Origin of the sequence: Actinophytocola xanthii, assembly GCF_001921205.1 — a bacterium.
GTDB lineage: Bacteria > Actinomycetota > Actinomycetes > Mycobacteriales > Pseudonocardiaceae > Actinophytocola > Actinophytocola xanthii.
In genome coordinates this window covers 1-42,256 of the sequence record NZ_MSIE01000022.1, presented here as the reverse complement: position 1 = coordinate 42,256, position 42,256 = coordinate 1, and the positions used below count along the sequence as shown (strand labels likewise).

The window sequence follows — 42,256 nt, the reverse complement described above, 5'->3', positions numbered from 1 at the left end:
CACCATGCCCGGGTCGAAGCTGTAAAACGTCGCGGCCACCAGCTCCGCGCTCGCCGCGCCCAACGGCGCCGACCGCCAGGCGAAGTAGCTCGGCCAGCGCGTCTCGACGTCGAAGCCCAGCTCGGCGGCCCGCGCGAACGCCTCGGGCGCGTAGTACAGCGTGGCGTGGATCGGTTCGAGCAGCTGCCACATCCGGCGGACCAGTCCGAGTTCCATGATCTCTCCCAACCTGGCGGATCTTGTCACTGGAAAGATAACAGCAGATGTTGTCACTGACTAGATAGGCTGTGCCGGTGAGCACCTATCACCACGGAGATCTGCGCCGGGTCCTGATCGCCGCCGCGCTCGACCTGATCGCCGAGCGCGGCCCGGCCGCGGTCAGCCTGCGGGACCTCGCCCGGGCCGCCGGTGTGTCGCACGCCGCCCCCGCACACCACTTCAAGGACAAGGCCGGCCTGTTCACCGCGATCGCCGTCCAGGGCCAGCGCATGCTCGCCGACGCGCTGGCCGAGGAGCTCGAGAACAGTGGGGACCTGCGGCTGCTGGGGGTGCGTTACGTGCGGTTCGCCGCCCAGCACAGCTCCCACTTCGAGGTGATGTACCGCCCCGACCTCTTCCACCAGGACGACCCCGAGCTGGTCGAGGCCCGTGCGCGCACCTCGGACCTGCTCCGCGCGGCCATTCCCGGTGACGGCCGCGCCGCCGACCGGCAGGTGCTGGCCGCCTGGTCGATCGCCCACGGCTTCGCCACCCTGCGGCGCGCCGGCAACCTCGCCCACCTGCTGCCGGACCGCGACGCCGAGGCGGAGTTCGCGGAGATCGCCGGCCTGCTCGAGATGCGGACCCGAAACCCTCCGGCGTGACGGCGTTCTCTACCGTGAGCGCGTGGTCAGCCTGCGGCAGCGATTCGGTCCGGCGCTCTACATGGGGGGCGGGCTCGCGCTCGTCGGCGCGGCCGGCTACGGGTTCGTCGCGCTCGCCGGGCACACGCTCCCCGCCGCCGAGGCGGCCGCCGTGGCCAGCCTCTACCTGCTGGTGAACATCATCGGACCAGGCCTGTTCTCCGCCCTCGAGCAGGAGACCAGCCGTGCGGTCAGTGCCGAGCTCGTGGCCGGCCGGGGCTCCGGCCACGTGATGCGGCACGCGGTGCTGCTGGCCGCGGGGATGCTCGCCGCCGTGGTGCTCGTGCTCCTGGTCGTCTCACCGGTGCTGACCGGGCAGGCGCTCGCCGGTCGGTGGGGTCTGTTCCTGGCCGTGCTGCTCAGCGTGGCGACCTCGGCCGCCGTCTACCTCGTCCGCGGCCTGCTGGGCGGGTCCCAGCGCTTCGGTGGCTACGGGGCGACGCTGGCCGCCGAGGGCGTCGCCCGGATCCTCCCCTGCATCGCGATCGCGGTGTCCGGCGCGCCGAACGCGGTCGGATACGCCTTGTTCTTCGCTGCCGGCTCCGGCTTCGGCGCGTTGGCCGGGGTGTTCTGGCTGCGCCGCCCCGCCCAACCCGCTGACGTCGACCCGGCGGAGATCGAGCCATCCACCGGCTCCCGGGGGCAGATGGCGCGTGGGTTGTCCTTCCTCGTCGGCGGCACCGTGCTGATGCTCGTGGTGATGAACGTGGCACCGGTCGTGGTGACCCCGCGCCTGGGCGAGCAGGCCGCCACGGCCGCCGCCTTCGCGTCAGCGTTCGTCCTCGCCCGGATCCCGCTGTTCCTGTTCGCGCCCGTGCAGGCGATGCTGCTGCCCGCGCTGACCCGGGCCGCCAGCCGTGGGGAGTACGGCGAGGTGCGGGCGAAGCTGCGGCTGATCCTGCTCGCGGTGGCGGCGATCGGCCTGCCCGCGGTGCTGGTCTCGTTCGTCGTCGGCCCGTGGGCGGTCCAGGTGCTCTTCGGCGCCGAGGTTCGGCTGTCGGGGGTCGTCGTGGGCCTGCTCGGGGTCAGCACGATCGGTCTGATGGTCAGCCAGGTGCTGCAGCCCGGGTTGATCGCCCTGGGGCGGCACCGCGTGGTCACCGGCGCCTGGCTCGCCGGGGCGGTGGTGCTGGTCGCGCTGCTCGCCCTGCCCGGCGACCCGATCCGGGCGGGTGTTCTCGCGCAGCTGGCGGGGGCCGCGCTGGTCGTGTCGATCATGCTTGCGGCCCTCGGCAGGACGCTGCGCACGCGCATGGCACCTTCGGGTGAGCGGGCGAGTGCGGGCGTCGTGACGACATCCGGCTAGTCTTGGCAGCCGTGTCAAGCAAGACGCCCGATGTGCGCGCGCTCATCGTCGTTCCGGCCTGGAACGAGCAGCTGACCGTGGGGGACACCGTCCGAGAGATCCGCGCCGCGACCCCGGACCTGCCGGTGCTGGTCGTGAGCGACGGTTCCACCGACCGCACCGCGCACGTCGCCCGCGAGGCGGGGGCGATGGTGCTCGAGCTCCCCTTCAACCTCGGCGTGGGCGGGGCCATGCGGGCCGGCTTCCGCTACGCGGTCCGACACGGCTACACGGCCGCGGTCCAGGTCGACGCGGACGGCCAGCACGACCCCAACGAGGTCCCGCGGTTGCTGGAGAAGCTCGACGAGGCCGACATCGTCATCGGCGCCCGGTTCTCCGACGGCACCGACGACTACAAGGTCCGCGGCCCCCGCAAGTGGGCCATGGTCGTGCTGTCCAAGGTGCTCTCCACGCTCGCCAAGACCAAGCTCACCGACGCCACCTCGGGTTTCAAGGTGACCGGTGGCCGGGCCCTGCCGGTGTTCGCCGAGCACTACCCGGTCGAGTACCTGGGTGACACCGTCGAGTCGCTGGTGATCGCGTTGCGTGCCGGATGCCGGGTGGCGCAGGTGCCCTCGCGCATGCGTCCGCGCCGTGGCGGCACCCCGAGCCACCGACCGATCAAGTCCGCGATCTACCTCTTCCGTGCCGGCTTCGCGCTGGTGCTCGCGCTGATCCGGCGGTGGGACGTCTCGCCGCTGGTCGAGCCCGTGCCGGTGCGCGCGCCGATCAAGGAGGGCATCTCCAGTGACTAGCACCTACCTGGTCGCGCTGGTGGGCAGCGTGATCATCCTGGCGGGCATCGTCGAGCTGCTGCGCCGCCGCCAGCTCGCGGAGAAGTACTCCGTGCTCTGGCTGGTGGTCGGGATCCTGCTGCTCGTGTTCACCGCCTTCCCCGGCTTGCTCACGTCGCTGTCCGCGGCGCTGGGGGTCGCGGTCCCCACCAACCTGATGTTCTTCGTGGGGATCCTGTTCCTCGTCGGGGTCGTGCTGCACCTGTCCTGGGAGGTCTCCCGGCTGGAGAACGAGACGCGCAAGCTCGCCGAGGACCTGGCGATCCTGCAGCTCGAGGTCAGCCAGCAGAAGCGCGAGAACGTCGCCGAATGAACACCATCCAGATCATGATGCCGTTCTACGGCGACGTGGCGCTGATGCAGGAGGCGGTGCGGTCGGTACTCGAGCAGGACGACCCGCGCTGGCAGCTGACCGTCGTCGACGACGGCGACGACCCGGCGGTTCCGCCGTGGTTCGAGGCCCTCGACGACGACCGGGTGCGGTATCTGCGCAACCCCCGCAACCTCGGGCTCACCGAGAACTTCAACCGCTGCCTCGAGCTCGTCGAGCACGAGGTGTTCACCCTGATGGGCTGTGACGACCGGCTGCTGCCGAACTACGTCGCGACGATGCTCGACATCTGGGCCGACCACCCCAAGGCCGGCATGGTCCAGCCGGGAGTCCGAGTGATCGGCAGCGATGGACGGCCCACGAAGACGCTGGTCGACGAGGCCAAGCGGCGCCTGTACGCGCCGAAGTTCGACGGCCGGCTCGAGATGTCCGGCGAGGATCTGGCGGTCAGCCTGCTGCGCGGCGACTGGCTGTACTTCCCGTCGCTGTGCTGGCGCACCGAGGTGGTCCACGGCGTGCGGTTCCGCGAGGAGCTCCGGGTGATCCAGGACTTGGCGCTGCTGATGGAGCTGGTCACTCGGGAGGCGACGCTCGTGGTCGACCAGACGGTCACCTTCGAGTACCGCCGCCACAACGCGAGCGAGTCGTCGTCGACCGCGTTCGACGGCTCGAGGTTCACCGAGGCCGGCACCTTCTTCGTTGACGTCGCGCGCCAGCTGGACGCCCACGGGTGGCCGAGGGCGGCCCGGGTGGCCAGGCTGCACCTCTCCTCGCGCCTGTTCGCGCTGACCATGCTGCCCCAGGCCCTGCGTCAGCGCGCCGGGATCGGCCCCCTGGCCAGGCACGTATTCGGCCGCGGCTGAGCTGAGGAGCGGGGCGCTCAGCCGTTCGGCTCGGCAGAGGTGTCGCAGGCAGTCAGCCGGTAGAGCTTGCTCGGACCCGAGGAGTCGACCAGCTCGAAGCCGGAGCTCGTCCCGGGGTCGTCGAGACCCTCGAAGTACTCCCACTGGTCGTCGCTCGGGCGGAACTCCACCCCGCCGACCAGCAGGTATTCCACGCCGAGGTCGGTCGCCGCCGCACACACCTCGGGGTCGGTCGCCGCGGCGTCGAGGTGACCGGCGAGGTAGGTCTGCTCCTCGCTGTAGGCCGCCCGGAAGTGCGGGAACAGCACCTTCCGGTCCTCCAGCGCCCACAGCAGCGAGCTGCCGGTGAAGGGGTTGCCGGCGACCACCGCGTCCGCCGGGATCTGCTCGGCGATCCGGTCGTAGAACTCCCGCATCTCCGCGGTGACCAGCGTCGCGCGCGGCCGCTCGAGGTAGCCGATCGAGACCCGGTCGCGGCGGTCGGTCGGGTAGAGACCGGCTGTCGCGACGACCAGGACCGCGGTCAGCACGACGGCGACCGCCACGCTCGGGGCGGTGGCCACCCGGCGTCGCCAGTCCGGCTTGTCGGCCGTCGCGGCGAGGATCCTGCCGGCCAGGTACAGGATGCCGCCGACGGCGAGCGGTACCCCGGTGATCGGCAGGATGGCCGCCAGCCGGTGCGAGTCGTTGTACCAGTAGCCGGTGAACTTGCGGGTCTCCGGGACGTTGACCGCGGCCGCGAGCACGAACAGGAACCCGACCACGACGTGTCCGGCGAGCAGCAGCCGCATCTCCGTGCGCCGCAGGCCCGCCAGCGCGCCGACGATCACGACCAACGACAGCAGCCAGAGCGCGCCGTACTTGTTGGTCGCGTTCAGCACCACCTCCCCGACCGCGGCTGCCTTGGTCTCGAACGGCGGCCAGTACTGGTCACGGGTCGGCGCGAAGGTCGGCGTGGTCGCCGTCCAGTACCAGGCCACCGCGGCCAGGATCAGCACCGTGAGCACCTCCGCCGCGCCGCGCCTGGTCCGGCCCTCCCGGTGCAGCCGCCAGCCGCGTTCGAACAGCCTGGCGCCGACCGGGAACACCGACAGCACGGCGACGGAGAACAGCACGTTCGGATGGGCCAGGCCGGCCGCGACCACCCCGACGACCAGCGCGAGCCAGGCGCGGGGGATCCCGAGCGCGTCGTCGCGGGTCCAGTGGGTCAGCGTCAGCACGACGGCCAGCAGGGCCGGGGCGAACGCCATGCCGAGCAGGTTGGGCCAGAGCACGCCGAAGCCCAGCAGGTTCCACGGGAAGGCGGTGAACCCGAGCGACAGCACCCCGGTGACCACGAGCGCGGCGACGTTGCGACCGAACACCTGGCGGGCGAGCAGCAGGCAGGCGAGGGGCCACACGACGACCGCCCCGACCGCGGTCACCAGGTTCGCGGCCAGCGGGATGCTCGCGCCGGTCGACAGCATCACCAGCGAGGCGAGGTCGTGCCAGGCGGCCGGGTAGAAGCTCGGCGGGACCTCGGTGTTGCCGAGCGTGCCCAGCGTGAGCGAGGAGGCGTTCCCGGTGTCCCCGATGTAGGCGAGCGCGTTGTAGTGGAACACCGCGTCGTAGGTCTGGGAGAGGGTGTCGGGCGCCTCGATGGCCATGAGGATCGTGATCGTCCCGAGTACGAGCGCTGGGACGAACCCCCCGAGAGCGGCCAGCGTGACCGGCCGGGGGTCGGCTTCGGGCCGCGGGAACCAGCGCCGGGTCGCCACGGTCACCGCGGCCACGAGCAGGACGGCGACCCCGACGCCGGCCAGCGCCACCGGCACCGACCACCGCAGGCCGAGCCCTCCGGCCACGACCGCGGTCGCGGCGATGATCGCGATGCTGGCGACCGGGGCGAGGCCCGCGGCGACGATCCCGCGCAGACCGGCCAGGTAGCCGGCCACGAGGCCCGGTACGAGCAGCCAGGCGGCGACAACCAGGGCTGTCGGCACAGCTTGTAACCAGGTCATAGCGCGCAGTACCTCGAATCCGTCGGCCAGGCAGGGTCTGGCGGGGGATTCTATTCAGCCGCGCGCATCACCTCGGCGGGCTCGTGGCGTTGGGCACACCGGCCCCGCCGTCCTCACAGGCGGCGATCTTGTACAGCCTGGTCTCGCCCGAGGAGTCGAGCAGTTCGAAACCAGGCGTTCCGGCGGACACGGCGATGTCGCCGATCCCCGCGTAGTAGCCCGCGTTGTCCCTGACCTTGGTCTTGCCGATCAGGACGTACTCGACGCCGAGGTCTCGGGCGTACTGGCACACCTTGGGGTCGCTGGTGGCCTCGTCGATGTTCCGGGCGAGGTACTTCTGCTCCTTGCTGTGGCTGGCCAGGAAGTGCGGGAACAGCACCTTCCGGTCCTCCAGCGCCCACAGCATCACGCTGCCGTCGAAGGGGTTGCCGGCGACCACCGCGTCCTCCGGGAGCCGGTCGCCGATCTCGTCGTAGAAGGCCCGCATCTCGTCGGTGACCAGCTGGGCCTTCGGCTCGCGCGGGTAGGTGAAGGTGATCCGCTCCTCCCGGTCCTTCGGGTAGAGCAGGCCGGTGGCGCCGATCAGCACCAGCGTGAGGCCGACCGCGACCGGGGTGGCGGCGCGGAGCCGGCGCAACCGGGACAACGGCTGGGGGACCGGGCGGGGGACCCAGGTCGGGACCTTCTCCAGCACCAGCGTCGCCAGCAGCAGGACCCCGCCGACGGCGAGCGGCACCGCGGTGATCGGCAGCATGGCGGCCAGGCGGTGCGAGTCGTTGTACCAGTACCCGATGAACTTCTGGGTGTCTGGCCGGTTGATGGCCGCGGCCAGCACGAACAGGAAGGCCGTCGCCAGGTGGCCGGCCACGATCAGCCGCAGCACCGGGTAGTGGCGACGCGCCGCGACCACCCCGGCGATGACGACGGCGGAGAGCAGCCACAGCGCCTCGTGCCCGTTGGTGGAGTTGAGCAGCACCTCGCCGACCGCGTTGGCCGGCGTCTCGAACGGCCGCCAGATCCAGCCCCGGGCGTTGGCCAGCGCCGGCGTCGTCGCCGCCCACCACCAGGCGACCAGCAGGACGCCGACGAAGACCACCAGCTCGCCGACCCCGCGGACGGTCCGCCCGTCGCGGCGCAGGCGCAGCGCGCGGCGCAGCAGCGTGGCGCCGACGAAGAACACCGAGAGCACGATCAGCGAGAACAGCACGTTGGGGTGCGCGAACCCGGCGGCGACGCCGCCAACCACCAGCAGCAGCCAGGCGCGGCCACGGCCGATCGCGTCCTCCCTCGCCCAGCCGGTCAGCGTGGCCACGACGGCGAGCCCCGCCGGGGCCATCGACATGCCGAGCAGGTTCGGCCAGAGCACGCCGAAGCCCATCAGATCCCACGGGAAGGCGGGGAAGCCGATGCTGAGCACCCCGGCGACGGCCAGGGCGGCCCGGTTGGGACCGAACAGCTGGCGCACCAGCAGCAGGCAGGACAACGGCCACAGCAGCACGGTGACCGAGCCGGCGAGCATGTTCGAGGCCGTCGGGATGTCCGTCCCGGTGGACATCATCACCAGCGAGCCGATGTCGTGCCAGGCCGCCGGGTAGAAGGCGGCCGGGATGTCCGGGTTGCCCAGGGCGCTGAGCGTCAGCGAGGAGGCCTGGTGGGTGTCGCGGATGTAGGCCAGCGCGTTGTAGTGGAACGGCGTGTCGAACACCTGCGAGATCGCGTCGGGGCTGCCCATCGCCCGCACCACCGCCGCGATGCCGAGGACGAGGACGGGCACCATCCCGGCGACCGCGGCCAACGTGACGCCGCGTGGGTCGGGCCTGGTCGCGAAGAAGGCGCGGCGGCGCAGCAGAACCGCGCCGAGGCCGACCACCAGCACTGCCGCGCCGCAGGCGGCCAGCACCACTGGTACCGACCAGTCGATGCCGAGCATCTCGGCGCCGACGGCCGTCGATGCGATCAGGGCGATGCTGACGATCGGAGCCAGCCCCCACGCGGCGACGCCGCGCAGACCGAGCAGGTAGCCCACCGCCAGCCCCGGCCCCATCAACCAGGCTGCGGTGACCAGGGCGACGGGAACGGCCTCGAACCAGGTCATGGATACCTCGACATCTGTGCCTCTTCCCCCAAGTTGGGCGGGGTGATTCTAGGAAGGTGCCCGTCATACGCGAGAGCCGGCCATCGCGTTGCACACCGCGCCAAACCACACCATAGAGCCATCGGCATAACGATTTGTGTACGCACTTTCCCCGCATGCCCCCATGGGCTGGCGTTTGGGTGAAACGATCCCACCCGATCGGGCGATGAGCGGACCGAGTGCGTAACGAGCTCTCTCGCCAGAATCACTCCTCAGGGGCCGGCATGTCGTGGGCTGTGGCGTGTCGCGCTCGCCTGGTGTTCGGCGTGGGGGAGAGGTAGCGCATGGGTAGGAAAGTCGTTGTCGCGGCGGTGGTCGCGTTGGTGGCGGGGCTCGCGGTGGCCGGCAACCAGCCGGAGGTGCCGACGCCGGTTCCGGTCGCCGCGGACGTGGGCTCCTCGTTCACGGCCGTCACGCCCGCACGCGTGCTCGACACCCGCAACGCGATCGGGATCGGGACCCGCACGCCGGTCGGCCCCGGCAAGACGATCACGCTCAACGTCTCGTCGCGGGTACCGGCGGGGGCGACCGCGGTCGTGTTGAACGTCGCGGGCATCAGCCCGACCTCGGCGACCTACGTGAGCGTGTTCCCCGCTGGCGCCGCCCGGCCGGCGACGTCCAACCTGAACCTGGTCGCCGGCGACATCCGGCCAATCCTCACCACGGTCGCGCTCGGCACCAACCGCGGCGTGACCTTCTACAACAACACCGGCAACGTCCACCTGCTCGCCGACCTCGCCGGGTACTACGCGCCGGGCACCGGCGCCAAGTTCACCTCGCTGTCGCCGACGCGCGTGCTCGACACCCGGGTCGCCCCCGCCTCCCCGCTGGGTGCCGGCGCGACCCGCGAGATCGACCTGAGCACGCGGGTGCCGGTCGCGGCCACCGCGGTCACGCTGAACGTCACCGCTGTCGGCGCGACCAAGGGCACCTATCTCACCGCCTGGCCCACCGGGCAGACCAGGCCCGGGGTGTCCAACCTGAACCTCAACGCCGGCAACACCCGGGCGAACATGGTCACGGTCCCGCTCGGCGCGAACCGCCGGGTGAGCCTGTACAACCTGACCGGCTCGGTGAACGCCGTAGCGGACGTGACCGGCTTCTACACCCCCGGGGCGGGTGCCACGTTCGTGCCGAGGACCCCGGTCCGGGTGTTCGACACCCGCACCGGCGCCGGAACGACCGGCGTGGGGCCGATCGGCCAGGACTCCCGGGTTCCGGTGAACCCGGGTACGCACGTGCCGGCCAACGCGACGGCGGCGCTGCTGAACGTCATCGGGGTCAACCCCACGGCGTCGACCTCCCTGACGGTGTGGGCACGGGACGGGCGCCCGGACGGGAGCGTGTCGACCCTCACCCTCGCGCCCGGCGAGATCGCGGCGACCCCCACGATCGCGGCGCTGTCCACGATGGAGCAGCTCACCGCCTACAACTCCCGCGGCAGCGTGCACGCCGTCGCCGACCTCGCCGGCGTGTTCGTGACCCCGAACCCCGCCTGCACCCTGGACTGCGCCTACACCTGGGGCGGCAACGAGTCCTGGGCGCTCGGTACCGGCCAGCGGGTGCCCAAGTCGGCAACCCCGGCGCAGGTGGTCGGCATCTCCGGGGTCAGGTCGCTGACCGGCGGTCGCGGTGCCACCCGCCTCGCGCTGCGCACCGACGGCACCGTGCTGGCCTGGGGGCAGGCTCCGTTCGGGCAGCTCGGCGCCGGCTGGAGCGCCGTCGGCTGGTCGGCTGTGCCCACCCCGGTCCCGGGGCTGGACGACGCCACCGCGATCGCCGTCGGGCGCTACCACGCGCTCGCGCTGCGCGAGGACGGAACCGTCTGGAGCTGGGGGGCCAACTTCGAGGGCGGGCTCGGCGACGGTCAGCTGACGGACTCCGCGGTGCCGGTGCAGGTCTCCAACCTGACCGGGGTCACCGCGATCGCGGCCGCCGACGCCACCAGCTACGCGCTGCGGGAGGACGGCACGGTCTGGGCCTGGGGCGGCAACACCAACGGCGCGCTCGGCGACGCCTCGCTCGCCGAGTACGCGGTGACGCCCGTCCAGGTCTCCGGGCTGACTGGGGTGACCGCCATCGCCGGCGCCGGTAGCGGTGGGTACGCCCTGCGCGGCGACGGTGGCACCGTGTGGTCCTGGGGCGCGAACTGGGACGGCGAGCTCGGCAGCGGCACGAGCTGCGACCCCGGCACCGCCAACGGGTGCTTCTCCCGTGTCCCGGTCCAGGTCTCCGGCCTGACCGGGGTCACGGCCATCGGCGCGACCCCGGCCGGTTCGCACGGTGCGACCGGCTTCGCCGTGACGAACGACGGCGCCGCCTGGGCCTGGGGCACCAACGACCGGGGCACCCTCGGCAACGGGGGCGCCTGCCAGGCGAACACCCGCGCCGGCTGCCACTCGCCGGTGCCGGTGCGCGTCTCCGGGCTGGAGGGGGTCACCGGCATCGCCGGCGGACCCGGCGTCGGCTACGCGCTGCGCTCGGACGGCAGCGTCTGGGCCTGGGGCGAGAACGCACTCGGCGAGCTCGGCAACGGAGCCGGCTGCGGGGCGCCGGCGACCTGCCTGTCCACGGTGCCGGTGCGGGTCACCGGCCTCTCCCGCGCCTCGGTGGTCACCCCCGGTGGCGCGATCGTTCCCAACCCCTGAACCGGCGAGCCCGGGACAACACAGATCTCCAACAGAATCACCGAAAGGACACGCCCCGTGCTGCTGCGCAGGTCGGTCGTACTTCTCACCACGCTGGCCGCGGCACTCGCCGTGACCAGCACCGCGACGTCGGGGGCCGATCCGGGCCCACCGGAGGTGCGGCTGGATTCGGTGGCCGCCGCCGCCGCCGACTTCGTCCCACCCAGCAAGACCGCCGCACTGCGGGCGACGACGGCGGAGTGGGCCGAGGACGGTGCCGCCGCTCGGGCGCAGAGCCGTGACGTCGGGGTCGCGGCCGCGGCGAACTCCGGCGGCTCGTCGTTCACCTCGCTCACCCCGGTCCGGGTGCTCGACACCCGCAACGGCATCGGCGTGCCCACCGCCCCGCTGCCCTCGCGCGGTGTGGTGACCCTCGACCTGGGCTCCCGGGTGCCGGCCAACGCGACGGCCGTGGTCCTCAACGTCACCGGCATCACGCCGACCGCGGGCACCTACGTCACCGTCTGGCCCTCCGGGCAGGACCGGCCCGATGCGTCGAGCCTCAACCTGCGTGCCGGGGAGATCCGCCCGAACGCGGTGACCGTCGGGCTCGGCCCGGACGGCGCCGTTCAGTTCTACAACAACGCCGGCAACACGCACCTGCTGGCCGACCTCGCCGGGTACTACGCCCCGAACACGGGCTCCCGGTTCACCTCGATCGCGCCGACCCGGGTGCTGAACACCCGCGCCTCCGGCGGGGCGCTCCCGGCACGCGGCACGCGCACGATCAACCTGTCCGGGCACGTGCCGGCCACCGCCACCGCCGTCACGTTCAACCTGACCGGTGTCGGCGCCACCACCGGCACCTACGTCACCGCCTGGCCCACCGGGCAGGCCCGGCCCAACGCCTCGTCGCTGAACCTGGCCGCGGGGGCGACGACGCCGAACCTGGTCACGGTCGCGCTCGGCACCAACCGCAGCGTGACGCTGTACAACAACGCCGGGAACGTCCACCTGATCGCCGACCTGGCCGGCTACTACGCCACCGACCGGGGCCATTCCTTCTACCAGATGACCCCGCTCCGCGTGATCGACACGCGACCGGGTGACCCGCTGCCCGGCGGCTGGATCGCCGAGGTCAGCCTTGCCAACCAGCTGCCCGCCTCGGCGAGCGCCGTCGTGTTCAACCTCGTCGGCACGAACGTCACCGCCAGCACCTACCTGACCGCCTACCCGACCGGCGCCACCCAGCCAAACGCGTCGAACCTGAACCTGGTCCGCGGCCAGACCTCGGCCAACCTGGTCACGGTCGCACTCGGCACCGGCCGCGGCGTCGACATCTACAACCTGGCCGGCAACGTCGACTTCCTGATGGACCTGGCCGGGTACTTCGCCCCGCCGCCCGCGGCCTGCACCGTCGACTGCGTGCACAGCTGGGGCGACAACGAGTACGGCCTGCTCGGCGTCGGCACGACCGGCGGTGCCTCCGACGCGCCGGGCCGGGTCGACGGTCTGTCCGGGGTCACCCAGGTGACCGCCGGTGAGATCAACACCTACGCGCTGCGGTCCAACGGCACGGTCTGGGCCTGGGGCCTGGACGATGCCGCCGGCCTCGGCACGGGCCGGCCCTGGGGCCTGTCGACGGTCCCGGTGCAGGTCAGCAACCTGTCCGGAATCACCCAGGTCGCCGCGGGTGCCTACGCCGCGTACGCCGTGGACAGCTCTGGCCGCGCGTGGGCCTGGGGGAGCAACTACAACGGCGCCCTCGGCGACGGGACGATGACCGAGCGGCGGACGCCGGTGCGGGTCGCCAACCTGCCGGCCGACGTGGTCCAGGTCGCGGGCGCCTACGAGACCGGCTACGCGCTGCGGTCCAACGGCACGGTGTGGGTGTGGGGCGCCAACGGCGGCGCGTTCGGCAACGGCAGCTACGGCACCGGGTGCGACCAGTCCCCGGTCGGTCCCGGCTGCCGCTCGCTGACCCCGATCCAGGTCCCCGGCCTCACCGGGGTCGTCTCGATCACCGCCACCCGGGCTGCCGTCTTCGCGGTCAAGGCCGACGGCTCGGTCTGGGCGTGGGGGTTCAACGACGCCGGGCAGCTGGGCATCGGCACGGCGGGCGGTCCCGCGTGTTCCACCAACGTCCAGGCGCCGGACTGCATGGCGCTCTCGCCGGTGCAGATCCCCAAGCTGACCGGCGTGGTCGAGGTGGCTTCCGGTAGCGGCGCCGCGACCTACGCCCGCAGGAGCGACGGCACGGTGCTCTCCTGGGGCTTCAACGGCGCGGGCCAGCTGGGCAACGGCACGGTCGGCACCGACTGCGCCACCCCGGAGGGGCCGAACTGCGTTCAGACATCACCCGGTCCGGTGGAAAACCTCACCGAGGTGACCGACCTCGCCGGCGGCTACAACCACGGGGTGGCCCTCCGCGCGGACGGCACGGTCTGGACGTGGGGCTCGAACAGCTACGGCCAGCTCGGCAACCAGTCCCTGTTCACCGAGGTGCCGACGCAGGTCGAGGGGGTGTCCGGGGCGAGCGCGGTCGGCGGCGGCGGCTGGGGCTCGTACGCGGTGTCCTGACGCCGCCCGACGGGGGCGTCGTGACCTAACGGTAATCACCCACGACGCCCCGAGTAGGCTCAACGGCCGAACCACCCCCCTCCGGAGGACTGAACTCGAATGCTCGGTAGTACCCCGACCACGAGTGACGCGGTTTCCAACATGCCGGCGTCCGCGCCGGACGACCGGCTCGTGGAGCACGCACCAGAAGGCCGGTTGGTGGCTCAGCGCGGCCTGTTCCGCGGACCGGACCCGGTCTGCCCGGAGGACCTGTACGCGCAGGTCGTCCTCGGTAGCGCGGTCCGGGAGCGGGAGCGGCTCGTGGTGCACGCGGGGTCCGAGGTCACCATGGACACCTACTTCGGGCGCTTCCCGGCCAGTTACTGGCAGCGCTGGACCGTGGTGGACCAGGTGGACATCGAGGTGACGGTGACCGGCTCCGGCCGGGTCGCGCTGGTCGCCTCGGACGTCGAGGGTGAGACCCGTACGGTCGCCGCGCAGGACCTGACGGACCTGCGCGGCGACCGGGTCACGCTGAGCGCCACGCTGGACAAGTTCCTCGACGGCGGTTTCCTGTGGGTGCAGTTCACCACCGGCGACGAGGACCTGGTGGTGGAGTCGCTGCGCTGGACGGTGGAGCCGCCCCACCAGTTGCGGCCGACGGCCGTGGTCATCTGCACGTTCAACCGGGCCGACGACTGCACGAAGACCCTCCAGTCGCTGGCCGCCGACCAGGGCGCGCTCGAGGTGCTGGACGCGGTCTACGTGGTCGACCAGGGCACCGACACCGTCGCCTCGCGCAAGGCGTTCCCGTCCATCGAGCAGGGGCTCGCCGGGCGGCTGCGCTACCTGCGCCAGCCCAACCTGGGTGGCGCGGGCGGCTTCGGCCGCGGCATGTACGAGGTCACCCGGCCGGGGCGAAGTGAGCACGCGAACCTGCTGTTCATGGATGACGACGTGCTGTGCGAGCCGGAGATCGCGGTCCGGCTGACCGCGTTCGCCAACCGCACGGCCAAGCCCACCATCGTCGGTGGGCAGATGCTGCGGCTGCTGCATCCCACGCACCTGCTGGCGGGTGCCGAGTACGCCGACTTCGCCCAGCTGGTGCCGGGCAAGGTCGTGCGCAACGCCCTGGACGACGTGGACCTGCTCGCCGAGGAGGTCGACGAGGACGGCGTCCCGACCGGCGGGGTCAACCGGGGCGACCGGCGGGTCGACGCGGACTACAACGCCTGGTGGTCCTGTCTGATCCCGGCCGAGGTGGTCGCGGCGATCGGGCTGCCGATGCCGCTGTTCTTCCAGTGGGACGACGTCGAGTACGGCTACCGGGCGCGCGCCAACGGCTTCGCCACGGTGACGCTGCCCGGCGCGGGTCTGTGGCACGCGGACTTCGACTGGAAGGACATCGACAAGTGGAACGAGTACTTCGCGGTCCGCAACGCGATGATCGTGGCGACGCTGCACGCTGAGATCGACCCGAAGCAGACCGCCCGCGTGCTGACCTCGCGGATCTCGCGGTACCTGCTGTCGATGCAGTACGGCCTGGCCGCGACCCTGATCAAGGCCGCGGAGGACTTCCTGGAGGGCCCGCGCTTCCTCGGCGACGGCGGGGCGAGTGCTGCCAAGCAGGTGCACGCCCTGCGCGCGGACTACCCCGACACGATCATCCACCCGCCCACGGACGTGCCCGGCCTCGACGCCGGCTCGATCCAGCAGATCCAGGCCGGCCCCACGCCGAGCCACAACCGCCTGGTGCTGCTCAAGCGGCTGGTGTACCTGGCCCTCGGGCGCACCGCGCACGAGATCGGCGCGGTGTCCCAGAAGGACGCCACCTGGTGGCATGTCTCCCAGTTCAAGACCGCGGTGGTGACCGACGGTTCCCAGGGCGGCGTCCGCGTCCGCCGCAAGGACCGTGAGCTGACCGTCAAGCTGGCCAAGCAGACCGCGAGGGTGGTCCGCCGCCTGGTGGCGGAGATGCCGAGGCTGCGCGAGGAGTACCGCGCCGCCGCTCCGCAACTGACGAGCCGAGAGAACTGGCGCCGCCTCTACAACCTCGACCGCGACGAGGTCTAGCGGCGGATTCCCGCCAGCGGCCGGGGTGGCACGTTGCCAAGACTGGCGGCATGCATCGTGTCACCCCGCTCAAGGTTCTCTACTTCGGTACGCCCGTCGTCCTCCTCGGCACCCGCAACGAGGACGGGTCCAGCAACCTCGCGCCGATGTCGTCGGCCTGGTGGCTGGGCCAGACCTGCGTCCTGGGCCTGGGGGACGCGGCCCAGACCGCGACGAACCTGCGTCGCGAGCGGGAGTGTGTGCTGAACCTCCCGTCCGCGTCGCTGGCGGCCCACGTCGACCGCATAGCCCTGCTCACCGGCCGGGCCGAGATTCCGGCCCAGAAGCTCGCCCGCGGCTACACCTACAGCCGGGCCAAGTTCGCCGCCGCCGGTCTCACCGAGCAGCCGGCGGACCTGGTTGCCGCCCCGCGGGTGACCGAGTGCCCCATTCAGCTGGAGGCGACCCTCACCGCCACGCACGCGATGGACGGCTGCACGGCCTTCGAGGTGGAGGTCCTCCGCGCTCACGTGGCCGAGGACCTGCTCATCCCGGGAACGGCGTACGTGGACCCGGAGCGCTGGGACCCGCTGCTGATGAAGTTCTGCGAGTACTTCGGCCGCGCCGAGAACGTCCACCCGTCCCGCCTTGCCGGCGCGTGGCGCATGCCCCATCCAGCCTCGGCGACAGCTCGACGCTGACCGCCGGTCCTGGCCTATGGCTGGTGGCCGGGACGCTTCGTCGCGGTGATCATGAGTACCGGGGCGAAGGACGGCAGGGTGGCCAGCGGGACACCGCTTCGGTTCACCACTTCGGCGGAACCGAACCGGGCACGGACCGTCTCGAGGACGTCCACGCCGGTCCAGCCGGCGAGCAGCCGGTAGACCAGGCCGAACGCGGCGGTGACCGGCGCGCCGAGTCCGCGCGCCACGAGGTGCATGTCCGGCGCGAACAGCCGCCCGCCCGGCCGCAGTGCCCGGTGGATGTTCGCGACAGCTCCCGCCACGTCGCGGGTGGCGCTGATCGAGAACGATGCCAGCGCGCCGTCCCACGCCTCGGGCTCCAGCTCCACCGTGGTCATGTCGGCCTGCCTGACCTCGACGTTCTCCCAGGCCGCCGCGCGTGCGGCCGCCTTCGCCGCCATCCTGGGGCTGAAGTCGAGCCCCAGGACGTGTCCGTGCGGGCCGACCGCCTCCCGCAGCGCCGGCAGGTGCAGACCGCCGCCGCAGCCGAGGTCCACCACCCGGTCGCCCTGGCGCAGGGCGAGCGTGGTGGTGATGAGCCTCAGGAACTCCCGCTGGGTCCCGAACCACTCCACCGCCTGCACCGGCATGCCGCCGTACCAGTTCCAGATCGTGCGCTCACGTCCCATGTCTGACCTCCCCAGAGTTACAATGCATTCGCATTGTAACCTAGATGGCAATGCGACTGCATTGGAGAAGGTGTGCCGAGGAGAACCGACCACCAGCAGCGCCGCCGAGGGCTGGTCGAAGCGCTCTGGCGGGTGCTGACCGTCCAGGGGCTGGAGGCGGTGAGCCTGCGCCAGGTCGCCGCCGAGGCTGGCGTCTCGATGGGCATGGTTCAGCACTACTTCGCGGACAAGGCGGAGATGGTGATGTTCGCGCTGGACAGCATGACCGAGCAGGTCGGCCGGCGGATGGCGGACGCGCTGGCCGCGCTTCCGGAACCCGTCGAGCCGCTGCACCGGGTTCGCGTGGTTCTCGAGCAGACCCTGCCGCTGGACCCGCGGCGACGGCTCGAGGCGCAGGTTGCCGCGACCTTTCTCGCCCGTGCCCCGGTCGACGCGCGGATCGCCGAGTACCTGCGTGCGGCCTATGCCGAAGGGCATGCCTACCTGCTCGAGCAGCTCCGCGAGGCCGACGTCGACGAACCCGCTCGAGCGGCCGCCCTCCTCCTCGCCCTGACCGACGGGCTCACCACGCACACGCTCGCCGGACACCACGAGCCGGCGCAGGCACTGGCGGTCCTGCACGACGAGCTGGACCGGCTGCGCTGAGTCGAACGGCTCACCGCGACCGGGAGTTGAGCCGCGCGGCCTGGCGAGTCAGGTAGTCCCGCTCGGCCAGGTTGGGGGCCTTGCGCGCCGCCTCCGCGTACAGCCTGGCGGCGGTCTCGAGGTCGCCGGCACGTTCGTGGAGGTAGGCGGCCACCGCGGTGTGGCGGGGCAGGGAGTCGTCGAGGGGTGCGAGCGCGGCCAGGCCGGCATGGGGGCCGTCGGCCTCGCCGACGGCCACTGCCCGGTTGAGCCGGACGACAGGGCTGTCGGTCAGGCGGGCCAGCTCGTCGTACCACTCGACGATCTGGACCCAGTCGGTCTCCTCGGCCCGTTGGGCGTCGGCGTGCAGCGCGGCGATCGCGGCCTGCGCCTGGAACTCGCCCAGCTGGTCGCGCGCCAACGCCGCCTGCAGGATCTCCACTCCCTCGGCGATGAGCGTGGTGTCCCAGCGGGCGCGGTCCTGCTCGGCCAGCGGCACGAGGCCGCCGTCGGGTGCGGTCCGGCTGACGCGGCGGGCGTGGTGGAGCAGCATGAGGGCTAGCAGCCCGGCCACCTCGGGGTGGTCGATCGCGGCGGCGAGCTGGCGGGTGAGGCGGATGGCCTCCGCCGCCAGGTCGACGTCGCCGGAGTAGCCCTCGTTGAACACCAGGTACAGCACCCGCAGCACGGTGGCCACGTCGCCGGGCTGGTCGAACCGCACTCCGGACACGGTGCGCTTGGCCCGGCTGATCCGCCGCGCCATCGTCGCCTCGGGCACCAGGTAGGCCTGGGCGATCTGACGGGTGGTCAGCCCACCGACCGCGCGCAGCGTGAGTGCGACCGCGGACGAGGGCGTCAGCGACGGGTGCGCGCACAGGAAGTAGAGCTGGAGTGTGTCGTCCACCGCGGACACCGGCGCCGCCTCGGGCTCCTCGTCGACCACGTCCTCCCGCCGGCGGCGGGCGGTGTCGGCCCGGGCGGCGTCGAGGAACCGCCGCCAGGCCACGGTGATCAACCAGCCCTTGGGGTCCCGCGGCGGGTCCGCCGGCCAGACCCGAACCGCCTCGACCAGCGCGTCCTGCACGGCATCCTCGGCCGCCGCGAAGTCGGCTCCGCGGCGGACGAGGATCCCGAGCACGCTTGGCGTGAGGCTCCGGAGCAGGGCCTCGTCCATCTGGTCGGTCAGTCCGTGACGGTGGGCGGCAAGGTCAGCAACGGACGCACCTCGAGCCACTCGTGGAGCGGCTTCCCGCCCGCCCCGGGAGCCGCCGAGAGCTCCCCGGCCAGCTCCAGCGCCCGGTCGTAGCTGTCCACGTCGATCAGCATCCAGCCGGCGATGAGGTCCTTGGTCTCGGCGAACGGGCCGTCGGTGACCGGCGGGCGCCCTTCGCCGTCATACCGGACGAACGTCCCCTCCGGGGCCACCGCCTGGCCGTCGACGAACTCCCCGGTCTCCTGCAGCCGGGCGGCGAAGTCCTCCATGTACTGGACGTGGGCGGAGATCTCCTCCGGAGTCCACTGGTCCATCGGCACGTCGTTGACCGGCGTCGGGCCGCCGCGGTAGTGCTTGAGCAGCAGGTACTTGGCCATCGGGGTTCTCCTCGGGGTGCTGGTGCGACCCGTTTCGGCCGCGTTCACCGCAGGGACGAGGCCGGCCGCCCGTTCTGGACATCGCCGCCGAGAAAAAAAGCTACCTGTCGTCGCGGGATCTCACGATCAGGTCGGCCAGCAGCGCCATCGAGCCGATGATCAACGCGGTCACCGTCACCAGCATCGCGTTGCTGGTCACCCGGAAGTCGTAGCGGATGATGTCGACGATGCCCTTCGTCGCGCCGGCGAGGAACAAGGTCAGCGCGACCGGCATCAGGACCTTGATCGGGTTGAAGTACATGACCATCCGCAGCACCTGCAGGATGTACCGGTAGGCGTCCTTCACGAAGTGGAACTTCGAGACGCCGGCCCGCTTGGCGTAGTCGATCGGCAGGTAGTCCACCGGGTGCTGGTTGGACAGGAACGACATGGTGATCGTCGTGACGCAGGAGAACCCGGGGGGCAGCAGCCGCAGGTAGGGCAGCGCCACGTCGCGCCGGAAGGCACGCAGGCCGGAGTTCAGGTCGGGGATCTTCGTTCCCGCCAGCATCTCGGCGATCTTGCGGATCGTCCACTTGGCCGGCACCCGCAGCATCTTGTGCGTGCCCTGCTCCGAGGTCCGCGCACCGACCACCTGGTCGACGTCCTGGTTGTCGTGCAGGTACTGGATGAACTCGGGAATTCGCTCGTTCGGGTAGGTCATGTCCGCGTCGGTCCACACCACGATGCGGCCGTAGGCCTCACGCGTCCCGATCCGGCGCGCCGTGCCCGAGCCGCCGTTGCGGCGGAAGGGCATCAGCCGCATCCGCGGGAACTGCGGCAGTGCCTCCTCGAGCACCTTGAGCGTGTCGTCGGTCGACTTGTCGTCGATGACGAGCAGCTCGTAGGACATGCCGCTGGCGTCCATGGCACCGGCGATCCGCTTGATCTCGTCGAGCACGTGCTCCTGCTCGTTGTAGCAGGGGAGCACGATCGTGGCGTCCAGGGTGTTCTCCCCGCCCCCACCAGGAGGGGTGGCGCCGAAACTCGTGTACTGGCTCGCGTTCACCGCACTGACTCCAGACGCACTCATCGTCCGTTGACCGGGATTTGTCGGCGCCTGCGCCAGAATCGAGGCGGTATCGCGGCTGCGATCAGCAATACCACCGCCGTCAGCGACAGCCAGGTGCCCGTTGTTCTGCCGCGAGGACTGTAGCGCAGCTCGATTTCGTGCTCGCCACCGTCCACGTGCACGGCACCGACGGCGTGGTCGGCGGCCACGATGTCGACGGGGTTCCCGTCCACCGTCGCCACCCAGTCGGTCTGCACGTTGTCCGCGACGACCAGGTATCCCGCGCCCTCGGCGTCGACCCGGACCCGGATCGTGTCGCCACCGTCCTCGAGCACCTCCACCTGCGCCGGCTGGCCGTCCGTGGCCTCGCCGCCGGTACTCAGGACGACGGTGTCGGCGGGCAACTCGCCGCTGGTCAGCTCGGCCAGTCGGTCCTGTTGGTCGGTGATCGTCACCTCGTTCGGCGCCCAGCGGATGCGCGACAGGGCGTCGGGCCGCTCGTAGACCACGACGCCGTCGGCGGTGAACACCTCACGCAGGTCAGCCGGCTGGGTGGTGACCCAGTAACGCGCCGCCAACCGGTCCAGGCCGGGGGAGGTGGCCGCGGGGGCGTGCAGCGACGGCATCGTCGGGGCGCCGAACGCCCGCGGGTCGATCGCCGTGATCAGCTCCTTCATCGGCTTGGGCGTGAACGCGTGGCCGTTGACCGTGCGGATGCCGAAGGGAGCCGTGGTGTTGGGCCACAGGGTCAGCCCCTCGGTGGCGACCCGGTCGGTGCCGGTGTGCTCGGCAAGCCAGGTGTGCACCTCGCTGGTGGCGTAGAAGTGCTCGCGCTCCCCTGTCGGCCAGTAGTAGGCGCTCGCCGCCAACCCCTGCACGGCGATCACGACCGGGACCACGACGGCCGCCACCAGCCGCCACCGCCCGGCCAGCAGGACGGCCACCGCGACGACCGCGGCCCCGCCGACGGCGAGCCACAGGTCGGGCTCGCGCTTCGCCGACAGCGCGTCGCCGAAGCGGCTGACCAGCGTCTGGGCCACCACGCCCAGCACGGCCACCCCGGCGATCAGCACGAGCGCCTCGACCAGCCGCTTGCGCGGCTCGCGGCGCAGCAGCGCGTCGAACCCGAGCGCGGCCAGGATCGCCACCGCGAAGCACATCAGCGCGCGAATTCGCCCGATCGGGTTGTCCGCGAACACCGGCAGCGCGCCGAGCCAGGACAGCAGCGGCCCCTGCACCCAGATGAGCAGCACGGACAGCGCCGCGAGCGCGGCCAGGTAGGTCCGGGCGGCTCGCGGTGCCTCGGTCCGGCGCAGCAGTGCGAGCCCGGCCAGGACCAGTACCGCCGACCCCAGGTAGGCGTTGACCTCGATCGGGTTGAACGGCCACCGGTACACCGGCAGGTGGTTGCCGGCGAAACTCCCCGGCAGCACCGTCGAGGCCAGGTAGGACAGCGGCTCGACCCGCTCGAACCCCGCCTCCCGGTAGGACAGGTCCACCTCGGCCAGGAAGGTCCGCACGAACGGCAACAGCTGCACCGCGCTGGCCGCGACGCCGGTCGCCACCGCGGCCCCGGCCACGGCCACATCGCGCAGCGCGTGACGCCACTCCGGTCGCGAGGCCACCAGCCTGACCAGGAAGTACGCCCCGGCCGCGTAGAGCGCGAGGCCCGCGACGGCCGGGAAGCCGCCGAACAGCAGCCAGGCCACCACGACCGCGATCGGAACGGCTGTGGCCACCCGCCGCTCCTGGACGAACCGCTCCACCGACCAGAACAGCGCCGGGATCAGCGCGGCGACCGCGGCCTGCGGCCAGCTCGCCCAGGCCAGCATGAACCCGGTGAGCGGGTAGCAGAGCGCGGCGAGCAGCGCCGCCGGCTTGCCCGCGCGCAGCCGCCGCAGCAGCAGGTAGGCGCCGCCGCCGGCGATGACCAGCTCCACGAGCTTGGACCAGGCCGGCGCCAGCCAGTCCGGCAGGAACAGGTAGGGCATCCGCGCGGGAGAGAGCACGCCGAAGATCGGCAGGCTGAGCAGCGGCGTGCCGCCGACCGCGTACGGGCTCCAGGTCGCCAGGTCGCCCTGGAACAACCGCTCCTGGATCTGGTTGTACGCCGGTACGAAGAAGTCGAGGTTGTCGAAGACGTAGAAGTTGGTGGCGGTCGTGCCCAGCATCTGCTTCCACGGCGGGAAGTTGCCGAACAGGTCCAGGCCGAGGAACACCCGGGCGCCGACCAGCGACGGGCCGAGCCGGTAGGCCACGAAGGCGATCACGCTGGCCACGATGACCAGGGTGGCGACCAGCTCCGGCCGGAAGCGGGCGCGACGCGGCGGGGCCGTCTCCGGCGGGGTCACCTCCTCGGCCAGCGGCTCCCGAGAAGCGACCGAGTCATGCCGTACCACGTGGTTCCCCCTTGCCCGGAAAAGTCCCGGCAGATGATAGCCACCGGCCGGCCGTTACCATGCCGATGCATCGATCGCGTACGGCCAGATCAGCTCGGCGGGTCGTCCGGTATCCCCAATTGATAGAGGACCAACAGCATGGCTTCTCTGGAATCGACCGAGGGCGAGGAGTACACCGACCGGCTCAAGCGGCTGGAGATGCCGCTGTGGAAGCGCCTGCTCGACGTCCAGGCGCCCTACCGGTGGAACCTCCGCCGTCAGTTCGGCGACCGCGAGGTGCTCGAGGTCGGCTGTGGCATCGGGCGCTGTCTCGCCCACCTCGCGCCTCGGGGAGTGGGCGTCGACCACAACCCCCACTCGATCGCCACCTGCCGTGACCGCGGGCTGACCGCCTTCACGACCGAGGAGTTCGGCGAGACCGAGTACGCGAAGCCCGGCCGGTTCGGCGGCATGCTGGCCGCGCACCTGGTCGAGCACATGCCCCACTCCGAGGCCGTCGGCATCCTGTCCGGCTACCTGGACTACCTCGCCCCCGACGCGCGGCTGGTGCTCATCTGCCCGCAGGAGCGCGGCTACGCCAGCGACAGCACGCACGTGGAGTTCGCGGACTTCGACGCGCTCACCGACGTCGCCAGGCAGCTCGGCTTCACCCGTGTCCGCCGGCAGTCGTTCCCGCTTCCGCGTGCCGCCGGCAAGGTCTTCACCTACAACGAGTTCGTGCTGGTCGCCGACCGCACCGCGTAGACCCCCCCAGGAGGAGCAGACAGTGGCCGACCAGGCGATCAGCAAACCCGACGCGGACCGCGTGCTGCAGCGGGTGATCCTGCCGAGGGACACCGACCCGCTCGACGTGCGTCCGCTCTACCTGGACGAGCCGGAGAACGTGCACAGCCACGTCGCCTCCCGCCGCGACGTCGAGGTGCCGGCGTCCTCCCGGGTCTCGTTCGCCTCGTACTTCAACGCGTTCCCGGCCAGCTACTGGAAGCGCTGGACGGTCGTCGAGGACGTCACGCTGCGGGTGAACGTCCGCGGCGCCGGTCGGGTCGAGGTGTACCGCTCCAAGCCCAACGGCGACATCGTCCACCTCACGGGCGCGCCGGTGCACGCGGAGGACGAGTGGCAGACGCTGGAGTTCCGGCTCACGCTCACCCCGTTCGAGGACGGGGGCTGGCTCTGGTTCGACGTGTTCACCGAGAACGTGCCGCTGCGGGTCTCGGAGGCCGTCTGGCTCTCCGACCAGCCGCTGCCGACGAAGAAGATCGCGGTCGGCATCACCACGTTCAACCGGCTGGATGACTGCGTCGCGTCGCTGATCGCGCTGGGTGAGGACCCGGCGGTCCTCGACGTGGTCAGCAAGGTGTTCGTCGCCGACCAGGGCAGCCGCAAGATCCGCGAGCACGAGCGGTTCGCCGAGGCCAGCAAGGCCCTCGGGGAGCGGCTCGAGGTCATCGAGCAGGGCAACCTCGGCGGCGCCGGCGGATTCACCCGGGCGCTGTACGAGTCGATCGAGCACACCAAGCCGGGCACTGTCGACCAGATCCTGCTGCTCGACGACGACATCGCGCTGGAGCCCGACTCGATCCTGCGCTCCAACATGTTCGCCCGCGCGGCCGCCAAGCCGGTCATCGTCGGCAGCCAGATGCTGAACATGCAGGCCAAGTCGCGGCTGCACACGATGGGTGAGGTCGTCGACCTGGCCACCTGCGTGTGGCGGCGGGCGCCGGGTGCCGTCGTCGACCACGACTTCGGCGTCCACTCCCTGCGTGCCACCCGCCCGCTGCACCGGCGCATCGACTCGACCTACAACGGCTGGTGGATGTGCCTGTTCCCGCGCGAGGTCGTCGAGCGCGTGGGGCTGCCGCTGCCGTTGTTCATCAAGTGCGACGACGCCGAGTACTCGCTGCGGGCGCTGGCCGACGACATCCCGACGGTCACCCTGCCGGGCTCGGCGGTCTGGCACGAGCCGTGGACGGACAAGAACGACACCAAGGACTGGACGGTCTACTTCCACCTGCGCAACCGGCTGATCATGGCCGCCCTGCACAGCCCGTACGACCTGCGCAAGACGCTGGTCACCCAGGGTGCCCGGGTGGCGTTCCGCCGGCTGATGTCGATGGAGTACTCGACGCTCGCGCTGGAGATGAAGGCGCTCGAGGACTTCATGGCCGGCCCGGACAAGCTGTTCGACAGCCTCTCCAACGGACTGCCCGAGGTCCAGCGGCTGCGCAAGCAGTACACCGACGCCCAGTTCCTGCCCTCGGCCAGGGAGTTCCCGCCGCCGACGTTCGACATGGTCCGGGCAGAGGAGATGCTGCGCCCGCCGGTGCACCCGGCGAAGATCGCGCTGCGGGCCGGCAAGGCGCTGGTGCACAACCTGCGCACCCCGGACCCGGCCGCCGTCGAGCGGCCGCAGGTGAACATCCCGGCCAACGGCGCCCTCTGGTTCCTGCTGGGCAACCTCGACTCGGCGACGGTCTCCAACGCCGACGGCAGCGGGGTGGCCTTCCGGCGACGTGACCCGAAGGTGTTCCGCGAGCTGGCGCTCCAGGCCGCCCACAACTGGCGGCGGCTCTCGGCCGAGTGGCCGAAGCTGGTCGAGCAGTACCGGGCCGCGCTGCCCGAGCTGACCTCGGTCGAGTCCTGGCGCAAGGTGTTCAGCTAGAACCGCAGGTCAGAACGCAGAGAGGGCCACCAGGGTCGATGACCCGGGTGGCCCTCTCGTCGTTCAGCGTCTGGTGAGATCAGACAGCGCGCACGCCAGTGGCCTGCGGGCCCTTCTGGCCCTGGCCGATCTCGAACTCCACGCGCTGGTTCTCATCCAGGCTGCGGAAGCCGTTGCCCTGAATCTCCGAGTAGTGCACGAAGACGTCGGCGCTGCCGTCGTCCGGCGCGATGAAGCCGAAGCCCTTCTCGGAGTTGAACCACTTCACAGTTCCCTGTGCCACTACGTTCTCCAAAACAAGCGAATTGCCGGCCGCCGCGGTTGCGACAACCTTGGCCGGTTCCAGACGGCGACTCAACCTGGAGCTAACCCGCGCGCCCGCAACAACTCTTGCGAGCGTGATCTATCACGAACTCAAGAAATCACGACCAGAGCACAGTCAACCACACCTGAGCCAGTTGGCGCGACAGAAGGGTTGCGAGCGGTCACGCGCTGGTGGACGCTCGTAAGGGTGAGCGAGCTCGCTAGTGAACAGAACCGATCAATCGCACTCGACCTTGACGAAGCCGGGGTCTCCGTGGACCTCCCCAGGCCCTCTCACCAGGGCGATCAGGTCTACGGCGTGCCCTACCGCCCGGTCGAGTTCCGCGATGACGACCTGCCGACAGCCCTCGAACGTTCCGCGGCATGGCTGCGCCGAACGCAGGAGTGGCTCGGCGAACCGGTCGACGTGATCGCCATCCATTTGGACTACGACGACAGCGACGACTCCCCGTACTACGACGTCAAGCTGCTCTGCAACGAGGAGGACCTGGCCGGGGCGCCGATCGCGCTGCGCGCGGCCAAGGACCCCCAGTAGGAGGTCAACCCCGGGGTGTGGCGTGGGCCACCAGCGACCCGCGCCGCGCCCACACGTCCGCCCAGGGCCCGGCCCAGGTCAGCATGGCCACGGCCGAGGTCCTGAGCTCCACCGCCTGCCCGGTCACCAGGTAGACCAGCTCGGAGAGCCCCGGGTTGTGCCCGACCAGGGCGGCGGTGGCGACCTCGTCGTCCAGTTCGTCGATGACCGACATCAGAGCGGTCGGCTCGGCCCCGTAGACGCGCTCCTCGAAGCGAGCCGGCGGGGCCGGGTCGAACGCCGCGGCGGCCATCCGCCAGGTCTGCCGGGCTCGAGTGGCGGTCGAGCAGACCACGAGCCCGATCCCGTCCTCGACGTTGTCCCGCAGCCAGCGGCCGAGCGCCGGCGCGTCACGCCGCCCGCGCTCGTTGAGCGGGCGCTCGTGGTCGGGCTCGCCGGTCGCCCAGTCCGACTTCGCGTGTCGAACCACGACCAGCGCCCGTTGCATGCCCCCAGCCTTCCCTAGAACCAGCGCTCCAGCACCTGCGCCACGCCGTCCTCGGCGTTGGGCGCGGTCACCTCGTCGGCGGCGGCCAGGACCTGCGGATGCGCGTTGGCCATCGCCACGCCGTGCCCGGCCCAGCGCAACATCGGCAGGTCGTTGGGCATGTCGCCGAACGCCACCACCCGGTGCTGGTCCACCGAAAGGCGCTCGCAGACCTCGGCCAGCCCCGACGCCTTGGTCACCCCGGCGGCCGAGATCTCGATCAGACCCTGGTTGGTCGAGTAGGTGACCTCCAGGTCGGCGCCCGCCAGCACCTCGGCGACGGCCTCGGCCATCTCCTGGCTGGTCATGCCCGGGTGCCGGACCATCAGCTTGGTCGCGGGGTGCCCGAGCACCTCGCCGATCGGCACGTCGTTGACCTCGCCGTCCTGCTCCCCGGCGGGGTTGCCCCAGGGGTTGCGGAAGCCGGGCTCGGTGACGAAAGGCACGAGCCCGTCGCCGATCCGCTCGGTGGCCATCCGCGCCTCGGGCAGCACGTTCCGCACGGTCTGCGCGGTGTCGTGCAGGCGCAGCGGGTCGAGGTCGTGCGCGGAGATCACCCGATCGGCGGCGATGTCGTAGAGCGCGGCGCCGTTGGCGCACACCGCGTACCCGTTGAGCCCGGCGGCATTGGCGACCCCCGGTATCCACCGCGGCGGACGCCCGCTGACCAGCACGAACGGGACGTCGGATGCGGTCACCCTGGCGATCACCCCCGCGGTGCGCGGGGTGATGAGTTCCATGGGGTCGAGCAGCGTGCCGTCGACGTCCGAGGCCACCAGTTCGGGTTTGTCCACATCCGCCATCATCCCTGGCCGGTGTGGTGAGGTCCGCACTACTGTCGCTCTGTGAGCTATCCACCACAGTGGGGCCACCCGCCGCCACCACCCGGTTACGGCTGGGACGCCCCACCCCGTCCCTCCCGCGGAACCACCTACGTGTCCGCGGCCCTGTTTCTTGGGTGCGGCCTGCTGACCCTGATCGTGTCCGTCATCGCGATGAACGAGTCGGGCTTCGTGGAGAGCGCCTCGGCGCTTGTTGGCGCGAAGTTGTTCGGCGGTCCGAGCGGCGACCGAAACCTCGGTCTCACGATCGGGACCAGCATGACGGCGGCGTGCACCGCGCTCACGTTCGCGCTGCTGCTCTTCGCCAGGTTCGACGTCGCACGACGGGTCCTCGGGATTCTGGGCGCTGTGGTGGCGGCGTACTACCTGTTCTCGATTTTTTCGCGGGGCTCGCTGCGCCCCATCGTGCTGTTCCTGCTGTGGGCGGCGCCGACGGTGCTGGTATTGCTGCCCAGCACGGGCCGCGCCATGCGCGGCTACCAGCGCAGGCTCTTCGGTCCCGGTCCCGCAGCCGGCCCGGGCGGCGGACCCTACGGCGGTGTGCCCCACGCCGGCGGGTACGGCCACCCTCCGGGTGGCGGGCACGCTCCGCCGGGCGGGTACCGGCCGTACTGATCGGCTAGCGTGGGTGGACGTGCGTGTCGGCATCGTGATTCTTCCCGAGTACCGCTGGCTGCTGGCCGAGCCCAAGTGGCGGGCCGCCGAGACCTACGGCTTCGACCACGCCTGGACCTACGACCACATCGGGTGGCGTTCGCTGGTCGACGGGCCGTGGTTCGACGCCGTGCCGACGTTGACCGCCGCCGCGATGGTGACCCGGCGGATCCAGCTGGGCACGCTGGTCGCCTCCCCCAACTTCCGGCATCCGGTGCCGTTCGCCAGGAGCCTGCTGGCGCTGGACGACGTGTCCAACGGGCGGATGCTGCTCGGGGTCGGCGCCGGCACCCCGGCGGGGTACGACAACGACGTGATGGGCGGCGAGCCGCTGGACCGGAAGCGTCGGGTGGACCGGTTCGCCGAGTTCGTCGAGCAGCTCGACTCGCTGCTCACCCAGGAACGCACGACGATCCGCGGCGAGTACTACTCCTCGGTCGACGCCCGCTCCGCCCCCGGGTGCGTCCGCCACCCCCGGATGCCGTTCCTGGTCGCCGCGAACGGCCCGCGCTCCATGCGGATCGCGGCCCGCTTCGGCCAGGGCTGGATCACCACCGGCGGCGGCGAGGACGACATCGAGGCCTGGTGGCGTGGTGTCGGGGAGCTCGCCCGGCGGTTCGACGAGGTGCTCGGCGACGCGGCCCCGATCGACCGGGTGCTGAGCCTGGACTCGGCGCCGGTCTTCTCCCTGTCCAGCGTCGAGTACCTGCGCGAGGCGATGGGCCGTGCCGAGGAGCTCGGCTTCACCGACGTCATCTGCCACTGGCCGCGCGAGGACGGCGTCTACGCGGGAAGGTTGGCCGTCCTCGAGCGGGTGGCGAGTGAAATTCTGCCCTACCGACGGGTAAGTGATCGTCGACACGGAACGTCCGCCGGGGGTCGGGCGTCCATGTAACCGAGGCGGAAGAACACGCCGGAGGGATAACAGGGGGACAGGGGTGCCAGGACCCCCGCGTGGGGAGCGCGGGGGTCCTCGCATGTCGTGCCCGGCCCCTGGCGCCGGGCACAAGCTGTCGCCGGGGCGCAGGTACCCTCGGGGCCCGTGAGCGAGCGTGCGAGTGAACAACTGACCCAGGGTGACCGGGAGCGGCGTCACCGAGTCATCGAGGGGGCGTCGTGCCGGTGAACGACCCAACCACCTACGCGGGCTACGACCTGGTCGTCGTCGGCTCCGGGTTCTTCGGGCTGACCATTGCCGAGCGGGTCGCGACCCAGCTGGACAAGCGGGTCCTGGTGCTCGAGCGCCGCCCGCACATCGGCGGCAACGCCTACTCCGAGCCCGAGCCGGAGACCGGGATCGAGGTGCACAAGTACGGCGCGCACCTGTTCCACACCTCCAACAAGCGGGTCTGGGACTACGTCAACCAGTTCACCGAGTTCACGAACTACCAGCACCGCGTGTTCGCCAAGTACCGCGACCAGGTCTACTCCTTCCCGATGAACCTGGGCCTGATCAACCAGTTCTTCGGCAGGTCGCACACGCCCGACGAGGCCCGCGAGCTCATCGCCAAGCAGGCCGCCGAGATCGACACCGCGGACGCGCAGAACCTCGAGGAGAAGGCGATCTCGCTGATCGGCCGCCCGCTCTACGAGGCGTTCGTGCGCGGCTACACGGCCAAGCAGTGGCAGACCGACCCCAAGGAGCTCGGCGCCAACATCATCACGCGCCTGCCGGTGCGCTACACCTTCGACAACCGGTACTTCAACGACACCTACGAGGGTCTGCCCGTCGACGGGTACACCGCGTGGCTGGAGAAGATGGCCGCGCACCACAACATCGAGGTCCGGCTGAACGTCGACTACTTCGACGTGCGCGAGCACATCCCGGCCGGCACCCCCACTGTCTACACGGGACCACTGGACCGGTACTTCGACTACTCGGCGGGTCGGTTCTCCTGGCGCACCGTCGACTTCGAGTCCGAGGTCGTCCAGACCGGCGACTTCCAGGGCACCTCCGTGGTCAACTACAACGACGAGGACGTGCCCTACACCCGGATCATCGAGTTCCGGCACTTCCACCCGGAGCGCAAGCACTACCCGGGCGACAAGACCGTCGTGTTCCGGGAGTACTCCCGCTTCGCCGAGGACGACGACGAGCCGTACTACCCGATCAACACCCCGGAGAACCGCGAGAAGCTGGAGCGTTACCGCGACCTGGCCAAGGCCGAGGCCAAGGAGCGCAACGTGATCTTCGGCGGCCGGCTGGGCACCTACAAGTACCTCGACATGCACATGGCCATCGGCTCCGCGCTGTCGGTGTTCGACAACAAGGTCGCCCCGCACCTCACCGACGGTGCGCCGCTCGACGGGTCCCTGGACGTCTGATGGCGGCGACGGCCACGCAGGAACAGCGGCAACGTGCCGTCGAGCCTGGCACCCCGCCACCTGAGCCGGAGCGGTCGGTCGAGATTGCCGCGCTGGCCCGGGTACAGCACACCCTCGGCAGTGCGCCGGCGGTGCGGGCCGCTCGCGGCCTGTCGCTGTTCGGCGAGCACGCCGCCGGCTGGTTCGCGCTCGGCCTGCTCGGCGCGGCGGTCGACCGGGGTCGGCGGCGGGACTGGCTGGCCGGCGCGGCCGGGGTGGTCGCCGCGCACGGGGCGGCCATCGCGGTGAAGCGGGTCGTGCGCCGGCAGCGCCCGATCGACGAGTCGGTGCGGGTGCTGGTGAAGACCCCGAGCTCGTTGTCGTTCCCGTCCTCGCACGCCACGTCGACCACCGCCGCCGCGGTGGTCTACTCCGGGCTGACCGGCCGCAACCTGGTTCCGGCGCTGGTACCGCCGATGCTGGTGTCGCGGCTGGTGCTGGGCGTGCACTACCCGACCGACGTCCTCGCCGGCTCCGCACTCGGTGCGGCCGTGGGTGGCCTGGTGCGCCGCTCGCTGCGCAACCGGCGGGGGAACAGGAGACGTACACGGTGAGCAGCACCGCGGAGAGCACTCCGGGCGAGGTCCCGGTGGACCAGCAGGCCGACCAGGCACCGAGTCCCGACCGCGGCGGCCTCGTCCGGGGTGTTCTCCGCACCGCGCGGCCCCGGCAGTGGGTGAAGAACGTCCTGGTGCTGGCCGCGCCGTTCGCGGCCTACGCGGCCAACCCGGTGTTCCACCCCGAGGTCGTGTTCGACGCCGGGGTCGCGTTCGTCGCGTTCTGCCTGGTCGCCTCGGCCGTGTACCTGGTCAACGACGCGATCGACGTCGAGGCCGACCGGGCCCACCCGACCAAGCGCAACCGCCCCATCGCCGCCGGCGTGGTGCCGGTCCGGGCGGCCTACGCGCTGGCCGCGGTGCTGTTCCTGGCGTCGTTCGCGGTGTCGCTGGTGTCGAGCTGGCGGCTGCTGGTCGTGATCGGCGTGTACGCGGCGGTGCAGCTGGGCTACTGCCTGGGGCTCAAGCACCAGCCGGTGATCGACCTGTGCATCGTGGCGTCGGGCTTCCTGCTCCGCGCGATCGCGGGCGGTGCGGCGGCCGGGCTGCCGCTGTCGCAGTGGTTCCTGTTGGTGACGGCGTTCGGGTCACTGTTCATGGTGGCCGGCAAGCGGTACGCCGAGATCGTGCTCTACGAGCGGACCGGTGCCCGGATCAGGGCGTCGCTGTCCAAGTACTCGGCGAGCTACCTCCGCTTCGTCTGGGCCACGTCCGCCGCGATCATGATCATGACGTATGCGCTGTGGGCGTTCGAGATCCGCCAACGCACCGGGACGAACTCGGTCTGGGCGGTGATCTCGATCGTGCCGTTCGTGGTCGCGGTGCTCCGGTACGCGGTGGACGTGGACGGCGGCAACGCGGGGGAGCCGGAGGACATCGCGTTCAAGGACCGGGTCCTTCAGGTGCTCGGCGCCTCCTGGGTGGGGTGTGTGGCGCTCTCGGCGTTCCTGTAGCCCTCGCACAGGCCCGCGGCCGTGCGGACGAGGGCGGCGAGTGCCGGGGAGCGGCTGCCCGGCGGCCAAGCGAGCACCGTGGTGATGTGCGGCGCGTCGACGACGGGCACCGCGACGTGTTCGGGCCACTGCCAGGCTCGGCTGGACGCCGGGATGACGAGCAGGGTCCGGCCGAGCGCCACGAGCTGGGCGAGCTGGGACTGGGTGCGTACCTCGGGCCCTGGCCCGTCCGGGTAGGTCCCGTCGAGCCGGGGCCAGCGGGCGATCGGCAGGTTCGGCACGTCGCTGACCTCGGCCAGCGTGAGCTGGTCGCGTGCCGCGAGCGGGTGCGCCGCGGGAAGGATCGCGACCTGGCCTTCGGTGTGCAGGTCCACGGTGTCGAACCCGGCGAGGTCGTCGACCGGGCGGTGCATGATCGCCACGTCGGCCTGGCCGTCGCGCAGCCGGTGTGCCTGCTCGCCGACCTCGCACAGCAGGACCTCGACCGGTGTGGTGCCGGCGACCGCGTCGAGAAGCCGTTGCAGCAGCTCGTGGGAGGCCCCGGCCTTGGTCACGAGCACCAGCGGGCGGGTCGGGTCGCCAGCCCGCCGGGTGCGGCGCGCGGCCGCCGCGACCGCGTCGAGGGCGGTTCGTGCCTCCCGGAGGAGCACCCTGCCGGCGTCGGTGAGCGCCGCGCCCCGGCGGTCCCGGTCGAGGAGCTGAACGCCGAGCCGGTGCTCCAGCTGGCGGATCGCGCGGGACAGCGGCGGCTGGGCGATCCCGAGCCGGTCGGCGGCACGTCCGAAGTGCAGCTCCTCGGCGACGGCGACGAAGTACCGCAGCTCGCGGGTCTCGAGATCGTCCACTTCGGCAGTCTACGCCGTGATACCCGCCAGGTATCAGGGCTTACTGAATCAATCTTGGACAGCGCGTCGGGGCGCGCCGAGCATTGATCACGTGGATGAAATGAAGACGGCGCTGGTCACCGGCGCGAACAAAGGAATCGGCTTCGCCATCGCGCGGGGTCTCGGCGAGATCGGCTTCCACGTCGCGGTCGGCGCCCGCGACGATGTCCGGCGCAAGGAGGCCGTCGAGCGCCTGCTCGCGGCGGGCGTGGACGCGTTCGGCGTCGCCCTCGACGTGACCTCGGACGAGAGTGTCGCCGCGGCGGCGGCGACGATCGAGCGGACGGCGGGCCGGCTCGACGTGCTGGTCAACAACGCCGGGATCGCCGGCCGCATGGACGGTGGCGCGCAGGACCCGACGACCCTCGACCTCGACGTCGTCCGCACCGTGCTCGAGACGAACGTGTTCGGGGTGGTGCGGGTGACGAACGCGATGCTTCCGCTGCTCAACCGCGCGGAGTCGCCGCGCGTCGTGAACATGTCGAGCAACATGGGCTCGCTGACGCTGCAGACTGGCCCGATCCTGGCCGCGTACGCACCGTCGAAGTCGATGCTCAACAGCGTGACGGCGCAGTACGCGCGGCGGCTGGCGGACACGAAGGTGATCGTGAACGCCGCCTGCCCGGGTTACGTGGCGACCGACTTCACCGGCTTCAACGCACCACGGACACCCGAGCAGGGCGCGGCGATCGCGATCCACCTGGCCACCCTGCCCGACGACGGCCCCCGCGGCGGCTTCTTCGACGACGAGGGTGTGGTGCCCTGGTGACGGTCAGCGGTGGTCGAGGAAACGGGTCCAGCTAGCGGTCGGGAAGGTGAGGGTGGGGCCGGTGGCGTTCTTGGAGTCCCGGACGGCAACGGCTGGTTCGACGAACGCCACCTCGACGCAGTTGGCGTTGTCCGTGCTGTAGCTACTCTTCCACCACCGTGCTTCGGTCAGCGCGTGCATGTTGCGCCTCCTGTCATCGAAGTTCCTCAGCCAAGGTGGCGAGCAGAGCCGCCGATTGGGCCGGGTCCAACGCCTCGTTGAGGATGTTTCCCAGGCTAACCCGGTAGGCGGCGATGTCTTCCTTCTCGTCCAAGAACATGCCGAAGTGATGGTTCTCGATGTACACGAGGCTCGGCTCGTCTGCGAAGTCCAAGCAGGCGAACGGACCGCGTAGGCCAGCGTGTGGCCCCACCCGCAACGGCACCACACGAACCGTGACGTTGGTCCGCTCGCCCGTGTCCACCAGCTGGCGCAGCTGTCGGCGCATCACGCCACTTTCTGCAACAGGGCGCCGCAGCGCCCCTTCGTCGATGACGGCGAGGAACTGGAGTTCTCGGCGCCCCAGCACGGCCTGCCGCGCTCGACGCGCGGCGACGAGGTTGGTCAACTCCGCTCTGCTGAGGGTGCTGTTCGCGGCGCAGAGAATGGCCTCGGTGTACTCGTCGGTCTGGAGCAGTCCCGGAATTACCAGGGCCTCGAAATTCTGGATCCGCGTGGCGCGGAACTCGAAGTTGATGAGGGCCTGCCAGAGTTCGGGGAGACCCAACCCTTGGCTCTCCCACCAGCCGCGTTCTCCGGATTTCCGCACCTGCTCCAAAATCTGCGCTCGTTGCTGCTCGGGCACCTTGTAGTGCCCGAGCAGCGCCGCGACGTCCTCCACGCTCAGCCCACGGGCCCCCGTCTCCAACCGGCTGATCTTGCTCGGTGACATTCCCAGCGCCTTGGCCACCGCCGCCCCGCTCAACCCGCGTTCCTCCCGCAACGCCCGGAGTTGCAGGGAAACCTGTCGCGAACGAACGCTGGGATTAGGATTCTCGGTCACGCCACAGATCGTCTCGGGCGTTCACCTGGAAGGGCAATCACTCGATCGGGCACATTGCTGACCCCGATTGCATGGTGCCAGTTTTTCCGGCATGAATTACCGCGACCCCCGTTACGCGGACCTCGAGCAACTCGTCAGGCGGTTGCGGCCCCGCCTGTTCGCGATGTACGGGCTCGACGCCTGCACCGAGCGGGAGATCTTCGGCTGGGGCATGGAGTTCACCCACGACGCCGACGCCCTCCTCTACCTGCCGAGCGACTCCCTCACCTACTACACCGAGTCCGCCGAGACCGCCGTCGAGCGCTACGGCCGCATCGGCGACTTCGAGATCGCATGGCTCTAGATGTACCTAGACCGCACCGACCACGCTGTACTCACCGCCGCACGCCTGCGCGAGCGAGGCGCCGAACAGGGCCGCCGGCGTGTACGCGCCCGGCCGGCCGTCCCCGGCCAGCAGCCGGCGAACCACCTCGGCCGGCACCGCGCCGGTGAACGCCTGGGCCTCGCCGACACGCAGCCAGCCCTCGCATCGCGTGCCGTCGGCCCACCGCACGACCGCGTGACCCCACGAGTGCTCGCGCGGGCGCGGCCGCGCCCGCATCCTGACGGCGGCCAGCCGTCGTGTGGCGAAGCCCCGGACGGGTCCGATGGCGAGCACCGAGGCGGCAAGCGGCAGCACCGCTCGCACGACCGACGACGACGGGAGCTCGCTGAAGGCGGCCACCACGTCGGGCGCGCCGCTGGCGCGCTGGGCCGCGACCAGCTCGCCGATCGGCATGCTGACCGTGGTCACCGTCGACCCGTCGGGGAGCGTGAGCGGGAATGCCTCGCCGGCCAGTCGCGTCGGGACCAGCCGCCCACCGCGGTACCTGCGGCCGCGGGGGCGCCCGCCGCCCTCGACGCCGAGGAACCCGTCGAGGATGGTGCTGGCCAGCGCCTCCCCGACCGCACCCGCCGCCAGCGCCAGCGAGGGCACCGTGTCCACCCGCACGTGCTCGGCCGCCGGGCGCCCCTCGCACAGCTTCACGACCACGCTCTCGGTCGCGGTCACGCCGAACCCCGCGCCGGTCACCACCGTGCGGCCGGCGGCAGCGGCGGCCTCGCTCAGCCGGAGGGTCGCGGACACAGTGGCCAGGTCGTTCGCCAGATCGAGGTAGTCGCCCACCGGCAGGCACGCCCGGACCAGCGGCGCCGCCGTCCGGCTGAACGGGCCGACAGTGTTGACCACGACGGCCGGCCGCTGCCGGCCGATCTCGGCCGCCAGCTCGTCGACCGACGTCGCCACGACGACCCGATCCCCCTCGGCCACCCCGGCCAGGCGCCCGGCGTCCCGGCCCACCAGCACCGGCCGGATGTCCCGCTCTCGCAGCTCGGCCGCGATCGCCCGCCCGCTGCGGCCCGCGCCGCCCAGAATCCACACCTCGGTCATCACACAGCTCCGCCCTGGCCCGACGTCGCCACCGTGACGACATGCAGTGTCATCACCGTACAACGCGATGACATGTCGTGTCATCACCTAGACTGGACGGGTGGGCAGATGGCGACCGGACGCGCGGGAGCGCCTTCAGCAGGCGGCCTTCGAGCTCTTCGCCGAGCAGGGGTTCGCCGCGACGACGGTGCCGGAGATCACCACTCGCGCCGGCCTGACCACCCGGACCTTCTTCCGGCACTTCGCCGACAAGCGGGAGGTGTTCTTCGCCGACGAGGTGGAGATGCCCAAGGTCGTCGCGACACTGATGGCCGAGGCACCGGCGTCGGCCACGCCGATGGCGCTGATCCTCGAGGGCATGCGCCCGCTCGTCGAGACCCGCTTCGAGGGGCGCAAGGAGGTACTCCGCCAGCGCCGCGAGCTGCTCCGCTCCGACGACGGCCTACGCGAGCGCGACCTGCGCAAACGAGCGGCCATGGCGGACGCGATCCGGGAGGGGCTCCTGGCGCGCGGCCTCGACCGCACCCGAGCCGCCCTGATCGCCGAGACCGGCGTGACCCTGGTCTACGTCGCCATCGCCGAGTGGCTGGACACCGACGACGACCGCAGGCTCGACGACATCATCCGCGAGGCCTTCGAGACCCTGCGCTCCGAGCTCGGCGCGAGCTGACGCTAGGACGTGCCCTAGCTTTCCGCCAGCTCCCGCAGCGTCCGCCGGGACAGCTGGTCGGCGAGCCTCGTGGTCTCGGGAAGGCGGTAGTCCCGGCACAGCGTCAGCACGTGCCGGCAGGCCGTCGCCAGGTCCACCCGGTGGCCGATCGACACGAACACCGGCTTCACGCCGGCCCGCGTCCGCAGCGCCACCCCCACCTGCTCACCCTCGTCGACCAGCGGCGTCGTGGCCCCGCGCTCGTCGGCCGGCTGGTCGTACCCGCCCAGCGGAGTCTTCGCCACGCCGATCGAGGGCACGCCGGTCAGCACGCCCAGGTGCGAGGCCAGCCCGAACCGGCGGGGGTGGGCGATGCCGTGGCCGTCGGCCACCAGCAGCTCGGGCGGCTCGGCCAACCCGTCGAGCGCGGCCAGCAGCGCCGGCAGCTCGCGGAACGCGAACAGACCGGGCACGTAGGGGAAGGTGCTCTCACCGACCGCCGTCGCGCTGGCCAGCACCGCGCCGCTGGCCAGCGCGACGGTCACCACCGCCGCGGCCACCACCGCGGTGTCGCCGGGGGCGTCGGCGGAGTAGGCCACGTCCAGGCCGGTCGCCGTCCGGGGTGCGAAGTCCGGCGGCGGCGCCCGCTCCACCAGCGGGGCCAGCCGCTCCTGCAACCGCACGGCCTCCTCGACGCTCGCCGGGACGACCAGCTCCGCCACGCTCAGCCGCCGCTGGGGCGGACGTAGTCCTCCGTGACCGTGCCGTCCTCGTCCCACGAGCGGTAGCGCAACAGCTCACCCTGCTCGCTGTACTCGCGCTCGATCTTGGGCGCGCCGCTCGGGTACCACTCCCGGGACACCCCCACCGCGCGCCCGCGCCGGCTGGTTCCCTCGACCACGAGCACCCCGTCGCCCGACCACACCCGGAACGGCCCCTCGTCCAGACCGTCCACATAGGTGGTGAGCGAGAGCAGCCGGCCGTCGTTCGTCGTCTCCACCGACTCGCCGGTGAACGGCTCCCCCTGGTACGACGGCAGGTTGTTGTCGTCCCACTCGAGGTCGTCTTCCTGAACGCGGAGCATCAGCGCCGTCTCTCCACAATCCGTCCGGTGTCAGGGTCGTACTCCCGCCGGTGGGAGTTGCTCGGAACCTCGTGGAGGATACCGGAGCAGTTCGCGCAGAACGGGGCGTCCTTCAGGCCGTCGGCCCGCATGAACGTCGTGTCGGCGATCATGTCGTCGATGGTGGCGCCCGGGTTGGCGTGCAGCGCCTCGTTCACGCCGCGCACCTCCGCGTGCCGCAGCGGGAGGTCGAACCCGGGGTAGGGCTGGCTGGTTCCCGGGATCGGGTTGCCGTTCTTGTCGAACTCCGGGTACGGGCCGTTCGCGCGCATCTCGTCCACGCGCCGCTGGACCTCCGGGTGCACCTGCGAGGGCGGGATCTCCGAGCCCTTCGGCCCGTTGGTGGTCTCGAAGATCTCACCCGTGCGGGTGTCCATCACGTGGGCGACGATGTTGCCGGTCTGGCCGCCGGACAGCTCCGCGTTCTTGCCGCCCGGCCGGTCCGAGCCGTCCGGGTTCTTCCCGTTCTTCTCGTTCATGTACTCCTGGGTGCGCTCCCGCGCGATCTCCCGGAGCTTCTCCTGGACGGGCTTGCCGTCGACGTGGGTGATCCGGCCGCTGCTGTCGCGGGTCAGCCGGTCCTCGCTGAACCGGCCGAGGCTCTGCCCGTCGCGGCGGGGCGGGGGCGGGTTGCGGTCGGGCTGGCGCGAGCCGTCGTCGCCGTCGCGCCCGGTGCGCGGCGGGTTGGGCGGCGGCGGACCGCCGGAGTCGTTGCCGTCGAGGCGGTCGCCGATCGAGGGCGGGTTCCCCGAGCTGCCGCCGCCGGGTGTGCCGGAGGTGCCAGGCCCGTCGGTCGCGCCGGACGGGGTGGTGGTTCCGCTGGGGTTGGTCCTCGGCGGCGTGGTGTCTGTGTCGATGTTGCCGAGGTTGTCGGCGTTGGTGCGGTCGGTGTCCCGGTAGGACTGGGCGGTGGCGCGGGTGCCGGTCTCGGCGTTCTGGACCGCCTGGCGTGTCCTGGTCAGGTTCTGCCTGGCCTGCTGCACCTGGGTCTGCGCGGATCCGACGAACGGGGCCCCGAACACGCCCATCGAGTCGGAGCTGAGGTCGACCGAGTCGATCTGGCGGCCGACGTTGTCCACGCGCCCGCCGGTGCTGCCCAGCCGGTCGGCCATGGTGTCGATGCCGTCGGGGTCGACGGTGACGCCGTCGCCCGCCCGCCCCGCCGGCGACGCGTTGGGTGTGGGTGTGTTCGGTGTGCCGCCGTCGCTGCCCGAGGACCCGTCCGGACGCCTGCGCCGGGGGGTCATCGCTGTTGCCCCTGCCCGGCCGGCGCGTCGTAGGGCTTGGCTGCCTGGTAGGCGCCGAAGGCGAGGTCACCGGCGGTGGCGAAGCGGTCGAGGCCCTCGGTCAGGTTCTGCATGGCCCGGCCCAGCTCGGCGATCCGGCCGGCCTGCCGGCCCAGGCTGCTGATCAGCTTGCTGATCTTGCCGCTGATCTTGGCGGCCGTCGCCGCTGCCCGCGCTCCGGCCACGCCGAGGAACGCCGCGACCGACCCGCCCATGGTCACCACGGCCGACGCCGCCGCGATCAGCGCGTACCGGATCAGCTCGGTGATCAGCGCGGTGATGATGTCGAACACGATCCCGCGCAGCGTGATCACCAGCATCCCGGAGATGCCGACCACGGCCGCGGTGCCGTCCAGCGTGGTGCCCATCGCCTCGAACTCTTCGGCGAGCTGGGTGAGGCTGTTCCGGTAGGCGTCCGCGGCCTCACCGTTCCACCCGGCGATCGTCTGCAGGTCCTCGCGGTGCTCCTGGGCGATCGTCTTCATCTCCAGGGCCGCCGACTTCAGCGCGTCGGTGTTGGCGTTGATCTCGTCGGGGTTGCCGAGCAGCGCGTCGAGCGGCTCGCGCAGGAACGACACGTGCTCGAGCAGCCAGCCCACGCCCGCGCCGACGATCGCCCCGAACGGGTCGACGGCGGCCCCGATCGTGTCGAGGACGACGCCGGTCGCGCTCAGCGCGACGTCGACGACCTGCTCGCCCTCGGACTCGGACTCACTGGTGATCGAGTCGACCAGCCCCGCATAGCTGTCGACGATCCCCGCTCCGGATGTCGCGGTCGTCACGCCCTGCTACCTCCACCCCGGTCACGCGTCCGCGACCGGACTCACCGGTTGTCGCCGTCGAAGATCGAGGTACCGAAGTCCTCGTCATCGTCCCGACCAGGTGGACGGGCCGGACGGCGCCGCGGTTCCCGCTGCGGCCGTTCTTCCTCGTCAGGCGCCGAGCCGGGGGCCTGCTCCTCGACGAACGAGTAGCCACCCCTGGGGTCGGGCTCCTCGGGCTCCGGCTCCGGCAGGTAGCCGGTGATCATGTGCATGGCCTCGGTGTCCGCGCCCAGCGGAGCGAACGCCTCGGCCACGTTCACCGCGGCCGTTCGCTGGGCCCTGCGGGCGAGCTGCATGATCCGGGACGCGAGGTCGGCGCCGTTGCCGCGCCACGCCGACTCCTCGATCCGCAGGTCGGTCAGCGAGCCGTTCGGTGCTACGGACACGGAGATCGAGCCGTCCGGGGCGGTCTCGGTGACCCCGGAGTGCTCCAGGTTCTCCTGGAACTCGGCGGTCTTCGCCTGCAGGTCGGCGATCTGGGCGTTGAAGTTCGCGAGCCACTCCTCGGGCGTCGGCCTGGTCACGTCGGTCCCTCCGCTAGATGGGAAGCCGGCGGAAGACGACCCGGGGGATGTGCCGCAGCACCGACATCACCAGCCGGTACGGCGCCGGTGCCCACACCAGCTCCTTGCGCTTGTCGACGGCGTCGGTGACCACCTCGGCCACCTGCTCCGGGGTGACCGGCAGCGGAGCCGGCTTCATCCCCTCGGTCATCTTCGAGTGCACGAAGCCCGGGCGGACCACGCTCACCGTGATCCCCTCGCCGCGCAGCGCCTCGCCCAGGCCGAGGTAGAACCCGTCCATGCCGGCCTTGGTCGAGCCGTAGACGAAGTTCGAGCGGCGCACCCGCTCACCGGCCACCGAGGACAGCGCGACGATCCGGCCGTGTCCCTGGCGGCGCATCCGCTCGGCCAGGGCGACGCCCACCGAGACGGCCCCGGTGTAGTTGACCTGGGCGAGCTCCACCGCCCGGGCGTGGTCCTGCCAGGCCTGTTCGGCGTCGCCGAGCAGGCCGAACGCCACCACCGCGACGTCGATGTCGCCGTCGGCGAACGCCTTGTCCAGCACGCCGGGGTGGGCGTCGGTGTCCTTGGCGTCGAACTCGACAGTGGACACCGTGGCACCGGCGCCGCGCAGCTCCTCGACAGCCGCGTCGAGCCGCTCGGAGGGGCGGGCGGCGAGCACGACGCGCAGCGGGCGGCGCTGCGCGTAGCGGCGGGCGACCGCGAGGCCGATCTCCGAGGTGCCGCCGAGCAGCAGCAGCGACTGGGGGTTACCGACCGCGTCAATCATTCAGGTTCAACCTTCTCGACATGTCCGAAGCGAAAACACCGTTGGGGTCGACGGCGGCGCGGACCTTGCGCCACTCGTCCAGGCGGGGGTAGCCGCGCCGCACGGCCTCGGGGGTGGCGCGGGACTCCTTGGCCAGGTAGTGCCGCCCGCCCGCGTCCAGGACCAGGTCGTCGAGCTGCTCGCACAGCTCGTGCAGGCCGGGGCGGATCGGCAGGTCCAGGCACAGCGTCCAGCCCCGCATGGGGAACGAGAGCGGGGCGCGGTTGCCGTCGCCGAAGCGCTTGAGGACGTTGAGCACGGAGACGTGCCCGGCCTCGGTGACCGTCTCGACCGTGCGCCGGATGACGTGCTCGGCCCCGAACGGCACGGCGAACTGGTACTGGAGGAACCCGTGGGGGCCGTAGCCGCGGTTCCACTCGCCGATGATGTCCAGCGGGTGCAGGAACTGGGTGATGTTCTGCACGGCGCCGTGGCGGGTGGGCGACTTGCGGTACCAGAGCTCGCTGAAGATCCGCGCGGTGAGCTTGTTGAGCATGCCGGGCGGGAACATGTCGGGCACGGTCAGCAGCTGCGGGGCCTCGAACCGGAGCGGGTGCTCGCGCCGCTTGGCCGGCAGGTCCTCGAGCCGGGCGTGGTTGGCGCGGGTGAGGATGCCGCGGCCGAGGTTCGGCCCGGTGGTCACCGCGTCGAACCAGGACACCGACTCCACGTAGGACTCGTCGTCGACCGACTGGCGGGCCATCAGCTCGTCGAGGTTGTCGACCTGGTCGGTGTCGACGAGGAAGTACGCGGTCTCCACGTGGTTCAGGTGCAGGGTCGCGCGCAGGACGATCCCGGTCAGCCCCATGCCGCCCACCGTGGCCCAGAACAGCTCCTGGTCGGGGCCCTCGTGGGTGA

43 protein-coding genes are annotated in these 42,256 nt (G+C 71.4%); 21 read left to right on the top strand and 22 right to left on the bottom strand.

What is annotated here, in order from left to right; translation table 11 throughout:
• Window positions 1-216: helix-turn-helix domain-containing protein (locus BU204_RS13880; protein WP_408608008.1), on the bottom strand; the 216-nt coding region annotated here is incomplete at its 3' end.
• 77 nt (window positions 217-293) lie between these two features.
• Here BU204_RS13880 and BU204_RS13875 point away from each other — a divergent pair.
• From BU204_RS13875 to BU204_RS13855, 5 genes are read left to right on the top strand one after another with little or no spacing between them, the layout of a single operon-like run.
• Window positions 294-863 carry a TetR/AcrR family transcriptional regulator gene (locus BU204_RS13875; RefSeq protein WP_233160253.1) on the top strand — a complete coding sequence of 190 codons (570 nt, stop codon included), beginning with the start codon at window positions 294-296 and terminating at the stop codon, window positions 861-863.
• Window positions 864-885: 22 nt separating this feature from the next.
• Window positions 886-2,208: an MATE family efflux transporter gene (locus BU204_RS13870; RefSeq protein WP_075126069.1), complete on the top strand. Its 1,323-nt coding sequence runs from the start codon at window positions 886-888 to the stop codon at window positions 2,206-2,208.
• A 2-nt stretch (window positions 2,209-2,210) separates the two neighbouring features.
• Complete coding sequence (locus BU204_RS13865) at window positions 2,211-3,002, top strand: glycosyltransferase family 2 protein (RefSeq protein ID WP_198942870.1); 792 nt, start codon at window positions 2,211-2,213, stop codon at window positions 3,000-3,002.
• Window positions 2,995-3,354 (top strand): DUF2304 domain-containing protein, encoded by a 360-nt coding sequence (locus BU204_RS13860; RefSeq protein WP_143229503.1) that lies wholly within the window; start codon window positions 2,995-2,997, stop codon window positions 3,352-3,354. The genes BU204_RS13865 and BU204_RS13860 overlap by 8 nt, the downstream gene beginning before the upstream one ends.
• Complete coding sequence (locus BU204_RS13855; RefSeq protein WP_075126067.1) at window positions 3,351-4,235, top strand: glycosyltransferase family 2 protein; 885 nt, start codon at window positions 3,351-3,353, stop codon at window positions 4,233-4,235. Before BU204_RS13860 ends, BU204_RS13855 begins: the two co-directional genes overlap by 4 nt.
• Window positions 4,236-4,252: 17 nt before the next feature.
• Here the strand turns inward: BU204_RS13855 and BU204_RS13850 are convergent, their stop codons facing one another.
• Window positions 4,253-6,217: a DUF6541 family protein gene (locus BU204_RS13850; RefSeq protein ID WP_075126066.1), complete on the bottom strand. Its 1,965-nt coding sequence runs from the start codon at window positions 6,215-6,217 to the stop codon at window positions 4,253-4,255.
• An 85-nt stretch (window positions 6,218-6,302) separates the two neighbouring features.
• Window positions 6,303-8,330 (bottom strand): DUF6541 family protein, encoded by a 2,028-nt coding sequence (locus BU204_RS13845; protein WP_075126065.1) that lies wholly within the window; start codon window positions 8,328-8,330, stop codon window positions 6,303-6,305.
• A gap of 323 nt (window positions 8,331-8,653) precedes the next feature.
• Between BU204_RS13845 and BU204_RS13840 the strand changes: the two genes are divergently transcribed.
• From BU204_RS13840 to BU204_RS13825, 4 genes are all read left to right on the top strand, one after another.
• On the top strand, window positions 8,654-11,017 hold the full coding sequence (locus tag BU204_RS13840) for an RCC1-like domain-containing protein (protein ID WP_083661302.1): 2,364 nt from the start codon (window positions 8,654-8,656) through the stop codon (window positions 11,015-11,017).
• A 57-nt stretch (window positions 11,018-11,074) separates the two neighbouring features.
• Complete coding sequence (locus tag BU204_RS13835) at window positions 11,075-13,576, top strand: RCC1 domain-containing protein (RefSeq protein WP_075126063.1); 2,502 nt, start codon at window positions 11,075-11,077, stop codon at window positions 13,574-13,576.
• Between the two features lie 99 nt (window positions 13,577-13,675).
• Window positions 13,676-15,628 carry a glycosyltransferase gene (locus tag BU204_RS13830; protein WP_075126062.1) on the top strand — a complete coding sequence of 651 codons (1,953 nt, stop codon included), beginning with the start codon at window positions 13,676-13,678 and terminating at the stop codon, window positions 15,626-15,628.
• Window positions 15,629-15,678: 50 nt separating this feature from the next.
• Window positions 15,679-16,308 carry a flavin reductase family protein gene (locus BU204_RS13825; protein ID WP_075126061.1) on the top strand — a complete coding sequence of 210 codons (630 nt, stop codon included), beginning with the start codon at window positions 15,679-15,681 and terminating at the stop codon, window positions 16,306-16,308.
• A gap of 14 nt (window positions 16,309-16,322) precedes the next feature.
• Here the strand turns inward: BU204_RS13825 and BU204_RS13820 are convergent, their stop codons facing one another.
• Window positions 16,323-16,979 carry a class I SAM-dependent methyltransferase gene (locus BU204_RS13820; RefSeq protein ID WP_075126060.1) on the bottom strand — a complete coding sequence of 219 codons (657 nt, stop codon included), beginning with the start codon at window positions 16,977-16,979 and terminating at the stop codon, window positions 16,323-16,325.
• 72 nt (window positions 16,980-17,051) lie between these two features.
• Between BU204_RS13820 and BU204_RS13815 the strand changes: the two genes are divergently transcribed.
• Window positions 17,052-17,624, top strand: a complete 573-nt coding sequence (locus tag BU204_RS13815; protein WP_075126059.1) for a TetR/AcrR family transcriptional regulator — start codon at window positions 17,052-17,054, stop codon at window positions 17,622-17,624.
• Window positions 17,625-17,634: 10 nt separating this feature from the next.
• Here BU204_RS13815 and BU204_RS13810 read toward each other — a convergent pair whose 3' ends face one another.
• The 4 genes from BU204_RS13810 to BU204_RS39135 form a co-directional block, all read right to left on the bottom strand.
• A complete protein-coding gene (locus BU204_RS13810) occupies window positions 17,635-18,777 on the bottom strand; it encodes an RNA polymerase sigma factor (RefSeq protein ID WP_075126058.1) in 1,143 nt (380 codons plus the stop codon).
• Between the two features lie 8 nt (window positions 18,778-18,785).
• A complete protein-coding gene (locus BU204_RS13805) occupies window positions 18,786-19,193 on the bottom strand; it encodes a YciI family protein (protein WP_075126057.1) in 408 nt (135 codons plus the stop codon).
• Between the two features lie 100 nt (window positions 19,194-19,293).
• Window positions 19,294-20,241: a glycosyltransferase family 2 protein gene (locus BU204_RS13800; protein WP_198942869.1), complete on the bottom strand. Its 948-nt coding sequence runs from the start codon at window positions 20,239-20,241 to the stop codon at window positions 19,294-19,296.
• A gap of 20 nt (window positions 20,242-20,261) precedes the next feature.
• Window positions 20,262-22,643, bottom strand: a complete 2,382-nt coding sequence (locus BU204_RS39135) for a YfhO family protein (RefSeq protein WP_143229501.1) — start codon at window positions 22,641-22,643, stop codon at window positions 20,262-20,264.
• Window positions 22,644-22,781: 138 nt separating this feature from the next.
• Between BU204_RS39135 and BU204_RS13790 the strand changes: the two genes are divergently transcribed.
• On the top strand, window positions 22,782-23,387 hold the full coding sequence (locus tag BU204_RS13790) for a class I SAM-dependent methyltransferase (RefSeq protein ID WP_075126054.1): 606 nt from the start codon (window positions 22,782-22,784) through the stop codon (window positions 23,385-23,387).
• Between the two features lie 22 nt (window positions 23,388-23,409).
• A complete protein-coding gene (locus BU204_RS13785) occupies window positions 23,410-25,305 on the top strand; it encodes a glycosyltransferase (protein ID WP_075126053.1) in 1,896 nt (631 codons plus the stop codon).
• Window positions 25,306-25,384: 79 nt separating this feature from the next.
• On the opposite strand, the gene cspE is transcribed toward BU204_RS13785, so the two are convergent.
• The gene (gene cspE / locus BU204_RS13780) at window positions 25,385-25,588 is read right to left on the bottom strand and encodes a transcription antiterminator/RNA stability regulator CspE (protein ID WP_075126052.1); all 204 of its coding nucleotides are present in this window, start codon (window positions 25,586-25,588) and stop codon (window positions 25,385-25,387) included.
• A 228-nt stretch (window positions 25,589-25,816) separates the two neighbouring features.
• Here cspE and BU204_RS13775 point away from each other — a divergent pair, with 228 nt between their 5' ends.
• A complete protein-coding gene (locus BU204_RS13775; protein WP_075126051.1) occupies window positions 25,817-26,164 on the top strand; it encodes a hypothetical protein in 348 nt (115 codons plus the stop codon).
• Between the two features lie 4 nt (window positions 26,165-26,168).
• Here the strand turns inward: BU204_RS13775 and BU204_RS13770 are convergent, their stop codons facing one another.
• Together BU204_RS13770 and BU204_RS13765 are read right to left on the bottom strand one after the other, a co-directional pair.
• Window positions 26,169-26,651, bottom strand: coding sequence for a SixA phosphatase family protein (locus BU204_RS13770; protein WP_075126050.1), 483 nt, complete (start codon window positions 26,649-26,651; stop codon window positions 26,169-26,171).
• A gap of 14 nt (window positions 26,652-26,665) precedes the next feature.
• Window positions 26,666-27,493 carry an HAD family hydrolase gene (locus tag BU204_RS13765; RefSeq protein WP_198942871.1) on the bottom strand — a complete coding sequence of 276 codons (828 nt, stop codon included), beginning with the start codon at window positions 27,491-27,493 and terminating at the stop codon, window positions 26,666-26,668.
• 42 nt (window positions 27,494-27,535) lie between these two features.
• On the opposite strand from BU204_RS13765, the gene BU204_RS13760 reads away from it, so the two are divergent.
• From BU204_RS13760 to BU204_RS13740, 5 genes are all read left to right on the top strand, one after another.
• Window positions 27,536-28,147, top strand: a complete 612-nt coding sequence (locus tag BU204_RS13760; protein ID WP_143229500.1) for a hypothetical protein — start codon at window positions 27,536-27,538, stop codon at window positions 28,145-28,147.
• Window positions 28,148-28,166: 19 nt separating this feature from the next.
• Window positions 28,167-29,081 carry an LLM class flavin-dependent oxidoreductase gene (locus BU204_RS13755; protein ID WP_075126073.1) on the top strand — a complete coding sequence of 305 codons (915 nt, stop codon included), beginning with the start codon at window positions 28,167-28,169 and terminating at the stop codon, window positions 29,079-29,081.
• A 227-nt stretch (window positions 29,082-29,308) separates the two neighbouring features.
• Window positions 29,309-30,511, top strand: a complete 1,203-nt coding sequence (gene glf / locus BU204_RS13750; RefSeq protein WP_233160251.1) for a UDP-galactopyranose mutase — start codon at window positions 29,309-29,311, stop codon at window positions 30,509-30,511.
• On the top strand, window positions 30,511-31,104 hold the full coding sequence (locus tag BU204_RS13745) for a phosphatase PAP2 family protein (protein WP_075126046.1): 594 nt from the start codon (window positions 30,511-30,513) through the stop codon (window positions 31,102-31,104). Before glf ends, BU204_RS13745 begins: the two co-directional genes overlap by 1 nt.
• 35 nt (window positions 31,105-31,139) lie before the next feature.
• Complete coding sequence (locus tag BU204_RS13740; RefSeq protein ID WP_075126072.1) at window positions 31,140-32,060, top strand: decaprenyl-phosphate phosphoribosyltransferase; 921 nt, start codon at window positions 31,140-31,142, stop codon at window positions 32,058-32,060.
• On the opposite strand, the gene BU204_RS13735 is transcribed toward BU204_RS13740, so the two are convergent.
• Window positions 32,006-32,905, bottom strand: coding sequence for a LysR family transcriptional regulator (locus BU204_RS13735; protein WP_075126045.1), 900 nt, complete (start codon window positions 32,903-32,905; stop codon window positions 32,006-32,008). The genes BU204_RS13740 and BU204_RS13735 overlap by 55 nt on opposite strands.
• A 91-nt stretch (window positions 32,906-32,996) precedes the next feature.
• Here BU204_RS13735 and BU204_RS13730 point away from each other — a divergent pair, with 91 nt between their 5' ends.
• Entirely contained in the window at window positions 32,997-33,713 is a 717-nt protein-coding gene (locus BU204_RS13730; RefSeq protein ID WP_075126044.1) for an SDR family oxidoreductase, read from the top strand.
• A 3-nt stretch (window positions 33,714-33,716) separates the two neighbouring features.
• On the opposite strand, the gene BU204_RS13725 is transcribed toward BU204_RS13730, so the two are convergent.
• Window positions 33,717-33,893 (bottom strand): DUF397 domain-containing protein, encoded by a 177-nt coding sequence (locus tag BU204_RS13725; RefSeq protein ID WP_075126043.1) that lies wholly within the window; start codon window positions 33,891-33,893, stop codon window positions 33,717-33,719.
• A gap of 13 nt (window positions 33,894-33,906) precedes the next feature.
• A complete protein-coding gene (locus tag BU204_RS13720) occupies window positions 33,907-34,755 on the bottom strand; it encodes a helix-turn-helix domain-containing protein (protein WP_075126042.1) in 849 nt (282 codons plus the stop codon).
• Window positions 34,756-34,846: 91 nt separating this feature from the next.
• On the opposite strand from BU204_RS13720, the gene BU204_RS13715 reads away from it, so the two are divergent.
• Window positions 34,847-35,098 carry a hypothetical protein gene (locus BU204_RS13715; protein ID WP_075126041.1) on the top strand — a complete coding sequence of 84 codons (252 nt, stop codon included), beginning with the start codon at window positions 34,847-34,849 and terminating at the stop codon, window positions 35,096-35,098.
• 6 nt (window positions 35,099-35,104) lie between these two features.
• Here BU204_RS13715 and BU204_RS13710 read toward each other — a convergent pair whose 3' ends face one another.
• Window positions 35,105-36,184 (bottom strand): saccharopine dehydrogenase family protein, encoded by a 1,080-nt coding sequence (locus tag BU204_RS13710; protein ID WP_075126040.1) that lies wholly within the window; start codon window positions 36,182-36,184, stop codon window positions 35,105-35,107.
• 100 nt (window positions 36,185-36,284) lie between these two features.
• Here BU204_RS13710 and BU204_RS13705 point away from each other — a divergent pair, with 100 nt between their 5' ends.
• Window positions 36,285-36,854: a TetR/AcrR family transcriptional regulator gene (locus BU204_RS13705; protein ID WP_075126039.1), complete on the top strand. Its 570-nt coding sequence runs from the start codon at window positions 36,285-36,287 to the stop codon at window positions 36,852-36,854.
• A gap of 14 nt (window positions 36,855-36,868) precedes the next feature.
• Here the strand turns inward: BU204_RS13705 and BU204_RS13700 are convergent, their stop codons facing one another.
• The 7 genes from BU204_RS13700 to BU204_RS13670 form a co-directional block, all read right to left on the bottom strand.
• Window positions 36,869-37,555: an endonuclease V gene (locus BU204_RS13700; RefSeq protein ID WP_233160237.1), complete on the bottom strand. Its 687-nt coding sequence runs from the start codon at window positions 37,553-37,555 to the stop codon at window positions 36,869-36,871.
• Between the two features lie 2 nt (window positions 37,556-37,557).
• Window positions 37,558-37,917: a toxin-antitoxin system YwqK family antitoxin gene (locus BU204_RS13695; protein WP_075126038.1), complete on the bottom strand. Its 360-nt coding sequence runs from the start codon at window positions 37,915-37,917 to the stop codon at window positions 37,558-37,560.
• Window positions 37,917-39,203 (bottom strand): type VII secretion target, encoded by a 1,287-nt coding sequence (locus tag BU204_RS13690; RefSeq protein WP_075126037.1) that lies wholly within the window; start codon window positions 39,201-39,203, stop codon window positions 37,917-37,919. The genes BU204_RS13695 and BU204_RS13690 overlap by 1 nt, the downstream gene beginning before the upstream one ends.
• Window positions 39,200-40,024 (bottom strand): WXG100 family type VII secretion target, encoded by an 825-nt coding sequence (locus BU204_RS13685; protein ID WP_075126036.1) that lies wholly within the window; start codon window positions 40,022-40,024, stop codon window positions 39,200-39,202. Before BU204_RS13685 ends, BU204_RS13690 begins: the two co-directional genes overlap by 4 nt.
• Window positions 40,025-40,065: 41 nt before the next feature.
• Entirely contained in the window at window positions 40,066-40,590 is a 525-nt protein-coding gene (locus BU204_RS13680; protein ID WP_075126035.1) for a YbaB/EbfC family nucleoid-associated protein, read from the bottom strand.
• Between the two features lie 13 nt (window positions 40,591-40,603).
• Window positions 40,604-41,359, bottom strand: coding sequence for a decaprenylphospho-beta-D-erythro-pentofuranosid-2-ulose 2-reductase (locus tag BU204_RS13675; RefSeq protein WP_075126034.1), 756 nt, complete (start codon window positions 41,357-41,359; stop codon window positions 40,604-40,606).
• A partial coding sequence (locus BU204_RS13670; protein WP_075126033.1) for a D-arabinono-1,4-lactone oxidase occupies window positions 41,352-42,256 on the bottom strand: 905 nt, incomplete at its 5' end. The genes BU204_RS13670 and BU204_RS13675, both read right to left, overlap by 8 nt.

Bases quoted from the DNA above. Each gene is read 5' to 3' on its own strand.
- BU204_RS13855 (WP_075126067.1), top strand. From the start codon at position 3,351: ATGAACACCATCCAGATCATGATGCCGTTCTACGGCGACGTGGCGCTG.
- BU204_RS13845 (WP_075126065.1), bottom strand. From the start codon at position 8,330: ATGACCTGGTTCGAGGCCGTTCCCGTCGCCCTGGTCACCGCAGCCTGG.
- BU204_RS13840 (WP_083661302.1), top strand. From the start codon at position 8,654: ATGGGTAGGAAAGTCGTTGTCGCGGCGGTGGTCGCGTTGGTGGCGGGG.
- BU204_RS13830 (WP_075126062.1), top strand. From the start codon at position 13,676: ATGCTCGGTAGTACCCCGACCACGAGTGACGCGGTTTCCAACATGCCG.
- BU204_RS13825 (WP_075126061.1), top strand. From the start codon at position 15,679: ATGCATCGTGTCACCCCGCTCAAGGTTCTCTACTTCGGTACGCCCGTC.
- BU204_RS13820 (WP_075126060.1), bottom strand. From the start codon at position 16,979: ATGGGACGTGAGCGCACGATCTGGAACTGGTACGGCGGCATGCCGGTG.
- BU204_RS13810 (WP_075126058.1), bottom strand. From the start codon at position 18,777: ATGGACGAGGCCCTGCTCCGGAGCCTCACGCCAAGCGTGCTCGGGATC.
- BU204_RS13805 (WP_075126057.1), bottom strand. From the start codon at position 19,193: ATGGCCAAGTACCTGCTGCTCAAGCACTACCGCGGCGGCCCGACGCCG.
- BU204_RS13790 (WP_075126054.1), top strand. From the start codon at position 22,782: ATGGCTTCTCTGGAATCGACCGAGGGCGAGGAGTACACCGACCGGCTC.
- BU204_RS13770 (WP_075126050.1), bottom strand. From the start codon at position 26,651: ATGCAACGGGCGCTGGTCGTGGTTCGACACGCGAAGTCGGACTGGGCG.
- BU204_RS13765 (WP_198942871.1), bottom strand. From the start codon at position 27,493: ATGGCGGATGTGGACAAACCCGAACTGGTGGCCTCGGACGTCGACGGC.
- BU204_RS13745 (WP_075126046.1), top strand. From the start codon at position 30,511: ATGGCGGCGACGGCCACGCAGGAACAGCGGCAACGTGCCGTCGAGCCT.
- BU204_RS13725 (WP_075126043.1), bottom strand. From the start codon at position 33,893: ATGCACGCGCTGACCGAAGCACGGTGGTGGAAGAGTAGCTACAGCACG.
- BU204_RS13715 (WP_075126041.1), top strand. From the start codon at position 34,847: ATGAATTACCGCGACCCCCGTTACGCGGACCTCGAGCAACTCGTCAGG.
- BU204_RS13710 (WP_075126040.1), bottom strand. From the start codon at position 36,184: ATGACCGAGGTGTGGATTCTGGGCGGCGCGGGCCGCAGCGGGCGGGCG.
- BU204_RS13695 (WP_075126038.1), bottom strand. From the start codon at position 37,917: ATGCTCCGCGTTCAGGAAGACGACCTCGAGTGGGACGACAACAACCTG.
- BU204_RS13690 (WP_075126037.1), bottom strand. From the start codon at position 39,203: ATGACCCCCCGGCGCAGGCGTCCGGACGGGTCCTCGGGCAGCGACGGC.
- BU204_RS13675 (WP_075126034.1), bottom strand. From the start codon at position 41,359: ATGATTGACGCGGTCGGTAACCCCCAGTCGCTGCTGCTGCTCGGCGGC.